General features: G+C 69.3%; 63 protein-coding genes and 1 tRNA gene (1 of these 64 running past the window's edge). 36 read left to right on the plus strand and 28 right to left on the minus strand.

Annotated elements, in window-relative coordinates; translation table 11 throughout:
* Both ABD120_RS39705 and ABD120_RS05800 read right to left on the minus strand, forming a co-directional pair.
* Window positions 1-179, minus strand: a 179-nt coding sequence (locus ABD120_RS39705; RefSeq protein WP_425563936.1) for a DUF6879 family protein, incomplete at its 3' end; no start/stop codon positions are given.
* Complete coding sequence (locus ABD120_RS05800) at window positions 166-381, minus strand: hypothetical protein (protein ID WP_343948646.1); 216 nt, start codon at window positions 379-381, stop codon at window positions 166-168. The genes ABD120_RS39705 and ABD120_RS05800, both read right to left, overlap by 14 nt.
* Before the next feature lie 316 nt (window positions 382-697).
* Here ABD120_RS05800 and ABD120_RS05805 point away from each other — a divergent pair, with 316 nt between their 5' ends.
* Entirely contained in the window at window positions 698-1456 is a 759-nt protein-coding gene (locus ABD120_RS05805; RefSeq protein ID WP_343948647.1) for a DUF4352 domain-containing protein, read from the plus strand.
* Window positions 1457-1538: 82 nt separating this feature from the next.
* Window positions 1539-2132: a hypothetical protein gene (locus ABD120_RS05810; protein WP_343948648.1), complete on the plus strand. Its 594-nt coding sequence runs from the start codon at window positions 1539-1541 to the stop codon at window positions 2130-2132.
* 56 nt (window positions 2133-2188) lie between these two features.
* Here the strand turns inward: ABD120_RS05810 and ABD120_RS05815 are convergent.
* From ABD120_RS05815 to ABD120_RS05835, 7 genes are all read right to left on the minus strand, one after another.
* Window positions 2189-2275 (minus strand) — tRNA-Ser (locus ABD120_RS05815).
* 10 nt (window positions 2276-2285) lie between these two features.
* On the minus strand, window positions 2286-2723 hold the full coding sequence (gene tadA, locus ABD120_RS05820; RefSeq protein WP_343948896.1) for a tRNA adenosine(34) deaminase TadA: 438 nt from the start codon (window positions 2721-2723) through the stop codon (window positions 2286-2288).
* A 17-nt stretch (window positions 2724-2740) separates the two neighbouring features.
* Entirely contained in the window at window positions 2741-3214 is a 474-nt protein-coding gene (locus tag ABD120_RS05825; protein WP_343948649.1) for a tRNA adenosine deaminase-associated protein, read from the minus strand.
* 17 nt (window positions 3215-3231) lie between these two features.
* Window positions 3232-3747, minus strand: a complete 516-nt coding sequence (locus tag ABD120_RS05830; protein WP_343948650.1) for a tRNA adenosine deaminase-associated protein — start codon at window positions 3745-3747, stop codon at window positions 3232-3234.
* An 826-nt stretch (window positions 3748-4573) separates the two neighbouring features.
* The gene (locus tag ABD120_RS39710; protein WP_425563937.1) at window positions 4574-4813 is read right to left on the minus strand and encodes a helix-turn-helix domain-containing protein; all 240 of its coding nucleotides are present in this window, start codon (window positions 4811-4813) and stop codon (window positions 4574-4576) included.
* A gap of 65 nt (window positions 4814-4878) precedes the next feature.
* Complete coding sequence (locus ABD120_RS39715) at window positions 4879-5049, minus strand: DUF6879 family protein (protein ID WP_425563938.1); 171 nt, start codon at window positions 5047-5049, stop codon at window positions 4879-4881.
* Window positions 5050-5364, minus strand: a complete 315-nt coding sequence (locus ABD120_RS05835) for a hypothetical protein (RefSeq protein WP_343948651.1) — start codon at window positions 5362-5364, stop codon at window positions 5050-5052. It lies immediately after the preceding gene.
* A 402-nt stretch (window positions 5365-5766) separates the two neighbouring features.
* Here ABD120_RS05835 and upp point away from each other — a divergent pair, with 402 nt between their 5' ends.
* The 7 genes from upp (at window position 5767) to ABD120_RS05870 (ending at window position 10448) form a co-directional block, all read left to right on the plus strand.
* On the plus strand, window positions 5767-6405 hold the full coding sequence (upp, locus tag ABD120_RS05840) for a uracil phosphoribosyltransferase (RefSeq protein ID WP_343948652.1): 639 nt from the start codon (window positions 5767-5769) through the stop codon (window positions 6403-6405).
* A 110-nt stretch (window positions 6406-6515) separates the two neighbouring features.
* Window positions 6516-6740: a hypothetical protein gene (locus ABD120_RS05845; RefSeq protein ID WP_343948653.1), complete on the plus strand. Its 225-nt coding sequence runs from the start codon at window positions 6516-6518 to the stop codon at window positions 6738-6740.
* A gap of 81 nt (window positions 6741-6821) precedes the next feature.
* A complete protein-coding gene (locus tag ABD120_RS05850) occupies window positions 6822-6998 on the plus strand; it encodes a hypothetical protein (RefSeq protein ID WP_343948654.1) in 177 nt (58 codons plus the stop codon).
* Window positions 6995-7525 (plus strand): PH domain-containing protein, encoded by a 531-nt coding sequence (locus ABD120_RS05855; protein ID WP_343948655.1) that lies wholly within the window; start codon window positions 6995-6997, stop codon window positions 7523-7525. Before ABD120_RS05850 ends, ABD120_RS05855 begins: the two co-directional genes overlap by 4 nt.
* A 96-nt stretch (window positions 7526-7621) precedes the next feature.
* Window positions 7622-8959 (plus strand): helix-turn-helix domain-containing protein, encoded by a 1338-nt coding sequence (locus ABD120_RS05860; protein WP_343948656.1) that lies wholly within the window; start codon window positions 7622-7624, stop codon window positions 8957-8959.
* Between the two features lie 162 nt (window positions 8960-9121).
* Window positions 9122-9796, plus strand: coding sequence for a FadR/GntR family transcriptional regulator (locus ABD120_RS05865; RefSeq protein WP_343948657.1), 675 nt, complete (start codon window positions 9122-9124; stop codon window positions 9794-9796).
* Window positions 9797-9965: 169 nt separating this feature from the next.
* Window positions 9966-10448, plus strand: a complete 483-nt coding sequence (locus ABD120_RS05870; RefSeq protein ID WP_343948658.1) for a MarR family winged helix-turn-helix transcriptional regulator — start codon at window positions 9966-9968, stop codon at window positions 10446-10448.
* On the opposite strand, the gene ABD120_RS05875 is transcribed toward ABD120_RS05870, so the two are convergent.
* Together ABD120_RS05875 and ABD120_RS05880 are read right to left on the minus strand one after the other, a co-directional pair.
* On the minus strand, window positions 10403-10675 hold the full coding sequence (locus ABD120_RS05875; RefSeq protein WP_343948659.1) for a hypothetical protein: 273 nt from the start codon (window positions 10673-10675) through the stop codon (window positions 10403-10405). The two genes, ABD120_RS05870 and ABD120_RS05875, sit on opposite strands and share 46 nt — an antisense overlap.
* A gap of 25 nt (window positions 10676-10700) precedes the next feature.
* A complete protein-coding gene (locus ABD120_RS05880) occupies window positions 10701-11087 on the minus strand; it encodes a hypothetical protein (RefSeq protein ID WP_343948660.1) in 387 nt (128 codons plus the stop codon).
* A gap of 223 nt (window positions 11088-11310) precedes the next feature.
* Here ABD120_RS05880 and ABD120_RS05885 point away from each other — a divergent pair, with 223 nt between their 5' ends.
* The 16 genes from ABD120_RS05885 to ABD120_RS05960 all read left to right on the plus strand — a co-directional run bounded on the left by ABD120_RS05885 (window position 11311) and on the right by ABD120_RS05960 (window position 25942).
* Window positions 11311-11934: a helix-turn-helix transcriptional regulator gene (locus ABD120_RS05885; RefSeq protein WP_343948661.1), complete on the plus strand. Its 624-nt coding sequence runs from the start codon at window positions 11311-11313 to the stop codon at window positions 11932-11934.
* Window positions 11931-12485: a Pvc16 family protein gene (locus tag ABD120_RS05890; protein ID WP_343948662.1), complete on the plus strand. Its 555-nt coding sequence runs from the start codon at window positions 11931-11933 to the stop codon at window positions 12483-12485. Before ABD120_RS05885 ends, ABD120_RS05890 begins: the two co-directional genes overlap by 4 nt.
* Entirely contained in the window at window positions 12482-14197 is a 1716-nt protein-coding gene (locus ABD120_RS05895; protein WP_343948663.1) for a zinc-ribbon domain-containing protein, read from the plus strand. Before ABD120_RS05890 ends, ABD120_RS05895 begins: the two co-directional genes overlap by 4 nt.
* 468 nt (window positions 14198-14665) lie before the next feature.
* Window positions 14666-15064, plus strand: a complete 399-nt coding sequence (locus tag ABD120_RS05900; protein ID WP_343948664.1) for a fasciclin domain-containing protein — start codon at window positions 14666-14668, stop codon at window positions 15062-15064.
* A 127-nt stretch (window positions 15065-15191) separates the two neighbouring features.
* Window positions 15192-16709, plus strand: coding sequence for a phage tail sheath family protein (locus ABD120_RS05905; RefSeq protein ID WP_343948665.1), 1518 nt, complete (start codon window positions 15192-15194; stop codon window positions 16707-16709).
* A gap of 15 nt (window positions 16710-16724) precedes the next feature.
* Window positions 16725-17168 carry a phage tail protein gene (locus tag ABD120_RS05910; protein WP_343948666.1) on the plus strand — a complete coding sequence of 148 codons (444 nt, stop codon included), beginning with the start codon at window positions 16725-16727 and terminating at the stop codon, window positions 17166-17168.
* Between the two features lie 2 nt (window positions 17169-17170).
* Window positions 17171-17575 carry a hypothetical protein gene (locus ABD120_RS05915; RefSeq protein ID WP_343948667.1) on the plus strand — a complete coding sequence of 135 codons (405 nt, stop codon included), beginning with the start codon at window positions 17171-17173 and terminating at the stop codon, window positions 17573-17575.
* Window positions 17572-17724, plus strand: coding sequence for a DUF6760 family protein (locus tag ABD120_RS05920; RefSeq protein ID WP_343948668.1), 153 nt, complete (start codon window positions 17572-17574; stop codon window positions 17722-17724). Before ABD120_RS05915 ends, ABD120_RS05920 begins: the two co-directional genes overlap by 4 nt.
* Window positions 17725-19520: 1796 nt before the next feature.
* On the plus strand, window positions 19521-19823 hold the full coding sequence (locus ABD120_RS05925; RefSeq protein ID WP_343948669.1) for a hypothetical protein: 303 nt from the start codon (window positions 19521-19523) through the stop codon (window positions 19821-19823).
* Window positions 19824-19833: 10 nt separating this feature from the next.
* Window positions 19834-20271 carry a phage tail protein gene (locus ABD120_RS05930; RefSeq protein WP_343948670.1) on the plus strand — a complete coding sequence of 146 codons (438 nt, stop codon included), beginning with the start codon at window positions 19834-19836 and terminating at the stop codon, window positions 20269-20271.
* A 3-nt stretch (window positions 20272-20274) separates the two neighbouring features.
* Window positions 20275-21030 carry a CIS tube protein gene (locus tag ABD120_RS05935; RefSeq protein WP_343948671.1) on the plus strand — a complete coding sequence of 252 codons (756 nt, stop codon included), beginning with the start codon at window positions 20275-20277 and terminating at the stop codon, window positions 21028-21030.
* Window positions 21020-22654 carry a VgrG-related protein gene (locus ABD120_RS05940; protein WP_343948672.1) on the plus strand — a complete coding sequence of 545 codons (1635 nt, stop codon included), beginning with the start codon at window positions 21020-21022 and terminating at the stop codon, window positions 22652-22654. The genes ABD120_RS05935 and ABD120_RS05940 overlap by 11 nt, the downstream gene beginning before the upstream one ends.
* A complete protein-coding gene (locus tag ABD120_RS05945; protein ID WP_343948673.1) occupies window positions 22654-22938 on the plus strand; it encodes a PAAR domain-containing protein in 285 nt (94 codons plus the stop codon). Before ABD120_RS05940 ends, ABD120_RS05945 begins: the two co-directional genes overlap by 1 nt.
* Window positions 22939-22940: 2 nt before the next feature.
* Window positions 22941-23357, plus strand: a complete 417-nt coding sequence (locus ABD120_RS05950; RefSeq protein ID WP_343948674.1) for a GPW/gp25 family protein — start codon at window positions 22941-22943, stop codon at window positions 23355-23357.
* Window positions 23357-25336: a putative baseplate assembly protein gene (locus tag ABD120_RS05955; RefSeq protein ID WP_343948675.1), complete on the plus strand. Its 1980-nt coding sequence runs from the start codon at window positions 23357-23359 to the stop codon at window positions 25334-25336. The genes ABD120_RS05950 and ABD120_RS05955 overlap by 1 nt, the downstream gene beginning before the upstream one ends.
* Before the next feature lie 12 nt (window positions 25337-25348).
* Window positions 25349-25942 carry a phage tail protein I gene (locus tag ABD120_RS05960; protein ID WP_343948676.1) on the plus strand — a complete coding sequence of 198 codons (594 nt, stop codon included), beginning with the start codon at window positions 25349-25351 and terminating at the stop codon, window positions 25940-25942.
* Here ABD120_RS05960 and dnaN read toward each other — a convergent pair.
* The 3 genes from dnaN to ABD120_RS05975 all read right to left on the minus strand — a co-directional run bounded on the left by dnaN (window position 25923) and on the right by ABD120_RS05975 (window position 29274).
* Complete coding sequence (dnaN, locus tag ABD120_RS05965; RefSeq protein WP_343948677.1) at window positions 25923-27017, minus strand: DNA polymerase III subunit beta; 1095 nt, start codon at window positions 27015-27017, stop codon at window positions 25923-25925. The two genes, ABD120_RS05960 and dnaN, sit on opposite strands and share 20 nt — an antisense overlap.
* Window positions 27018-27226: 209 nt before the next feature.
* A complete protein-coding gene (locus ABD120_RS05970) occupies window positions 27227-27880 on the minus strand; it encodes a LuxR C-terminal-related transcriptional regulator (RefSeq protein ID WP_343948678.1) in 654 nt (217 codons plus the stop codon).
* On the minus strand, window positions 27874-29274 hold the full coding sequence (locus tag ABD120_RS05975; RefSeq protein ID WP_343948679.1) for a sensor histidine kinase: 1401 nt from the start codon (window positions 29272-29274) through the stop codon (window positions 27874-27876). Before ABD120_RS05975 ends, ABD120_RS05970 begins: the two co-directional genes overlap by 7 nt.
* 108 nt (window positions 29275-29382) lie before the next feature.
* Between ABD120_RS05975 and ABD120_RS05980 the strand changes: the two genes are divergently transcribed.
* Genes ABD120_RS05980 through soxR form a run of 3 tightly spaced genes read left to right on the plus strand, consistent with a single transcriptional unit; the run spans window position 29383 to window position 31568 of the window.
* Window positions 29383-30288, plus strand: a complete 906-nt coding sequence (locus ABD120_RS05980; protein ID WP_343948680.1) for an ABC transporter ATP-binding protein — start codon at window positions 29383-29385, stop codon at window positions 30286-30288.
* Window positions 30285-31016, plus strand: coding sequence for an ABC transporter permease (locus ABD120_RS05985; RefSeq protein ID WP_343948681.1), 732 nt, complete (start codon window positions 30285-30287; stop codon window positions 31014-31016). Before ABD120_RS05980 ends, ABD120_RS05985 begins: the two co-directional genes overlap by 4 nt.
* Before the next feature lie 60 nt (window positions 31017-31076).
* A complete protein-coding gene (soxR, locus tag ABD120_RS05990; protein WP_343948682.1) occupies window positions 31077-31568 on the plus strand; it encodes a redox-sensitive transcriptional activator SoxR in 492 nt (163 codons plus the stop codon).
* Window positions 31569-31679: 111 nt separating this feature from the next.
* On the opposite strand, the gene ABD120_RS05995 is transcribed toward soxR, so the two are convergent.
* Window positions 31680-32126, minus strand: a complete 447-nt coding sequence (locus tag ABD120_RS05995; protein ID WP_343948683.1) for a universal stress protein — start codon at window positions 32124-32126, stop codon at window positions 31680-31682.
* A 95-nt stretch (window positions 32127-32221) separates the two neighbouring features.
* A complete protein-coding gene (dnaB, locus tag ABD120_RS06000) occupies window positions 32222-35383 on the minus strand; it encodes a replicative DNA helicase (protein WP_343948684.1) in 3162 nt (1053 codons plus the stop codon).
* 283 nt (window positions 35384-35666) lie between these two features.
* Between dnaB and ABD120_RS06005 the strand changes: the two genes are divergently transcribed.
* Both ABD120_RS06005 and ABD120_RS06010 read left to right on the plus strand, forming a co-directional pair.
* The gene (locus ABD120_RS06005) at window positions 35667-36968 is read left to right on the plus strand and encodes an MATE family efflux transporter (protein ID WP_343948685.1); all 1302 of its coding nucleotides are present in this window, start codon (window positions 35667-35669) and stop codon (window positions 36966-36968) included.
* A 69-nt stretch (window positions 36969-37037) separates the two neighbouring features.
* On the plus strand, window positions 37038-38495 hold the full coding sequence (locus ABD120_RS06010) for an APC family permease (RefSeq protein WP_343948686.1): 1458 nt from the start codon (window positions 37038-37040) through the stop codon (window positions 38493-38495).
* Here the strand turns inward: ABD120_RS06010 and ABD120_RS06015 are convergent.
* From ABD120_RS06015 to ABD120_RS06025, 3 genes are read right to left on the minus strand one after another with little or no spacing between them, the layout of a single operon-like run.
* The gene (locus ABD120_RS06015; protein ID WP_343948687.1) at window positions 38464-39240 is read right to left on the minus strand and encodes an amino acid ABC transporter ATP-binding protein; all 777 of its coding nucleotides are present in this window, start codon (window positions 39238-39240) and stop codon (window positions 38464-38466) included. The two genes, ABD120_RS06010 and ABD120_RS06015, sit on opposite strands and share 32 nt — an antisense overlap.
* Window positions 39237-40079, minus strand: coding sequence for an amino acid ABC transporter permease (locus tag ABD120_RS06020; RefSeq protein ID WP_343948688.1), 843 nt, complete (start codon window positions 40077-40079; stop codon window positions 39237-39239). Before ABD120_RS06020 ends, ABD120_RS06015 begins: the two co-directional genes overlap by 4 nt.
* Window positions 40076-40936, minus strand: coding sequence for an ABC transporter substrate-binding protein (locus ABD120_RS06025; RefSeq protein ID WP_343948689.1), 861 nt, complete (start codon window positions 40934-40936; stop codon window positions 40076-40078). Before ABD120_RS06025 ends, ABD120_RS06020 begins: the two co-directional genes overlap by 4 nt.
* Before the next feature lie 316 nt (window positions 40937-41252).
* Here ABD120_RS06025 and ABD120_RS06030 point away from each other — a divergent pair, with 316 nt between their 5' ends.
* Window positions 41253-41984, plus strand: a complete 732-nt coding sequence (locus ABD120_RS06030) for a hypothetical protein (protein WP_343948690.1) — start codon at window positions 41253-41255, stop codon at window positions 41982-41984.
* The gene (locus tag ABD120_RS06035) at window positions 41978-44698 is read left to right on the plus strand and encodes an outer membrane protein assembly factor BamB family protein (RefSeq protein ID WP_343948691.1); all 2721 of its coding nucleotides are present in this window, start codon (window positions 41978-41980) and stop codon (window positions 44696-44698) included. The genes ABD120_RS06030 and ABD120_RS06035 overlap by 7 nt, the downstream gene beginning before the upstream one ends.
* Before the next feature lie 428 nt (window positions 44699-45126).
* On the opposite strand, the gene rplI is transcribed toward ABD120_RS06035, so the two are convergent.
* From rplI to rpsF, 4 genes are all read right to left on the minus strand, one after another.
* A complete protein-coding gene (gene rplI, locus ABD120_RS06040; protein ID WP_343948692.1) occupies window positions 45127-45573 on the minus strand; it encodes a 50S ribosomal protein L9 in 447 nt (148 codons plus the stop codon).
* Between the two features lie 15 nt (window positions 45574-45588).
* Complete coding sequence (gene rpsR, locus ABD120_RS06045) at window positions 45589-45825, minus strand: 30S ribosomal protein S18 (RefSeq protein WP_020543048.1); 237 nt, start codon at window positions 45823-45825, stop codon at window positions 45589-45591.
* A gap of 63 nt (window positions 45826-45888) precedes the next feature.
* Window positions 45889-46434: a single-stranded DNA-binding protein gene (locus ABD120_RS06050; RefSeq protein ID WP_343948693.1), complete on the minus strand. Its 546-nt coding sequence runs from the start codon at window positions 46432-46434 to the stop codon at window positions 45889-45891.
* A 78-nt stretch (window positions 46435-46512) separates the two neighbouring features.
* Window positions 46513-46803: a 30S ribosomal protein S6 gene (gene rpsF / locus ABD120_RS06055; protein ID WP_157253949.1), complete on the minus strand. Its 291-nt coding sequence runs from the start codon at window positions 46801-46803 to the stop codon at window positions 46513-46515.
* 189 nt (window positions 46804-46992) lie between these two features.
* Between rpsF and ABD120_RS06060 the strand changes: the two genes are divergently transcribed.
* A complete protein-coding gene (locus ABD120_RS06060; protein WP_343948694.1) occupies window positions 46993-47295 on the plus strand; it encodes a hypothetical protein in 303 nt (100 codons plus the stop codon).
* Window positions 47296-47314: 19 nt separating this feature from the next.
* Window positions 47315-48061, plus strand: a complete 747-nt coding sequence (locus tag ABD120_RS06065; protein WP_343948695.1) for a deoxyribonuclease IV — start codon at window positions 47315-47317, stop codon at window positions 48059-48061.
* 58 nt (window positions 48062-48119) lie between these two features.
* Here the strand turns inward: ABD120_RS06065 and ABD120_RS06070 are convergent, their stop codons facing one another.
* From ABD120_RS06070 to ABD120_RS06085, 4 genes are all read right to left on the minus strand, one after another.
* Window positions 48120-49178, minus strand: a complete 1059-nt coding sequence (locus ABD120_RS06070; protein WP_343948696.1) for a mannosyltransferase family protein — start codon at window positions 49176-49178, stop codon at window positions 48120-48122.
* Window positions 49175-50452 (minus strand): glycosyltransferase family 87 protein, encoded by a 1278-nt coding sequence (locus tag ABD120_RS06075; protein WP_343948697.1) that lies wholly within the window; start codon window positions 50450-50452, stop codon window positions 49175-49177. Before ABD120_RS06075 ends, ABD120_RS06070 begins: the two co-directional genes overlap by 4 nt.
* A 23-nt stretch (window positions 50453-50475) precedes the next feature.
* Entirely contained in the window at window positions 50476-53007 is a 2532-nt protein-coding gene (locus tag ABD120_RS06080; RefSeq protein ID WP_343948698.1) for a transglycosylase domain-containing protein, read from the minus strand.
* 133 nt (window positions 53008-53140) lie between these two features.
* The gene (locus ABD120_RS06085) at window positions 53141-53527 is read right to left on the minus strand and encodes a DUF5318 family protein (RefSeq protein ID WP_343948699.1); all 387 of its coding nucleotides are present in this window, start codon (window positions 53525-53527) and stop codon (window positions 53141-53143) included.
* Window positions 53528-53661: 134 nt separating this feature from the next.
* Between ABD120_RS06085 and ABD120_RS06090 the strand changes: the two genes are divergently transcribed.
* Window positions 53662-54231: a PadR family transcriptional regulator gene (locus ABD120_RS06090; RefSeq protein ID WP_343948700.1), complete on the plus strand. Its 570-nt coding sequence runs from the start codon at window positions 53662-53664 to the stop codon at window positions 54229-54231.
* A 13-nt stretch (window positions 54232-54244) separates the two neighbouring features.
* Complete coding sequence (locus ABD120_RS06095) at window positions 54245-55324, plus strand: inositol-3-phosphate synthase (protein WP_343948701.1); 1080 nt, start codon at window positions 54245-54247, stop codon at window positions 55322-55324.
* Window positions 55325-55423: 99 nt separating this feature from the next.
* On the opposite strand, the gene idi is transcribed toward ABD120_RS06095, so the two are convergent.
* On the minus strand, window positions 55424-55546 hold the 3' portion of the coding sequence (gene idi / locus ABD120_RS06100; protein WP_343948702.1) for an isopentenyl-diphosphate Delta-isomerase. It continues 462 nt past the right edge of the window; the window shows 123 of its 585 coding nt (coding positions 463-585); its start codon lies off the right edge, out of view — the gene reads right to left on this strand; it ends in the stop codon at window positions 55424-55426.

The raw sequence follows: 55546 nt of genomic DNA on the forward strand, positions 1-55546 counted from the left end.
AGCTGATCGAACCAAGGGCCGCCACGGGCCCAACTCGGCTCCGACTCACCGGCCAGATAGGCGGCGACATTGCCCTGGTCAGAGTCCACCGTGTACTGGGGCAGGACCTCCAGCCTGAACGCGGTCCGGGTGAAATGGTCCTCGATCCAGGCGTCCATACCCGCTTCATCGAGCAGCATCGGCAAAGGCTCCGCGCATCTCCTCTAGAAGCGCCATCGGTACCTCCACACAGGTCTCCCCTTCGGGGATGTCCATCTGCGAGAGAGCCTCGGGATCGACGACCACGTACCCCTGAACGATGACCGTGCCACGATCAGTGGTGAAGAGAGTCGGGCACGTGTTGTTGGTCGGGGATGTCGAACGCACGAACTGGAGCTTCATTGCACCTCCGATGGAGAACGAGCAACACCAAGAAAGATTCCTCATGACGTGGAATACGTCAAGACCAGCGTGACAAGCGCGCACCCGCCATAGACCGTGGCGAGGGCACACAGACCCCTCGTCCCTTACGCCACGGCCCCCAAGAGATAGGCGACCGCCTTCTTCTTCGGTTTGCCGCTGGCCATCACGGCGTCCACAACGCACCTGGTCGAGCCCTTGAGGGACGGGGAGAATCCGCGTGATCTTCGTGTGAACCCACCTGGCGCGTCAGACGTCTCACCAGCGCTTGGGACCACAACTTGATCAGGGAGATGCCGTGTCGTATCAGCAGCCGTCTCATGGCCAGCAGCCGTATGGCCCCGGGCCCGGCTACGGGGCGCCGACACCACCACGTCAGCGCAACAACCTGACGCTGATCCTCGTGCTGGCGATCGGATTACCCCTGCTGCTGTTGGGGGGATGCGCGACGTTGCTGATCAGCGTCGGCAACAGTACCGACGGCCAGGAGCGGGACTCGCTGACCACTCAGGCCAACCCGACCAACGACGATCCGGCCGCCCAGGCGCAACCGTCCGATGGACCGGCGGCGGACCAGCCGGTGCAGTCCACGACACCGGTCACGAGCGCGCCACCTGCCGTGGAGCAGCAGGGCTCCAAGCCGGCCAAGGTGGGTGAGTCGATCACCTTGCAGGGCACTGATCCAGGGCTGAAGGTGACGGTGACGCTCATTCAGGTCTTTTCCCCAGCCACACCGTCCAGCGACTTCCTCAAGCCCAAGAGCGGGTTCCGGTACGTGGCCGTGCAGGTGACTCTGGCCAACCAGGGGCAGGCGGTCTACAACGGCGCCCCGGGTAGCGGCGCCTACCTCATCGACACCGAGGGGCAGCAGTACCGGGATACTTACGGCGAGGTCCGTGAGGGGCCGGGGTTTCCCGGCCTGGTGACGATGAACGCCGGAGACAACCGGAAGGGCGTGATCGTCTTTGAGATCCCCGAGTCCGCGCGTCCGGCGAAGTTCCAGTTCGGGTTGAACAGCGGGTTCGCTTCGCAGACGGGCGGATGGACGCTCGGTTGATGATCTAGATGGAGATCCAGCGGATCTCGCCGCGATAGCGTGATGCGTCCGATCGGCAGGATCCGTGAGGACGGTGATGGGCGTGGACGTGGCGCGTTCGCGACGGTTGATGTTGCGGCCATCACGAGGCTGGCGTGACATCGATCCGGTGGAGGGGCTTGCGAAAGCGTGGGGCTGGCCGCAGCGTGCGGTGACCGTTTCTGCTCCGGACTCGTTCGAGGAGCCTCTGCACGTTTCGTGGTGGGCCGACGACGTGCCGATGGCGCTGCACTACTACGAGGACTTCGACGTCCGGTTCTCCTATCTGACCATCACCGGGGTGGATGCCGGGGGGGTGGCTGATGCGTTCGGGAGGGCCGAGGCGTGTTTGGGCGCCTGGTCGCTGGACGAACTCCTTGCCGAGGTGCGTGGTGCCTCCGATCCCCAGGATCGAGCGACGGCGGTGGAGCGGGCAGGTTTTGGATCGCCGCCGGAGTTCGATGAGCGTTTCTTCGTTGTGATCGAGGATGCCCTGCGACATCACGACGGGCGCGTGCGCGAGGGCGGGATATGGGCGGTCACGATGGCGTTGTACCCGCAGTTCCAGCCGCTGCTGAAGACGATCGCCGAAACCGACGAGGTGGAGGCGCTGCGAGAGATGGCCGCAGCGCTTGCCCGCAGTATCGCTGGCCCATGATCTTGAAAGCAAAGGGCCTCTGACTCGTTTATGCAGGTCAGAGGCCCTTTTAACGGCGGTGGTGGTGGGATTTGAACCCACGGATGAGTTGCCCCATCACACGCTTTCGAGGCGTGCGCCCTCGGCCACTAGGCGACACCACCGCCGACGAGTTTACCGGATCCGACGGGTGGCGAAGAACGCTTTTAGTACCGAAGAGCACTCCTCGGCCAGCACCCCCATGACCACCTCGGGTCGATGGTTGAGGCGGCGGTCGCGGACGACGTCCCACAGAGAGCCCACCGCCCCGCCCTTCTCGTCGACGGCCCCGTACACGATCCGTTCCACCCGCGACAGCACCAGTGCCCCGGCGCACATCGTGCACGGCTCCAGCGTCACGACGAGGGTGCAGCCGCTCAGCCGCCAGGTGCCCAGCGCGGCGGCCCCCCGCCGTACCGCGAGAATCTCGGCGTGGGCCGTGGGGTCGGCGGTGGATTCGCGGTCGTTGCCGGCCCGCGCCAGGATCTCACCGGACGGCGACAGCAGGACGGCCCCCACGGGGACCTCCCCCCGGGCACCGGCGAGGCGGGCCTCCTCCAGCGCCAGCCGCATCGCGGGCTCGTACGGGGTCACCGCAGCCGGTCGAGTTCGTCGGCGAAGGTGAGCCGCTCGGCGATGACGGACAGGATGTCGGCGGGGTGCACGCCCTCCTCCATGCTGAGCTCCAGGAGTTCCTCGGCGGAGACGCCGAGGTCGGACAGCAGCTCGAAGTCACCGGACGGCTTCACGCCGAGCCCGCTGGGCGGCTCGGTCTCGGGGGCGACCCCGGCGAACTCGGCGAACAGCTCGCCCAGGGTGTCGTTGAGCCCCGCGTGGGCGTCGGACAGGAACACGCGCGGCTCCTCGGAGCCCGTGTAGCGGGCGATGGCGAACCACTCGTCCTCGACCTCCACGCACAGCAGCGCGAGTTCGTCGCCGTCAAGACCGAGACTCTCGTGTACGGCGTCGCCGAGGTCGTCCACGATCTCGGCGGAGCTGAGATCGACCTCCGCCCCGCTCCATCCGTTGCCGGTTCTGACGAATGCCGCTGAGAAGGTGGCCATGTCCGAGCTCCCGGGGGTCAGCCGAAAACCGATTCGATCGCTCGCTCGAACGGCTCGGAGAAGCCGAGGCGTGCGGCGACGCTGGAGAGCACGTCCTCCGGAAGCAGGTCGATGTCGCCGGACAGGATGCCCAGTTCCATCTCGTCGAGCCCCAGGTCGGCGAAGATCGACAGGTCTCCGGCAGGCAGGACGGTGTCCTCGTCCTGAAGGATGTCGTCGAGTTCGTCCTCGTCGGGCACGGGTACGTCGAGGTATTCGAGCACCTGCCTGGCCAGGGGGAAGTCCCAGGAAGCGGTGATGTCGGACAGAAAGACGTCGACCCGGTCCCCGAAAACGCGCAGCGCCACGAAGAACTCATCCCCAACGGCGACGAGGCCAATCGTGCCGCTTTCGCTGGGTTGCTGACGCAGGGCGTGGATGAGGCCACGGAAGTCGGAGGTGAGGGCGACGGGGAGGAGTTCGGCGTCCCAGCAGTCGTCCTCACGGTAGATCACGATGGCGAAGTCAAGAGCGTCGTCGTCTGCCATCGTCATTCCCACCCGATCCCTGACCTGACAGCCACTAGGGCCCCCATCGTTCCAGACCTGCTTACCCGGCGTGGGCCGCTCCGACCAAATTGTGATCAAAAGCAGTTCCACATCGTACCGGTACGTTCCACACAAGATAGCTTTGCCCCTTATGCCCTTTGGGGCTGGCCGACGACGCACACCGGGGTCCACCGTGGCGGGCCCGTCGCTCCTGGCCCGGTCTCGGAGGAGGTCCTCGGCCAACGACCCGGCGATCCGAGCCCTCTGGACGCTTCGCGCTCGGCGACTCCGCGTGCGCGCATCCACCTGGGCGCCAGTTCTCCGGTGGCCGTTCACCCGGAGGACAGCAACAGGCGCGGGAAGCCCGCGAGTGCGTCTCGCAGGGCGTTCCGCGCCACCGAGACGTCAGCGGGGTCATGTGGTTGTGTTCGACGGCTTGTCGCATGGATGGGGAGCGCGGGCGGGCTCCGCGCCCTGTCCCTGATCGCGGATGTCCCTCCGGGCTTTCGCCAGGGAGGGCGCGGCGGCGCGGGTGCGGGCCACTGGTTTGTGACGTCTGGCAAGCCACGGCCCACGCCCTGTCGCGCTGATCCGGATAACCCACCCGTCCGATTTCCTTTCCCTCCCGAGTACGATCACGCTCCGACGGTAAGCGCTGGATTCCGATTCCCCTACGGGGTTTCTCGTCCTCTCAACATTTCGTGCCGAATGGACGAGACGAGGGTGCGCATCGCGTCGTCGTACAGCGCTACGGATTCAAGTAGCCGAAACTTGTCCGCGTAGATACGGATGTCCTGCGGATCTCGCGTGCTGACTTCGCAATGTGGAAGTTCTACGAGCGCCAGCCGCATGTCGGAAAACGGCGAAAGAAGAGGAGGGACAAGCGCCGGTGGAGTCGCCAGGCCGTCACCTCGGTCATCGCCGCCCGAGCCGCTTGCGTAAACCTGGTCTTGACCTCTTCTGAGACCTGTAGGGCGGACAGGATACGCTCAACGTCCAGTGGGCTTGGCGCGAGGTGACCTCGCTCGATCTTGCTCAACTTGCTCGCGGACATGGCCGCGCCGCGGGCCACGGTGTTGGCCTGTCGGCCACTTGCCTCGCGTAGTTCCCGCAGCGCGGTGCCGAGATTTCCGGTGATCAAGTTTCGCCGTGACGCTTCCAGAACTCAGAGAACGGCTCAGACCGCCTCATGGCCGTCTCGCGGTAGGAGATGTATTCGGAGGTTCTGTCATTCGGGAGTCTTTCGGCTCCCATGAAACGACCCTCCGGGTCGTACCGCATGGCGACGACGGTAGTGTCGTCGAACAGCTAGAAATCCGGCACTCCGGCAAGCTGATTCTCGCTGCCGGCGACATCCACGACGACGATATGTTCGCCGACCGCCTGGTTTAGATGGTAACCCCACGCCATTTCGTAGGGGATATCTGCATCGATGGCCTTCCTGAGCAGCGCGCGAGGAACGATTACCGCCGTTTCTCCTTCGGGCAGGCCGAGGTGCACCGGCGCATCGGGGTCTGAAACGACGTGACCTCTGACGCCACAGTGGTCCGGGTCCGCGTCGATGTCGTAGACAGCCGGGCAGGTCCCGCCCTCACATGTTCCCGCGATCTCTCTCAGTCGCATTCGCCGTCCTTTCCTCGTCATCCTCATGCTTGGGGGGTGATCGCGTGGGGTCAAGTGATCGGAGTTGAGGGAACGGGAAACCGCCCGGGGGCGCGACCGAGGCAATGGGGGCGCAGGCCGGTGACCCGTACCGACGGGGGAGCGTGGAGCGAAGATCGTGGCGCCTGTCCCCCTCTCGCGAGGTTGGCTCGACGTGACGCCTGCCCGGCAGCGAGCCGTCGGTGTGTGAGGCGAGGGAGCGCGGGAACGACCAGTCACGGGTCGCGGCTTCCCGACGCCGCCCGGTGCCACCCGCGAGCGTCCACAATGGAGCGGGTCTCAGGCGAGGGATGTGAACCGAGCTCTGAATTCCTGGCCTAGATTACGTACGCTTTGTCCGATTCGCTGCATGTGGAGAACGTCATGGAAACCCTCGTCGTCGATCATCCCCTGGTGGCCCACAAGCTGACCACGCTGCGGGACGTCCGGACCGACTCCCCGACGTTCCGCAGGCTCGCCGACGAACTCGTGACCCTGCTCGCCTACGAGGCCACGCGGGACGTGCGGGTGGTCGACGTCACCGTCGAGACGCCGGTGGCCGAGGCCAAGGGCGTACGGCTGGCCCGGCCGTACCCGCTGGTGGTGCCGATCCTGCGGGCCGGGCTCGGCATGCTGGAGGGCATGACGCGGCTGCTGCCCACGGCGGAGGTCGGCTTCCTCGGCATGATCCGCAACGAGTCGACGCTGCAGGCGGAGACGTACGCGACGCGGCTGCCCGACGACCTGTCCGGACGGCAGTGCTACGTCGTGGACCCGATGCTGGCCACGGGCGGCACGCTGGCGGCGGCGATCCAGTTCCTCTTCGACCGGGGCGCGCAGGACGTGACGGCGCTGTGCCTGCTGGCGGCGCCGGAGGGCCTGGCCTACATGGACCGGGCGTTCGCGGGTTCCGGCAAGCCGATCCGGGTGGTCACGGCCGCGCTGGACGAGCGGCTGAACGAGAACGGCTACATCGTCCCCGGCCTCGGTGACGCGGGAGACCGCCTCTACGGCGTGGTCTGAGAACTCTTTCCTTCTCCCTGACACCCTCCTTCGTTACATACTGTACTCGCACGGGTACAAGGAGTAAGGAAGCCGTCCCATTTTCCGGGATGCGGGCGTGAGGGAGCACGATGGACACTCGCAAGGAAGCTGATCCGAGTCCGTACGCGGAGGTCGAGACGGCGCTGCGCGATGAGTTCGCCGGCATCCACTCCGCGACCACCGTCACACGCTGCGTCGAGGCTGCGCACTACGGTGCGCTGGAGGTGACCGGCTACGCCCATCCGGGGCTGGTCGAGCGGATAGCCCGCAAGCATCTTCACGTCCTCGCGCTCGTGGCCAGCGAGCGCGGCTAACAAGATCCAAAACTAACCGGCGAAGTTACGCTTTACCCCGGGGACGTAGTGGGTAACGTATACGGCGGGTGTAGTGGGTATGTGGGTTCGGAGGCGACAGTGCAGGTCAAAAAGGTCCTCACCTACGGTGGTATCGCGTTCGTCGCGTACTACCTGTTCGCACGACCATCTGACGCGGCCAGCGCCGTCAGAGGGGCTTTCAACACCGTGTTCAACGCGGCCGACTCGCTGGCACAGTTCGTGAACAATCTCGCATGAGGCTGGTGACCCACGGGGACTCTGCTCCGTCGTCGGTCAACCGCTACCTACTCCCCCAAGAACATCAGGTCATCATGGTGCGGCGGCATCCCGCCGTACTGCTTCGCCCGGTCGCCGAGGTCGTCGGCGGCCTGATCATCGCCGGGCTGCTCAGCACGTTCTTCGGCAACCAGGGTGGCGGCACGACTCTCGTCGTCGTGTGGTGGCTCTGGTTGCTGCTTCTGATCCGCTTCGTCTGGAAGGTCGCCGAGTGGTCGGTCGACTACTTCGTGGTGACCTCCAAGCGGATGCTGCTGACCACCGGGCTGATCACGCGCAAGGTCGCCATGATGCCGCTGGGCAAGGTGACCGACATGAGCTTCCAGCGATCTCTCATGGGACGCATGCTCGGTTACGGTGAGTTCATCCTGGAGTCGGCCGGCCAGGACCAGGCTCTGTCCACGGTCGAGTACATTCCGTATCCGGAGACCCTGTATCTGGAGGTCTGCTCGATGCTTTTCCCCGGCAAGGACGACGGGGACGATTAATCTCCCGGTAGCAAATTCTTCGGGCGGGGATACCCGATTCGGCGGCATCATGCAATCATTGCGTGTTGTTGACCCTTCCCCGCCTTGAGAGATGAGATGCCGAGTCAGGGAACCATCGGTGACCGCGTCCGCGGACTGCGGCTGAACAGGCGGATGTCTCAGGCCCAGCTGGCCGGACCCGACCTGTCGGACAGTTATGTCTCACTTATCGAGTCGGGTAAGCGCACCCCGACTCCGGTTGTGGCGCGGCTCCTGGCCGAGAGGCTGGGCTGCACCACCGAATTCCTGCTGCACGGGATCGAGCCCAGGCAGCGCATCGACACCGAGCTCGGCCTCCGCCACGCGGAGCTGGAGCTTCGGCACGGCGACCCCGCCTCGGCGGCCGAGCGCTTCACGGAGATCGTGAAGGCGGCCGACGAGGAGAACGCCATGCTCACGGCGCAGGCGCGGTTCGGCCGTGCGCGGGCGCTGGAGGCCCAGGGGCGGCTCGGCCAGGCCGTCGAGGCGTTCGAGCGGCTGCGGCGCGAGGCCGCCGCGCATCCCGAACGGCTCGCCGACCTGCCGCTGACCGTCGCGCTCAGCCGCTGCTACCAGCGGGCGGGCGACCGGCTGCGGGCCCGCGACCTCGCGGCCCACGCGCTCAAGCAGGCGAGCAGGCTCTCCATCGTGCAGGGTGAGCTGGCGATCGACCTGGCGGCGGTGCTGATCGAGACGCAGGGGGAGGGCGACTCGGCGGCACTCACGTACGTCAGGCAGACGCTTGAGGTGAGCGGCGTCCCACAGGTTATGGACCGTTCCGGCGAGGTCCGCGCGCTCTGGCTGGCCAGTACGGCGGCCGCCGGCGGCGAGGACTCCGCGCTGGCGGTCAGGCTCGCCGAGGACGCGATCATGGCAGGTCGGCCCATGCGGGTCGCCTGCCGGCTGGCCACGATCGCGATGCGCTGGGCCAAGCTGGCCTCCTCACCGGTCGAGGAGGCGGACGCGCTCGCGGAGGCGGCGACGCGGGTCTTCGCCGCGCTTCCCGGCATGGGGTCGCGTCACGGTGAGAGCCTCACCGCGCACGCGCACGTCCGTCTCAGGGCGGACGACCTGGTCAAGGCCGGTGAGTACGCGACGCGGGCGCTGGAGGTGCTCGACGGTTCGCCGCTGGCGGCCGAGGCGAGCCTGGTGCTGGCCAAGGTGAAGCTGCGGCTCGGCGCCGACGCGGTCCCCCATCTGGACGGCACCCGCGACCTGCTCGCGGCGCTGCCCAGGCCGGCCTACGGCACCGACCGCCAGGCGGCCCGCGCCTGGCGTGAGCTCGGCGACCTGTACGGCGAGGTCAATGCCCCCGAGCAGCAGACAGTGGCCTACCGGAGGGCCCTGGAGTCCGCCGGTGTACGCTCGGCCATGGCAGGGGTCTCCGTGCACACACGCAGCAGCCACGGGAGCTGACCACCCGCTTTACCCGAGGACCTCAGCCGAATGTCGTGGCTGGGGTCCTTTGGCGTCGGGTATTTTCCGCGCGCCTTAGACTTGCGCCTCTCGTACTGGAATAATTAGGGTCTACCAGTCATTGACTCATAGGATGATTGGTTTCCCCGGAGGAGGCAGACTGTGAGTCTGCGTACGGCGCAGCGAGCTTCGCTCGTAGACCAGGTGATCGATCAGCTCAAGGAGCAGATCACTTCAGGGTCGTGGCCGCTGAACGGCAAGATCCCGACCGAGACCATGCTCGCCGAGCAGTTGGGGGTCGGGCGCAACACCGTACGCGAGGCTGTACGCGCGCTGACGCATGCCGGACTGCTCGACTGCCGTCAGGGTGACGGCACGTACGTGCGGGCGACGAGCGAGCTTTCCGGGGCCATGCTGAGGCGGCTGCGGCAGGCCGAACAGCTGGAGATCCTGGAGGTCAGGCGCGCGTTGGAGGTCGAGGCGGCGCGGCTGGCGGCGACCCGCCGCACTGACGACGACATCCGCGACATCGAGGCCCGTCTGGTCGAGCGCGACCGCGCCTGGGAGGCCGACGACCCGGACGCGTTCGTGGAGGCCGACCTGGCCTTTCACATGGCGGTGGCGCACGCGACGCACAATCTTGTGCTGATCGACCTGTACGAGGACTTCTCGGCCGCGCTGCGGGCGAGCATCACGGCGGTGGGCACGTCGCTGAACAAGAGCTACATCCCGCACGACGCCATCGCCCGCGCCATCGCCGCCGGCGACGCCGCCGCGGCCGAGCGCGCGGGGCACGCGTGCATGGAGCACATTCTCATCGCGCTCACCGACAACTGATCATTTACTTTGGCGCCGAGCGCCGGTTCCCGGCATTCCAAGGGGCGCGCTTACCGGGGCGCCCCTGACATTTTCTTTCAGCGTTTTCCGGCCGAGCGCTATTTTTTTCAGCGACAAGCCCAGCGGTAAGCCCTTTCCACGGAGAGTGACCGAGGCATGATCACGGAACGTGACAGCGCGGAGGGCGGACACCGTGCGTGACCCCGATCTCGGCATGCTGGCCGCCCGTGTGCTGTTCGCCTTCCAGCGGGAGCTGTTCACCGCCCTCGCCGCCCAGGGACACCCCCGGCTGCGGCCGAGGCACGGCGCGGTCCTCGCCTACCTCGACCGCGACGGCACCCGCGCCACCACGCTGGCGGCCCGATCCGGACAGCACAAACAGGTCATCGGCACCCTGGTGGACGAACTCGTGGACCTGGGCTACGTCGAACGCCGCCACGACCCCGGCGACCGCCGGGCCAAGCTCGTCGTCCCGACCGAGTCGGGGCTCGACATGCTGGACAAGTCCGCCGCCGTCATCGCCACGATCGACGGCCGCCACGCCGACCGGGTCGGTGTGGCGGCCTGGGACGCCTTCATGTCCGTCTTCCGGACCATCGCCGACGATCAGGGGCAGGCGCCCGGCCCCCACGTGGCCAGGCCCGGCGGATAGCCGCGCGAAACGAGTACGGCGTTCAGCCGGAGCACGTATTGATTCATGAGGTCCGCGATCTCGTCGGGCCCCGGGGCGCTGACGGTGAGCGTTTTCCACGACCGGCCGTTGAATCGCAGGCACACATCGGCCGTGAAAAGCGTGACCGTGGTGTCCAGGTTCCCGCCTTCCGGCAGGGAATCGGGAACGTCCACATCGGGCAGAGTATCCAGGTCCGGCTCGCTCATATGTTCTTCCTCTGAACGGTGTGAATCACAGGGTGAATACGCGCACGCCGACCACCGTGCCGCTGGAGTCGGTGTTGTGCGTCAGTGAGACGGCGTAGTTGCACTCCTGCACCGGGCTGACGTCGTCGGCGCGCAACGGGAACCCGCTGAACTCCACCCAGCCGACGCTGCTGTCGCCCTCTTCCCAGGTCAGGGCGGCCTCGCCGAGGAAGCGCCCGTTGCCCTCCGGGTCGGAGACGGCGAAGCTGCAGGTGTTGCCGTCGCCTCTGCTGTTGTCCGCGGAGATCTGCACGGTCAGCGGGACGCCGGTGGACAGCGCCACCCCCGTCACGGGAAAGCCGTTGCTGACGTTGAACGAGCTGCCCATCGATCGGGACGTCGTGTCATTGATCGACCGCACTGTCACGTTCATACCGGTTATGACGTTCAATGTGGCCATGTCCCACTCCCTGTGAAATGTGATGCTGTGTGCATAGATTTCCGCTGCCACGAAGAATTAACGATCCTCCGGTAAAGGATTGCTGGCCGAACTCTGGTATTCACGAGGACGATGCATCCGCCCACCGAATGCTGAATATGCGATTTTCGGAGGTATCCGCCTGGCCAGAACGAGCGGGCGCCGAATGGAGATCGGGATGGAGCGTATCCGGGTGGTCGTGCGAGCCCGCGACCCCATCTCGCGTGCCGGGGTGCTGAGCCAGCTCAGACACCGCTCCGAAGTCGAGATCATGGACAGCGAGCCTCCGGAACGCGCGCACGTCGCGCTGGTGGTCACCGACACCGCCTGCCAGGAGACGCTCAGCGACCTGCGGGCGCTGCGCTGCCACGGCGACCTGCGACTGGTCGTCGTCGCCGGGACCGTGGACGAGACCGGCCTGCTCGCCGTCGTGGAGATCGGCGTCTCCGGCGTCCTGCGCCGTGCGGAGGCCAGCCCGGAACGGCTCCTCGAAGTGATCAGGTCGGCCGTCGACGGGGCCGGAGCCCTGCCGCCCGACCTGCTCGGCAAACTGCTCGCCCAGGTCAGCCGGGTGCAGGGCGACCTGCTCGCCCCGCGCGGACTGAACCTCACCGGCCTCGCCGAACGCGAGATCCAGGTGCTGCGTCTCATCGCCGACGGCTACGACACCGCCGAGGTCGCCGCCGCCCTGTCGTACTCGCAGCGTACGGTGAAGACCGTCCTGCACGACATCACCTCGCGGCTGCACCTGCGCAACCGGGCGCACGCGGTCGCCTACGCACTGCGCAACGGGTTGCTGTGAGTACGCCGGACGGGGTGGTCGGCGAGGCCGGCCAGGCGCTGCGCGAGCTGGTCGGCCAGGTGCTGCCCGGTGTCCCGGTCATGCCCGGTCTGCCGCCCGACGAGGGCGACGCGGCCTCGGTGCACGTCTACCTCTACGACGTGCGTGAAGATCTCGGCCGACGGCGGCACGGCGTGCTCAACGAGCTCGACGCCAAGGGGGTCGTGACCGCGCGGCGCCGCCCGCCCCGCTATGTCAGCCTGTCGTACCTGGTCATGGCCTGGGCGCCGGAGCCGGAGGAGGAGTACCGGCTGCTGGGCGCGCTGCTGGGCGGGCTGCTGGCGCGTGAGAGCGTACCGGCCGAGTTGCTGACGGGGTCGCTGGCCGCGCTGGCGCTGCCGGTCGCGCTGGTCTCCGCCGGGCCGCCACGCGAGGACCGGCTGGCCGCCGAGATCGTGCCGCAGCCGTTCGTCAACGTCATGATCAGCGCCCCGATCATGGCCGAGCTGGCGGTGCCGGCGGCACCGCTGGTCAAGGACCCGCTCGACCTGCACGCAGAAGGACTGGGATGAGCATCATCTGCCGGAAGTGCGGCCACGACAACCCGGACGGCACCCGGTTCTGCGTCGAGTGCGGCGAATATCTCGCGTGGGACAGGAGCCCGGAGCCGGAGGAGAGCCGGCAGCCGCAGCCCGAGGAGCCGCGGCCGCCCGAGCAGCACGCCGAGCTCGCCGCCGAGCTGTCCGAGCGGACCGTCACAGCCGCACCCGGCAAGCGGACGGCCACGATGCTCGTCGTCCGCAACAGAGGCACCCGCATCGAACGGGTCGGGATCGAGCTCGACGGGGACGCCTCGGGCTACGCGAGCGTCGAGCCGGACGAACTCGTGATCCAGCCGGGCGAGGCGGCCACGTGCACGATCACCTTCGCCCCGCCGCGCTCGGCGAGCGTCCCGGCGGGTGAGGCGAGGTTCTCCGTCCGGGCCGCGTCCCAGGTCAACCGGGGTGTGTACGCGTTCACCGAGGGCGGCTGCGTCGTCGGCGAGTTCGACGACCTGAGGATCGAGCTGCGGCCCAAGGTCTCCAGAGGCCGGTGGACGACCCGGCACTCGATCGTGCTGACCAGCCAGGGCAACCGGGTGCGCCGGGTACTCCTCAGCGCCACCGCCGACGAGGAGCCGCTGCGCCTCACGCTGCCGGAGGCCAGGCCGCTGGTGGCGCCGGGCCGTACCGTGGTGCCGTTGCGGGTGAGCGCACGGCCCGCCTTCACCGGTGAGGCGCGGGAGATCCCCTTCTCGGTGGCGGGCGGGTTCGAGGGCGGCTCGGAAACCCTGCGCGCCGAGGGGGCCCGGGTGGCGCGGCCGCTGTTCGCGCCCTGGGCGTTGAAGGGCCTGGCGGGACTCGCCGTGCTCTCCCTGGTCTTCGTCGCGGTCCTCGTCGCGGTACGGCGGCCGCCGCCCGTCCCGCCGCCCGGTACGCACGAGGCGTACCTCGCGGGGAGCGGGACGATCAGCGGCGGGTTCGCCGACGTCGCCGTCGCCGGGCTGACGGAGGCCGCGAAGGTCTTCGTCACGCCCGACCTGTCCAGGATCACGTGGGCGAACGCGACGATGGGCCAGCCGCGCACCCGCGACCGGCGCCCGGCGGGGACGCTTGGCGTGACCAACCGGGGCCAGGGGTTCTTCCGGGTGCAGCCGATCGACGGCGGCCAGGTGGACGGGATGGACTTCGGCTATCTCGTGGCCACCCAGCCGAGCGGGACCGTCGAGGGGCTGCAGTACGAGTCGGGTTCCGGCTCGCTTCAGCCGGGAGAGAACCGGGTGGACGTCCCGGCCTCGACGGCCACGAGCGGTTCCGTGGTGCTGCTGACCGTGGAACTGCCCGGCCCCGCTGACACCCCGATCACCGGGCTCAAGGTGGACGCCAAGAACGACGGCGCCTTCACCGTCGCCACGCTCGACCTGACACCGGCGCCGTCGGTCATCGGATTCAGCTGGCTCGTGGTCGACTCCGCTGACCCCGATCGGGCCGGGACGAACACCACCACGGCCGTGACCGAGACCGGCGACCCGGTGCGGATCGACTCGCCGCTCGCCGACGGCTCCAGTGTCGTCCTGCTCACGACGGACGCCGCCCCGCGCGAGCTGGCCGGGGTGGCCATGCCCGGGGTGTGCGTGGGCAGCGAGGGCGACGGCTCGTTCACCGTGGAGTGGTACTCGGACCGGATCACCAGCCTGCCGACGGACTTCGACTACCTGGTCGCGCGGCGGACATGGCGCCCCTGAGGGCAGAGTTGTCCGCCCTTCCGGCTGCCTGACCTGCGCTGGTCGTTCGGCCCCTGCAGATGTCAACCTCCCCTTGACGACTGTTTTCGGGGGGTATGTCACATGAAACGACGTACGAGGCTTTCGTTGGGCTTTCTGGCACTCTGCGCAACAGCGGCCATGACCGCCGCAGCGCCGGCCAACACGCTCCACCTCTCGCCGCCCGCGCCCGAACCCCCGGGCCAGAGTCCGGAGAATCCCCCCGGCCAGATCCCGCCCAAGACCACTCCGCCCCCGCCCACCACGCCCACGCCTCCGCCCTCGCCCTCGCCCTCGCCCTCGCCCTCGCCCTCGCCCAAGACGACGTCCCCGACACCCGGATTCGGCAGGACGCCCACGCCGGGGGTCGCACCTCCGCCTCCGGCGGGTACGCCGAAGGCCACAGGCTGCGGCATCCTGCCGCAATCCGGCGCTGGCAGCCGAAGCACGATGGCCGGGCAGAAGGTCGCCGACGCCATGGCGGGAGTGCCCGAGTTGTCGAGCTTCGTGGGCCTCATCAACAGCGCGAACTACACCGACACCTTCAACAACGCCACCGACGTCACCGTGTTCGCCCCGGTCAACGCGGCGTTCGCCAAGTCCGGGCCGCCGCCCACCGACCAGAACAAGGTCATCGCGCTGCTCGGCTACCACGTCGTACAGGGCCGTAAGACCCCGGCCGACCTGGCCGACGCGACCCTGCCCACCACGCAGACCGGCAGTATCACCACCAAGGCCAGCGGCGACACCATCAAGATCAACGGTACGGCCACCGTCATCTGCGCCAACATCCAGACGGCCAACGCGAACCTCTACCTGATCGACACCGTCCTGACGCCGCCGAGCTGACGGTTACGCCCGAAAGGCCGCCCGACTCCGCCCGGACGGCCGCCCGGCCGTGCTGCCCACACCCGGGCGCAACGGGGACAAGCAGGAGGGGACACCCCACCGCACGCCGTACTGCCCAGGAGGGGCGATGATGCAAGAAAAGCCACAGTCGCCTGGCGTCTACGTCCAGACTGTCGACTCGGGGGCCCGCCCGATCGAGGGTGTGGGCACGTCGGTGGCCGCCTTCATCGGGTTCGCCAGCCAAGGGCCGAGCGAGCCGACGCTGGTGACCAACTGGACCCAGTACACGACCCTGTTCGGCAAGTCCTTCGCCGTCGGGCTGCTCGCGCACGCCGTCTACGGGTTCTTCCTCAACGGTGGCACCTCCTGCTACGTGATCAGAATCGGCGGGGACGGCGCCGCGCCGACCCCCGCGCCACAGGCGGCGATCGGGCCCTTCACCATCGTGGCCAAGCAACTGCCGAGCGGCGACGCCCAGGACATCACCGTGGACGTCACCGAGGCGCCGCCTGTGGAGGGCGATCAGCCGCCAGACGAGCATTTCACGATCACCGTCCGGCAGGGCCAGACCGTGGAGACCTTCGAGTTTCCTCCGAAGTCCGGCAAAGGCACCCTCGCCCAAGTACTCAAGCCGTCGAAGCTGGTCACAGTGCAACAGACCGGCGCCGAGCTGGCCAAACTGCAACCGCAGAGCGTCACACTGAAGACACCGCCCGCGCCACCGGCCGTGCCCGCCACCATGACCCCCGACGTCTACCTCGGCGACGAGGGGCAACGTACCGGCCTGAGGGGGCTCGCGGCGATCGACGACATCAACATGATCGCGATACCGGACCTCATGCACGCCCACGAGCAGGGCGCCCTCGACGACTTCGGCGTCCAGACGGTGCAGAAAGAGCTGGCCGCGCACTGCCAGAACATGCAGGACAGGATGGCGATCCTCGACGTACCGCCGGGGCTCAACGCGCAGGAGGTTCTCGGGTGGTACGGCCAGCTCAGCCTGGACAGCTCCTTTTCCACGCTCTACCACCCGTGGATCAACGTCTTCGACCCCGACACCAAAGGCAGCAGGCGGGTCCCGCCGAGCGGCCACATCGCGGGCATCTGGGCGCGTAGCGACGCCACCCGGGGCGTGGTCAAGGCACCGGCCAACGAGGTCGTCATGGGCGCCGTCTCCCTGGAGTCGCAGTTGACCATCGGTGAGCAGGACCAGCTCAACCCGATCGGCGTCAACTGCATCCGGTTGCTGCCCGGCCGGGGCATCCGCGTGTGGGGAGCACGCACGCTCAGCAACGACACGCAGTGGCAGTACCTGAACGTCAGACGCCTGATGAACTACCTCCGCGAGTCGATCTTGAACGGCACCCAATGGGTGGTCTTCGAGCCCAACGACGACGCGCTGTGGGCCAGGATCAGGCGTACCGTCTCGGCCTTCCTCATCATGGAGTGGCGCAAGGGCTCGTTGTTCGGCCTCACGCCCGACGAGGCGTTCTTCGTCAAGTGCGACCGTGAGACCAACCCTGCGGAGAGCATCGCGGACGGCATGGTCATCTGCGAGATCGGTGTCGCGCCGGTCAAACCGGCCGAGTTCGTCATGTTCACGCTCGCCCAGATGGCGAGCGGCGTCAGCCTCGTCACCGACTAGCAGGGGGATCGCACGATGGCCCTTCCCGATCTCGACAGCGCGGTCGCCCACTCCTTCGGCCTGGAGGTGGACGGCATCGTCATCAAGCAGATCACCGAGGTGTCCGGGCTCAGGATGGAGCAGGACGTCATCGAGCTGCGCCAGAACACCTCCGACGGCAAGTACGTCGTCAAGAAGCTGCCCGGCCGCCCCAAGGCCGGGGAGGTCACCCTGGTGCGCGGCCTCACCGCCGACAACAGCTTCGAGCAATGGATCAAGAACGCGCGGTTCGGGAAGATGACCGACGCCAGGAAGGGCGGCGCCATCATCGTCTACGACTTCGAGAACAACCCGATCAAGCGCTACAAGCTCCTCAACGCCTGGCCGAAGAGCCTGGAGATCAGCTCCATGAAGGCGGGCGACACGAACGTGCTCACCGAGACCCTCACCATCACGTACGAGCAGATGGAGGTCGAGTGAGCATGCGGCACTCGACCGCGGTCACGCAGGAGACGCCGCTGCGCACCGAGTTCCCCTTCCGGCTGCCGCGCGGCTACCTCGACGAGTCCGGCACCCTGCACCGCGACGGCGTCATGCGCCTGGCCACCGCCCGGGACGAGCTCGTCCCGCTGCGCGACGACCGGGTGCGGGAGAACGCCGCGTACCTCACCGTCGTCCTGCTCGGGCGGGTGATCACCCGGCTCGGCGGGGTCTCGGACGTCCACGCCGGGGTCATCGAGAACCTCTTCGCCGCCGACCTGGCCTTTCTGCAGGACCTCTACCGGCAGGTCAACAGCGAGGGGCACGCGCGGGCGGGCGTGTCCTGCCCGGGGTGCGGGCACGAGTTCGCCGTCGATCTCTCCGGCAGCCGCCTGGGGGAATCGTGACCCACGCCCCGGACCGGCTCTACGCGGAGATCTCCTACGTCGCCTACCACTTCAAGTGGCCGCTCGACGAGATCCTCGACCTGGAGCACGGTGACCGCAGGCGCTTCGTGGCCGAGATCGCCGCGATGAACACCCACGTCCCGCGATGAGGTGGCCCTGGCGCAGCAGCCCCTCGCCCGCGCCCGTCCCGCTCGCCGAGTGGCGGCGCCTGCCGCCCATCGCCCGCGTCCTACCGCCGCATCCGCTGCTGCTGGCGCGCGTACTGCTGCCGCCCGGGTTGCCGACGTCTGAACTGCTGGCATCTGAGCTGTCCACGGCCGAAATGCCCGGGTCCGGAACGCCCACGTCCGGAACGCCTGCGTCCGGAACGCCTGCGTCCGGGATGCTCGCGTCTTGGCGCGATCCGTCCTTTCTGGCGCCGCTGTCCCACGGGCTCAGCACCGAGGCGCCGTGCGGGCTCGTCCACGACCTCGCCGTAGCTGTTCCGGTTGATCGCGATGCTGAGACCGCCGCCCACGCGACACTCCCCGCCTGGCCGGTACGGCCGCCGGAGTTCCCGGTGACCGCACCCGCCGTCGAACCGCGGCCCGGGAATCCCGACCTCCCGCAGAACGATCTGGACCAAAGTCCTGACCAGCCGCAGGACCGTTCAGCCGGGTTTCCCCACCTCGACCGGGGCGGCCCGCAGCCCCCTGTTCCGCCGTCCACCCTCGGAGCCCCCACCGCCTTCGGAGAGGGATCCCCCGTCCTCGGGCAACGACCTACAGCGCCAGGGCTCAGGGAACGATCGCCTGTTCTCGGCGATCGGCCGCCTGTCGGCGATGGGCGCCCCCTCAGCCTCGGAGAACAACCACCCACGTCCCGGGAACGGGCCTCCGACGAACGGCCATCGGTTCCGGGGGCGCCGGTTCCGGGGAATCGGCCGCCCGGCCCGAAGAGAGGGTCGCCCGGCCAGGAGGGACGGTCGCCGCACGCTGCCTCGGGCCTGCCGTCGTTCGACCACGCCGCCCCGCATACTCGCCCGCCTCTGGGCCAGGACCCAGGGAGATTCGCCTCCCGCCCGCTGAGCGCCGATCAGGGTCCGTCGGTTCTGGGCACGCGTTCGTCCGAACCGGGGGCACACCCATCCCACCTGCCCGGCTCTGGATCGCGCCCGCTTTCTGATCTGCCCGGCCCAGGCGCGGGCCCGCCCGATCCCGGTTCAGGACGACCTGGGTCGGGTTCAGAGCCATTCGTGCCGGGATCAGGCCGGCCCAACTCGGATTCACGGCCACCAGCCCCGGGGGCACGGCCATTTGGCCCCGGTTCGCCGCCGGTCAGCCCCCGTTCGCAGCCCTTCAGCCCGGGTTCACGGCCGCCTGGCTCAGGTTCGCGACCGTCCAACCCAGGTTCGCAGCCGCTCGGGCCCGGGGCAGGGCCGCTCGACCCGGGCTCGCGGCCGCTCGGCCCGGGTTCGCAGCCGCTTGGTCTGGGTGAGCCGATCGGCGCTCAGTCCGACCTGCCACCGGCTCCTTTCACCGGTCTGCGGGACGGCCCGCCCGACCAGGGCAGCATGCCCGGCCAAGGCCGGATGCCCGACCAGGGCAGGATGCCGAGCGAAAGGGGCGCGCCTGATCGGCGCACCACGCGCGGCTGGCCCGACCTGCCGCTTCGTTCCAGCGCCTCCGACCAGGTCGGCCCACCGCCACGGCCGGAAGCCCAGGCCGGCGCGCCGATCGCGGCGGCAGCACCCTCCTTGCCGGGACGGTCGCCGCTGGGGGCGGAGCCTGTGCGATTCGGTGTGGATCGATTCGGTGTGGATCGATTCGGCGCCGTCCGCCCCACTTGCGGCGACCCCGCGCGCGGCCTTCCCGCCGAACCCCGTCCCGTCGGACGCCTCACCACCGAACCACCTGCGGCCGGACCACCTACCGCCGGGCCCCCGCCCGCCGGACCCCTTGCGGCGGTGAATCGTCTCTTCCGACCGGCGCGGCCGGTGTCCCCCGACCTGCCGCATCCGGCGGAGAACGACTCCACGCCCGACGAATCCCCTCGACCCGACCAGCCCACCGCGCCGACCCCCGAGGGGCAGAGTGCGGCTGCAGCCGTACCGAGGACTGTGGAACGGACGCACCGGAGCGAGGAGGAGGGGCGCTGGAGAGTGGACGAGCTGATGGAGGCGATCTACGACCCGCTGCTGCGCAGGTTGAGGGCGGAGCTCCGGCTGGAGCGGGAGCGCCGGGGTCTGCCCGCGCGCGGAAGGTTCTGAGGAGACGGCGATGGCGAACGACGAGATCGCGGTGGCGGTGTGTTACGCCCTCAAGATCGACGGACACGACCTGGGCACGTTCGACGGCTGCGACGGGCTCGGCTGCGAGGTCGAGATCACGCAGCGCGTGGAGGGCGGGAACAACGGGTTCGTCTGGCAGTTGCCGACGCGGGTGCACTACTCGAACGTACGGCTGACCCGCCCGGTCACCGCCGCCACCCAGGAGGTCGCCCGGTGGTTCGCCGGTGCCGTACAGGGAGGGGCGAGGCGGACCGCGACCATCGAGGCCCGCACGCTGGCGGGCGACCTGATCACGAGCTGGGGGCTGCGCGACGTCGTCCCGGTGAGGTGGACGGGCCCCCGGTTCGACACCCAGACCGCGGCGGCCGCCATGGAGACGGTCGAACTGGCCCACCACGGGTTCTTCGGGCCGGGATGGGGAGGCTGAGCCGTGTCCACACCCATCGCCTTCGCCGCCGCCGCGCCCTCGGGAACCCCCGCGCAGGGGCCGCCGCCCAGTCTCGAACGGGCCTATCTGGAGCTGATGCACCCGCCGAGCGGCGGTCTGGGCCGGCCGGGGGCGGGCTTCGACACCGTCGGCTTCCAGTTCAACCCGAACGAGCTGGAGTTCACCAAGGCCGCACGTTGGCGGCGCAGCCCGCAGCGCAACACGAGGCTGAGCGGTGTCCCGCAGTTCCAGGGTCCGGACCCGTGCCGGTTGACGCTGGAGATGTTCTTCGACGCCGCCGACACCATGGACGACAGCGTCGTCACCTCGGTGGAGAAGCTGTTCACCTGCGTGGTCCCCACGGACAAGTCGCTGGCCAACTCGCAGTCGTGCCCGCCGTGGGTGGTGCTGCGGTGGGGGCTGCTGAACGGGTTCACGGCGTTCGTGAGCGATGTGACGGCCAGGTTCACCCTGTTCACCCCCGGCGGGCTGCCGATCAGGGCGGTCTGCACGGTGACGCTGGAGGAGATCGCCGGGGTCCCGCAGAAGCAGAATCCGACCTCGGGCGGGCTGGGGGCCTTCGACGTGCACGTGGTGGTGGCCGGTGAGTCGCTGGCGGCCGTCGCCTATCGCACGTACGGTGACCCCGCCCTGTGGCGGGCGCTCGCGCGGACGAACGGCATCGACGACCCGATGCGGCTGCGGCCCGGTGCCCGGCTGGTGCTCCCGACGGTGGAGGAGCTGACCCGTGGGCACTGACCTGTTCACCGGCGGCCTCATGGTGGAGGTCGAGGGCGCCCCGCTGGCCGACGACGTGGCGGTCCGGCTGGCCGCCGGTTTCGTCGAGGACAGCGGGTACCTCCCCGACCTGTTCGTGTTGCGTTTCCGCGACGACGCCGGGGTGGTGCTCGCCAAGGGCGGCTTCGTCGTCGGCGCGCGGGTCCGGCTCCGGGTGCAGACCTCGGACCCGGGCGGTCCGCGCCCGCTGATGACCGGTGAGGTCACCTCGGTCGCCTTGGACGTCTCCCCCGACGGAAGCTTCGTCGAGGTGCGGGGGATGGACGAGGCCCACCGGCTCATGCGCGGCCGACAAGTAGCCATATATCCAGAAATGTCGGTGGCGGACATCGTCCGCAAGATCGCTCATCGCGCGGGCCTGCAACCCGGCGACATCGACCCCCTGCCCGGCGTCGGCGGCGCCTCCGGCACCCAGCTCAACCAGGGCGGCCTCAGCGACTGGGAGTTCCTGTCCCGGCTGGCCCGCACCACCGGCGCCAGAGTGCGCGTCACCGACGGCAGGCTCTCCTTCCGGCTGGCCCGCCCGCCTTCGGGACCGGCCGTGACCGTGGCGGCGGGCGGCGCCCTGCTGTCCCTGCACGCCACCGTCACCTCGGCCGGGCAGGTGCCCGAGGTCGAGGTACGCGGCTGGGACTACCAGAACAAGCAGGCGATCAGCGCCAGAACCGCACCGTGCGCCACCGAGTCGCAGGTGGCCGGAGCCGACCCGGTCGCCCTCGGCAGACGGTTCGCCGCCCCGCCGCTGCTGGCCGGCGACAGCACCCGCCGCCTCCCGGCCGACGTGAACGCCACCGCCGACGCGCTCGCCGCCTGCGTGGGCGGGGCTGCGGCCGAACTGGACGGCGTCGTCAGAGGCGATCCCAGGCTGCGCGCGGGCACCGCGATCACACTGACCGACGTCGGCGCCCCGTTCGAGGGGACGTACACGCTGTCGGCGACCCGCCACTCCTTCTCCGGCGCCACCGGTTACACCACCGCCTTCACGGTCGCGCCCGCCGACCCGCCGACCTCCCCGCCGAACGGCACCGGCCTCGTCCCCGCCATCGTGAGCGACATCCACGACCCGGCGGGCCAGGGCAGAGTACGGCTGAGCCTGCCGTGGCTCGCCGACGACTACACCAGCGGGTGGGCCCGGGTGGTCGCGGCGGGCGCGGGAAGCGACCGGGGGGCGGTGCTGCCCTCCGAGGTCGGGGACGAGGTGCTGGTCGGCTTCGAGAACGGCGACTTCGACCAGCCGTACGTGCTCGGCGGCCTGTTCAACGGACAGGACGCGCCGCCCGGCCTGTCGTGCTCGGTGATCGACGACGTCACCGGGAAGGTGAACGTCCGCGCCCTGGTCTCCCGGGCGGGGCATCGGCTGGAACTCGTCGACTCGGTCACCGACGGCGGCGGGGTCCTGCTCGCCTCCGGCGACGGGCAGGTGAGCGTGCGGCTGGACGCCCGTACTGGCCGGATCGAGGTCACCGGCGCCACGGGCATCAGCATCGACGCGGGCGCCGGGCCGCTGGAGCTCAAAGGCGCCCGGGTCACCGTGACCGGCGACGCGGACGTGGAGATCACCGGCGCTCAGGTGAGGATCAACTGATGGGCTTCGCGGCCCGCGTCGGCGACCCGACCGACCATCCGGGCGTGATCTCGGGGCCGGGGGCGGCGACCGTACTCATCGGCGGGATGCCCGCCGCCACCGTCGGGACGATGCACACCTGCGCGTTCCCCTCGCCCACGACACCGCACCCGCCCACGCCCATCGTCGGGCCGGGCAGCGCCACCGTGCTCATCAACGGCCTGCCCGCCGCCCGGGTGGGCGACCGCGCCGGATGCGGCGCGATGGTCCTCCTCGGTTGCCCGACGGTCATGGTCGGAGGCTGATCGTGAACAGGGACTTCATCGGCGCGGGCTGGGCCTTCCCGCTGCGGATCGACAGGACCGGGTCCATCGAACTGGTCAGGGCCGAGCGCGAGATCGCCGAGAGCATCCACCTCATCCTCGGCACCAGCCCGGGAGAGCGCCCGATGCGGCCGGACTTCGGCTGCGCGATCCATGACCTGGTGTTCGCGCCGGCGAACGCGGGCACGGCCGGGCTGATCTCCGCCGAGGTGCGGCACGCGCTGGAACGCTGGGAGCCCCGCATCGATCTGGGCGACGTCCGAGTGGACTTCGGCCGGGCGGCGGAAGGGATCCTGCTCATCGACATCAGGTACAAGATCCGGGGGTTCAACGACCCGCGCAACCTCGTCTTCCCCTTCTACGTCATCCCCCAGCACGACAGTACGCCTGGAGGCCCGTGATGCCGCTGCCCGCTCCGAACCTGGACGACCGGAACTTCCAGCTGCTCGTGGACGAGGCCAAACAGCTCATCCAGGAACGCTGCCCAGAATGGACCGACCACAACGTCTCCGACCCGGGCATCACGCTCGTCGAGGCGTTCGCGTTCATGGTCGACCAGCTCCTCTACCGGCTCAACCGGGTCACCGACCTGCACTACCTGCGTTTCCTCGATCTCATCGGGGTCCGGCTGTTCCCGCCGACGCCGGCCGGCTGCGACCTCACCTTCACGCTGGCGGCGGCCAGGGAGCAGCCGATCGTGGTCCCGAAGGGCACCCAGGTCGCGAGCAAGACCGCCGTGGAGAAGCCGGGCGACCCGATCGTGTTCACCACGACGGACGACTTGGTGATGGTCCCGTGCTCGCTCAGCCACGTCTGCACCGGGCACGCCGGCGGCGCCCCTGTGAACCGGGACGACGAACTGGCCGAAGGGGCCGGAGCGGACTGCTTCGCCCGGGTTCCGCACCAGGGCGACGCCGTGTACCTCGGGCTGTCGAACGCCGTGCCCGGATGCACGATCAGCCTCACGTTCGACTGCGCCGCCGCCGGGGCGGGCGTGGATCCGCGCGACCCGCCGCTCGAATGGCAGTACTGGAACGGCGAGACCGACGACTGGGCGACCTGCGAGGTCGGCACCGACACGACCGGCGGGCTGAGCCACAACGGCACGGTCGAGGTGTTCGTGCCCGCCGACCACGCGGCCTCCGTCGTGGGCGAGCACCGCGCGGGCTGGCTGCGCTGCCGGGTGGTCGAGGCGTTGGAGGGCCAGCCGCCGTACGCGGTGACACCGCACGTGATGTCGGTCAGCGCCAGAACGGTGGGCGGCACGATCGCGGCCCTGCACGCGGAGGCCGTCGAGAACGAGATCGTCGGGATGGCGGAAGGCGTCCCCGGGCAGCGCTTCACCGTGCTGCGCCCGCCGATCGTGGCCACCGGGGACAAACTGGTGGTCCGTGTGAACGCGGACGGCGGGACGCAGGAGTGGACCGAGGTGACCTCGTTCGCCGCCTCCGGCGCCGGCGACCGGCACGTGGTCGTCGACCGCGCCGCCGGTGAGATCGTCTTCGGGCCCGCCGTCCGGCTGGCGGACGGGACGCTGCGCCGGTACGGCGACGTGCCGGAGAAGGGGGCGTTCGTCCAGATACCGCGTTACCTCACCGGCGGCGGGCCCGGCGGCAACGTCACGCGCGGCGTACTGACGGTGCAGCGCGAACCGGTGCCGTTCGTCCGCTCGGTCGTCAACAGGAAGGCCGCGACAGGCGGCGTCGCGACCGAGTCGGTGGCCAACGCCGCCGCCAGGGGACCGCTGCAACTGCGCATCAGAGACCGCGCCGTCACCACGGAGGACTACGAGGAGCTGGCCAGGGAGGCGGCGCCGGACGCGGCGCGGATCCACTGCCTGTCCTCGCCCGACGACCAGAGCGTCCGGGTGCTGGTCGTCCCGTCCGTGACCACCACCGATCTGGTCTTCGAGGATCTGCAGCCGTCCAAGGCCCTGGTCCGGAAGATCGGGCTCTACCTCGACGAACGGCGCTGCCTCGGAGCCCGCGTGCTCGTCGAACCGCCCTACTACCAGGGCATCACCGTCGTCGCCGAGTTGGTGGCCAGGTCGGATTCGGTCCTCGAAGCCGTCCACACCCGCGCCCTGTCCGAACTGTACGGTTTCCTCAACCCGGTCAGCGGCGGCCAATACGGCACCGGCTGGCCGTTCGGCCGCATGGTGCAGTCGGGCGACGTGCACGCGGTGCTCCAGCGCGTGGACGGCGTCGAACTCGTCGAGGACATCCAGTTGTTCGAGGCCGACCCCGTCACCGGGGAGCGGGGCGAGCCCGCCCAGCGGATCACCCTCGAACGGGACACCCTCGTCTTCTCCTACCGCCACCAGGTCAGGGTCTCGAACGAGACATCCTCGTCTCCGCCTACCTCCACCAGATCAGAGTGAGGAGCTGAAACCATGCGCGGAGCCCTCACCCACCTCGCCAGCGCCCACCCGCTGGCCGCACAGCTACCCGTCGTCCTCTTCGAGGACGAGCTGCGGAAGCCGCCGCCCCTGACGCCGCCTCTGCCGCTGGCCCGCCCGCTGACGCGAGCCTTCGACCAGGTGCTCGCGCCGGTGCTGAGCACCCTCGACTGCCTCGACAGCTACCTGGACCCGGCGCTCACCCCCTCCGACATGCTGCCGTGGCTGGCGAGCTGGGTCGCGATCGGCTTCGGCGAGCAGATGACCGAGGCCCAGCGCCGCGCGCTGGTGGCCGAGGCCGTGTCGCTGCACCGCATGCGCGGCACGCAGGAGGCGCTGAGCAAGCTGGTGCGCACGCTCACGGGAGTCGAGGGGCAGGTCACCGAATCGGGCGGGGTGGGGTGGTCGACACGACCCGGCGGCTACCTGCCGGGGACGGCGGAGGCGTCGGTCACCGTCCACCTGCCCGACGAGACCGACGTGGACCAGACCTGGCTGGAGGCGGTGCTCCAACTCGGGGTGCCCGCCCACGTGACCGTGACCGTGACCATGCTCAACCGGCCAGCCGTCACTGACGTAGTGACATGACCAGGTAGCGGAAGAACGGCTCGGCGTCGCCTGGGACGTCCTGGATGAGGGCGGCCCGGGTCGGGGAGTCCATGTTGATGCGCGCGAACTCGGTCTCGACCGCCGTCAGGCCGTCGAGCAGGAAGTGGGACTGGAAGGCGATCTGGATCTCCGCGCCGCGCAGTTCGCACCCGACCACCTCGCTGCCCCGCCCCAGGTCGCCGCCACCGGCTTGGATGCGCACCTGGTTCTCGGTGAACGACAGCCGGATCGCGGTGTTGCGCTCGGCCACCAGCGCCACCCGCTTGATCGCCTCGACGAGCGGCGCCACCGGGACGTCGGCCTTGATGCCCCACTCGTTGGACAGCCGGGCGCGGTAGTCGATGAACTGCTCGTCCAGCAGCCGCACGGTGGTGCTGCGGCCCACGCTCTCGAACCCCGCCACCCCGTCGCCCAGCGCGATCGACACCTCGCCGCCCCGCAGCGACTTGGCCACCTCGACCATGACCTTCGCGGGGACCATCGCCGAGACCGACAGGCCGGGACGCGCCGGACGCCAGGTGAGGTCGCGGGCGGCGATCCGATAGCGGTCGGTCGCGGCCATCGCCACGGCGTCGCCGTCGATGTCGACGCGGATGCCGGTGAGCATGGGCAGCGTGTCGTCGCGGCTGGAGGCGGGGGCGACCTGGGTGACGGCCTCGGCGAACACGCCGCCGCCCACGGCGCCGATGCTCTCGGGCATGGTGGGGAGGGTCGGATAGTCCTCGACGGGCATGGTGATCAGGCCGAACTCGGCGCTGCCGCAGGTCAGAATGGCTTCGGCGCCGTCGGTGACGATCTCGACGTCGTCGGCGGGCAGGCTGCGGCCGATCTCGGCCATCAGACGGCCGGGGATCAGGACCTGACCGGGCTCATCGACGACGGCCTCGATCCTGGCCCGCGCCGAGACGTCGTAGTCGAACGCCGACAGGCTCAGGTCGTCGGTCGCGTCCAGCAGAAGACCGGACAACACGGGCGCCACCGGCCGGCTCGGCAGCACTCTGGCCGTCCACGCCACCGCATCGGCCAGCACATCCCGCCCCAACCGAATCTTCACCGGATCCCCTTCCTTTCCCCCCGACCGTATCCGGTCCCACCGACAAACTTCTCCATCGAGAACCCGGTCGCCTCAAGAAACCGCCCGTTGGCGAACATCCCGGGCAACAGGGCGGCGTGACGGCGGGAAGCCCGCAGCGGGGAGGAGCGTCACCCTGGAGGCCGTCGGCGCGCGGCGGCGGGTGGGGGTCGGCGGGCTTGCCGTAAAGATCAGCGGCTGTTCAGATACGCCAGCACGGCCAGGACGCGGCGGTTGTCGTCGTCCGACTGCGCCAGGTCCAGTTTGGCGAAGATGCTCGCCGTGTGCTTCGCCACAGCGCTCTCGCTCAGGAACAGCCGCTGCGCGATGGCCGCGTTCGAGCGGCCCTCCGCCATCACCTCCAGCACCTCCCGCTCCCGTGGCGTCAGCCCCGCCACCGGCTCGTGCCGCGCGTTGCTGGCCAGCAGCTTGGCGATCACTTCCGGGTCCATCGCGGTCCCGCCGCCCGCCACCCGCCGCACCGCGTCCACGAACTGGTCGGCGTTGAACACCCGGTCCTTCAGCAGGTACCCGATCGCGCCGGACCCGTCCGCCAGCAGTTCCCGCGCGTACAACTGCTCCACGTGCTGCGACAGCACCAGGATCGGCAGCCCCGGCACCTTCGCACGCGCCGCGAGTGCCGCCTGCAGCCCCTCGTCGGTGAACGTCGGCGGCAGCCGTACGTCCACGACGGACACGTCCGGCCGCAGCTCGACCAGCGCCTTGAGCAGCTCGGGGCCGGTCTCGACGGCCCCGACGACGTTGAACCCGTGCGCTTGCAGCAGGTGCACGAGCCCGTCTCTGAGCAGGTAGAGGTCCTCGGCGATGAGCACCCGGTTCAGCATGACGACCTCGAAGTCTCGCTATAGGCGGCGGGGAGCGCGAAGCCCAGCGTGTACAGACCCGTCCCCAGCACCGTCATGGCGATGATCGTCGGCCATTGCCACGGCTCCGGCAGGTGCAGCGCGAGGAACCATACCTTGTCCTCATTCCCGAAGATCTTCATGATGCCCGGCACGATCCCCTGCGGGAACATCGGCAGCCAGGCCGTGGTCCAGGCCACGATCACGACCGCGAGCTTCCAGCGCGGCATCTTGGGAAGTTTCGCCCACGGCCAGGGACCGGACAGCACGGTCGGCACGCTCATCGTCGCCGTCGTGGGCCCGCCCGGCGGGCTGCTGACGGCGAGCACGCCGTCGAAGGCCGAAAGGCGCCGCTCGATGCCCACCAGGCCACTGCCCCTGCTCGGGTCGGCGCCGCCCACCCCGTCGTCAACGACGGTGACGCGCAGGTCGTCCTCGTTGTGGCTGATGTCGATGCCGACGTGTTCGGCGTTGCCGTGGCGGGCGGCGTTCGCGAGCAGCTCGCTGACCGCGAAATACACGGCCGCCTCCACCGGCGCCTGCGGGCGCTGTGGCAGCTCCACCTCCACGTCCACCTTGAGCGGACTGTCCATCGCCAGCGCCCGTACGGCGTCGCCCAGCCCCCGCTCGGCCAGGATCGGCGGATGGATGCCCCGCACCAGCCTGCGCAGTTCGGTCAGCGTGTCGGACGAGGTGTCCCTGGCCTTGGCCAGCAGCGCCTTCGCCGCCTCCGGGTTACGGTCGACCAGCTCCTCGACGGCGCCGAGCGTCATTCCGAGGGCGACGAGCCGCGCCTGGGTGCCGTCGTGCAGGTCGCGCTCGATCCGCCGCATCTCGGCCGCCTGGGTGTCCATCGCCAGCGACCGCACCCGGTGCAGGTGATCGACCTGCCCGGCCAGCCGCATGGCGGCCGTCGGGGCGAGCAGCAGCCGGCACCAGTACGCGTACGCGCGCAGCCCGATCCTCGGCGCGACCAGCAGCGCGGGGGCGAGCACCACGGTGACGAACGGGTCCCAGACCAGCCACAACAGGTCCCGCCAGGTCGCCGGGTCGCCGATCATCCACTTCCAGCGGTCGTTCCACGCCGGGATGCGGGGCGTGCGGTACAGGGTCCGCGAGGAGCGGTACCAGCCGTCGGCCAGCTGCACCGGCGGCGGCGGTTCGGGAAGGTACGGCGTCGCGATCTCCATCCCGGCATGCACGCGGGCGAGGCGGCGGGTCCATCCGGTCAGTCTCCTGACCGTCCGGACCATGGGCGGGAACAGGAACACCATCCCGAGGCAGAACACCAGCGCCAGGCACACCAAGGCGACCACCGCGGCCACAGCCTCGATGATCGCCTTGGCCAGCACCGCCAGCGCCCACCTGAATCGCATGCCACCAGTGTGCAGGAAGGTCACCGAACCCGACACTGCACCTAGGTACACCCCGTCTGGGACTTAACGGGATTCCGGCCCCATCGCCCCGCTCCTAGCGTCAGTGGCATGAACCTGATCGAGGTCAGCCACCTCCACAAGCGCTATCGCGACCATGTGGCGGTCGAGGACGTCTCGTTCTCGGTGGACGAGGGCGAGATCTTCGGCATCCTCGGCCCCAACGGCGCCGGGAAGACCACCACCGTCGAATGCGTCTCCGGTCTCCGCAAGCCGGACGGCGGCCGGATCCGCGTCGCCGGCGTCGACCCCGTCGGCGAACGCGACCGCCTGCGTCTCATCCTCGGTGCCCAGTTGCAGAGCGCGATCCTCCCCGACCAGATCAAGGTCTGGGAGGCCCTCGACCTGTACGCGTCCTTCTACCCGAACCCGGTCCACTGGCCGGACCTGCTCGACCAGGTCGGGCTGACCGCCAAACGGGACGCCAGGTTCGGCAAGCTGTCCGGCGGTCAGCGGCAGCGGCTGTCGGTCGCGCTCGCGCTCGTGGGGCGGCCGCGCGTCGCCGTACTGGACGAGCTCACCACCGGTCTCGACCCGCAGGCCCGCAGGGACGTCTGGGAGCTCGTCGAGCAGATCCGCCGGGACGGCGTGACGATCCTGCTGGTCACGCACTTCATGGAGGAGGCCGAGCGCCTCTGCGACCGCGTCGCGCTCATCGACGGCGGCAAGGTCGCCGCCGCCGACACCCCCGCCGGACTGATCGCCGGGGTCGGTCTCGACCAGTCGGTACGGTTCCGCCCGTCCGAGCCGGTGGACGACGGCGTCCTGCTGGCTCTGCCCGAGGTCCACGCGGTGACCCGCGACGGCGCCCACGTCGTCGTCAGGGGCACCGGCAACCTCGCCCCCGCCGTCACCCTCGCCCTCGCCGAGCACCGGATCGTCCCGGGCGACCTGCGCATCGAGCAGGCGACGCTGGACGACGCGTTCCTCGCGCTCACCGGAAGGAAGCTGCAATGAAGATCCTGGCCGTCGAGACCAAGATGCTCCTGCGCGACTGGCCCGCGCCGCTGATCGTGCTCGCCCTGCCGCTCGGCGTGCTGCTGATCCTGGGCAGCATCCCGAGCTTCTCAGAACCCAACCCGGACCTGGGCGGACAGGCGTTCAACGACACCCAGATGCCCGCGCTGATGCTGGTCCTTTCGCTGCTGACGGTGAGCCTCACGGTGCTGCCGGGCACACTGGCCACCTACCGGGAGCGCGGCATCCTGCGCCGGATGTCCACGACTCCGGTGCACCCCATGCGGGTCCTGGGCGTCCAGCTGTTCATCAACCTGGTGCTCGGCGCGCTGGCGGCCGTCCTGCTCATCGTCATGGCCAAGCTCGTCCTGGGCAGCGCGATCCCGAAGCAACTGCCGGGCTTCGTCCTGGTGTTCCTCCTGGGTACGGCGGCGCTGCTGTCGATGGGCCTGGTCATCGCCGCCCTCGCAAAGACGGCGAAGGTCGCGCCGGTGATCGGCTCGGTGGCGATGACCCCGATGATGTTCGTCTCCGGGATGTGGACGCCGCGCGAGATCATGCCGCCGGTGCTGCGGACCATCAGCGACTACTCCGTGGGCGGCCCGCTGGCGGCGGCGCTGCGCGACACCTGGGCGGGCAACGCGCCGCAACCGCTGCACCTGGTGGTCATGGCGGTGGCCGTGGTGGTTTTCGGCGGCCTGGCCGTACGGCTGTTCCGCTGGGAGTGAGACTCTCGCATAAGCTGCGAAGATGGCGGTTATCGCGCATATCAGCGACAGGGAGTACCGATGAGCAACAAAGCTCCGTGGAACTCCAAGGAGCTCACGGTCGGGCAACTCGCCGAACGCAGCGGCGTCGCCGTCTCCGCGCTGCACTTCTACGAGGCCAAAGGGCTCATCCGCAGCCGCCGAACGGCGGGCAACCAGCGCCGCTACAGTCGCGACACCCTGCGCCGGGTGGCCTTCGTCCGGCTGGCCCAGCGCATCGGGATCCCGCTGAAGACGATCGCCGACGCGCTGGCCGAGCTGCCCGAGGAGCGCACCCCCACCCGCGACGACTGGGCCCGCCTGTCGGCCTCGTGGCGGCAGCAGCTCGACGACCGGATCGAGCAGCTCGTCCGGTTGCGCGACGACCTCACCGACTGCATCGGCTGCGGCTGCCTGTCGCTGGACCGGTGCGCGCTCGCCAACGCGCACGACCGCCTCGGCGACGAGGGTCCGGGCGCCCGCCGCATGGACACCCAGATCGCCGCCTGCGGCGGCGAGGCCGTCTGCTCGTAACGAGCCCGGGCCTTCATCGGCGAGCGCAGCCCGGACGGCAGGGCGAGGCGGCCGGGCAGCGAGTCGTGTCGGCCGGTCCTCGTCTCGGCCGGGACGCGAACCGGGGGTCGGTCAGTCCTTCGCCGGAGGCACGATCAGCGTCGGACGGTGGGCGTGATGGAGCACGTGGTTCGACACACTGCCCAGCAACACCGAACGCACCCCGGCCAGCCCGCGCGAGCCGGTGACGATCAACGAGGCGTCCACCTCGTCGGCGACGTCCACGATGGTCCGCCAGATCGAGTCGTTGTCGGCCACGGCACGATGGCTCACCTCCGGCAACCCGGCGGCCTTGGCCAGCTCGGCACCCTCCCTGGCGTGCTGCTCGGCGAGCTCCCTCCACTCGTCGGCCTGGTCGGCGATGATTCCCGCCGCCGCGATCGGGTGCCTGCGCAACTGCACCAGCAGCGGCTCCCAGACCGTGACCACCAGCGTGGATTCGGCGGTGAGATGCTTGGCCGCGAACTCGATCGCGGCTTGCGCGTCGGCGGAACCGTCGTACGCGATGAGGATTGTCATGACCTTCACTCCTTCGCTCAGAATCACCTCTGAAAGCACCGGAGCGACCCCCACGATTCCACCCAGACCTGTCTACTCGCTCACACCTCCGGTGCTCAGTGCTGGGCCATGTCCACGAAGCGGCTGTAGTGGCCCTGGAAGGCGACGGTGACGGTGGCGGTGGGGCCGTTTCGGTGCTTGCCGACGATCAGGTCGGCCTCGCCCGCGCGGGGTGACTCCTTCTCGTAGGCGTCCTCGCGGTGGAGCAGGATGACCATGTCGGCGTCCTGCTCGATGCTGTTGTGGACGGCCACGCCGTCGGCCACGAAGTTGTGGGTGCCGAGCACGGTCGCGTCGTAGACGACCTGCTCGCCGAGCGGATCGACGGCGACGATCTCGTCCCAGAACACGTCGTTGGCCGCCACCAGTTCGATGCCCTCGTCGTCGAGCACGTCGGCGAGGCCGCCGATCCGCTCGCGCCGGGCGCCCGCCGGGGTCAGCATCGCCTCGCGCAGCCGTTCGCGCAGCTTGCCGTCATGCCGTGGGTCCTGCAGCCGGGCCGTACGGATCGACCGCGCGCACTCCGGGGCGAGGCCGGTCTCGTCGAGGAACCTGAGCTGGTTGTCGGTGTCCTCGACCGTCAGCCGCGTGCCCTCGACGCTCGCGAACACGTTGAGGCGGAGCAGCAGACGGGCCACGTCGTCGGCGGTACGCCGGTCGGGGGCCGTGTACGACACGTGGGCGCGCTCGCCGTCCCAGTGTGCGCCGTCGCCGTGGCGTGCGCCGTCCCGGTGTGCGCCGTCGCCGTGTGTGCTATCGCCGTGTGTGCCGTCGCCGTGTGTGCCGTCGCGCCACAGGGCGGCCACGAAGGCGGCGAGCTGGCGTTTGGGGGCCGAGAACACGCTCTCGACGGTGTGCTCGACCCTGGGGTCCAGGTCGAGCGGGGGCGGCACGTGCCGTACGACGGCCACCTTGGCGCCCACGGGCAGGTCGCCGACCGGGCGCCAGCCGTCGAGGGTCAGGAACGGGTGGTTGGCCGTCGCCTCCACCTCGCGGCCCGACCGCAGCCGCACCCGGTAGACCCGTTTGGTGCCGTTGGGGAAGACGTGCGTCATCGTCCTGGGCACCAGTTTGAGGCGGTCGTCCAGCGACCACACCGGAATGTCGCGCGCGCCCGACGCGAGGAGCTCGCCCAGCGACACCTCCGCGCCCGTGTCGGCGCGCAGGACCCGGGTGCGGGCGGTCAGGCAGCCGGACTCGCGCAGGTCGCTCACCTGGGGCCGCTTGTCCTGCCGCTGCTCGGGGCCTCGGTTGAGCTGCGACATCGCGATGACGGGCACCTCCAGCTCCTTGGCCAGCAGCTTGATGCCTCGGGAGATCTCGGAGACCTCGTTCTGGCGGCTTTCCGTCTTCTTCGGCGAGCTCATCAGCTGGAGGTAGTCGATGATGACGAAGCGCAGGTCGTGGCGCTGCTTGAGGCGCCGGCACTTGGCCCGGATCTCCATCATGGACATGTTGGGCGAGTCGTCGATGAACAGCGGGGCCTCGGCGACCTCGCTCATGCGGCGGGCCAACCTGGTCCAGTCGTCGTCGCTCATCGTGCCCGAGCGCATCGACTGCAGGGAGACCCGGGCCTCGGCCGACAGCAGTCGCATGGTGATCTCGTTGCGCGACATCTCCAGGGAGAAGATGACGGTGGTCATGTTGTGCTTGATCGCCGCAGAACGGGCGAAATCGAGGCCCAGGGTGCTGTTGTGGGTGGGCACGCAGGACCGTCCGGCGAGGTACAGGTGGTCGGCGTTGTCGACCTCCACACACCGCACCGGCCGCGACGGAACCGGCCGCACCTCGACGACCTCTCGTGCGCGTGGTGCGGTCAGCTCGACGACACAGGCGTCCTTGTCGGGTACGGTCACCCGCAGCACCGCCCGGTGCCCCAGGCTCAGCGCGAGTTCGTGGACGTCTTCGGCGAGCTTCGCACCGGAGACCGCGATGCGCGTCCTGCCCGCGTCACCGGCGGCGTCGAGCAGCCCGTCCAGCAACCCCCGCCGCTGCCTCGCCGACGCCCGCAGATAGGCGGGCGGAACCCGAGGTTCCCCCAGAACTCCGAGCACCCGCAACGTGTCCGCCACGGTGTCCTGGGCAGCGCGGGTCGGCAGGGAACCCAGCCAGGTGCCCAGGGTGTGCGGGTCGAGAAGGAGTTCCAGGTCGGGCAGGTCGAAAGCGCCCGCCACGGCGACCGCCACGGCGGCATCGCGGTCGGCGACCGTCCCGGCACCTTGAGCAGCGGCGTCCCCGTCGACCGTCCCGGCACCTTGAACGGCGGCATCCCCATCGACCGATGGGCGGGTCACCGTTTTGGCCAGGACCTCGGTGGTGGACACCGAGCCGTCGGCGAGGCGCCATTCGTGCCAGGCGTCGGCCACGATGACCGTGCCGTCGTCGAAGACCACCTCGTAACACGGCCGGTCGAGCAGCGTGCCGGTGGTCGCGACCACCCGGGTCGGCCGCCCGTCGGCGCCGAGCAGCAGGCCGTCGACGGCGACCTCGCCCATGGTGGTCCACCCGGTGGGCGTCGGCAGCGGCGTGTCGAGCGCCAGCGCCTTGCCCATGGCGGGACGGGCCGCCACGACGATCATCTGCCCGGGGTGCAGCCCGTTGGTGAGCGAGTCGAGGTCCTGGAACCCGGTGGGCACGCCCACCATGTGGCCACTGCGGCTGCCGATGGCCTCAAGCTCGTCGAGCGCGCCCGGCATGATCTCCGACAGCGGCGAGTAGTCCTCGGAGGTGCGCCGGTCGGTGACCTTGTAGATCTCGGCCTGCGCCCGGTCGACCAGGTCGTCGACCTCCTCGTTCTGGCCGCCGTAGCCGAAGGAGACGATGCGGGTGCCCGCCTCGATGAGCCGCCGCAGGATGGCCTGCTCGCGCACGATCTTGGCGTAGTAGCCCGCGTTGGCCGCCGTGGGGACGACCGCCGTGAGCGTGTGGAGGTAGGCGGCGCCGCCGACCCTGGCCATCTCGCCGCGCTTCTGCAGTTCGTCGAAGACGGTGACGGCGTCGGCGGGTTCGCCTCTGCCGTACAGGTCGGTGATGACGTCGTAGACCATCTGGTGGGCGGGGCGGTAGAAGTCGTCGGCGCGCAGGATCTCGACGACGTCGGCGATGGCGTCCTTGGACAGCAGCATGCCGCCGAGGACGGACTGCTCCGCCTCGATGTTGCTGGGCGGGGTGCGCTCGAAGCCCGGCCCGGCTGTGCCGGTCTCCTCGTCAATACTCACCGCGCCCCCTCGAACACTTGCAGGCGGCCGCACCACCCCCACTTGTAGCCGACCCTGTGCGACAGTTTCTCGGCTTCGGGAGGTCACGGCAACGCGGCCTGTGGACAAGGTTGTGGTCAAGCTGTGTACGAGTGGCCCGAACATGTGGGAGGCCTGTGGACGAGCCTGTGGATAACTCTCAAGGTCATCCCCAGATACCGCGCTGACCTGCGGAAACTTTGTCCACCGGCTGTGGAGGAAAGAAAGTTGGCGCGACACGCCGTGTAATGTCCATACTGGACGAATGCCCATTACGCCGCAGGATCGGGAGATTCTCCGCCTAGCCGTGCCCGCGTTCGGCGCGCTGGTCGCCGAACCCCTCTTCCTGCTGGCCGACTATGCCATCGTCGGCCACGCGCTCGGCACCGCGGCCGTCGGCGCGCTCGGCGTGGCGGGCACGATCCTCACGACCCTGGTCAGTCTCTGCGTCTTCCTCGCCTACGGCACCACCGCCCAGGTCGCCCGCCTCACCGGCGCCGGAGAGCACACGCGGGCCATGCGCAGCGGCGTGGACGGCCTCTGGCTCGCGCTCGGCATCGGCCTGGCCCTCATCGCGCTCGGCTGGCCGCTCGCCCCCGCGATCGTCGAGGTGTTCGGCGCCACGCCCGAGCAGTCCGCCGCCGCCGTGACGTACCTGCGGATCAGCCTGCTCGGCACGCCCGCGATGCTGGTCATCCTGGCGGGCACCGGCGTCCTGCGCGGCCTGCAGGACACCGTGACGCCGCTCGCCGTCGCGACCGGCTCGTTCGCGCTCAACGCCGCGCTGAACGCCTGGTTCGTGCTCGGCCTCGGCTGGGGCATCGCAGGCTCCGCCTGGGGTACGGTCGCCGCCCAGACCCTCGGCGCCACCGTCTACGTGGCCGTCGTCGTCCGGGGCGCCAGGAGGTCCGGCACCTCCCTGCTGCCTCATCCACAGGGCGTCAGGCAGGCGGGCACCGCCGGGTTCGCGCTGCTGATCCGTACCGTGTGCATGCGGATCGTGATCCTGGTCGCCACCGCCGTGGCCACCCGCATGGGTCCGCCGGAACTGGCCGCGTACGCCGTCGCCGTCCAGGTGTGGACCCTGCTGGCGTTCGCGCTGGATGCCATCGCCATCGCGGGACAGGCCATCACCGGACGCACGCTCGGCGCCGGTGACGTGGCCGCCACCAGGGCCGCGACCAGGCGCATGGTCTGGTGGGGGCTGTGGTCGGGCGTGGCGCTCGGCGCGCTGGTGCTGCTGGCCAGGCCGCTCGTGCCGCCGCTGTTCGCCGCCGACCCGGAGGTGACCGCGCACCTGCTGGCCGTCCTGTGGCCGGTCGCGCTCTTCCAGCCGATCTGCGGCGTGGTCTTCGTGCTCGACGGCGTGCTCATCGGCGCGGGCGACCAGCGCTACCTCGCCTGGGCGGGGGTGTGGACGACGCTCGCCTACCTGCCCGCCGCCTACCTCGCCTCCGGGTACGACGTGGTCGTCCTGTGGTGCGCCCTCGGCGTCTGGATGCTCGCCCGGCTGCTCACGCTCGCCCGGCGCGCGAACGGCACCGCCTGGCTGGTGACCGGGGCGTGACCGTCCCGTGCTTGCCGTCGCCCGGGCCCTGAGGCACTGTGAGCGAGGTTCCCGAGCGCGGGGTGTGCTTTGTCCACGATTCTGCGACGACTGCCTCCTTCCGAGGCGACCGGGTTGCGCACCGGCGCCCGGCATCGGCTGGCGCAGCTCTACGGCCCTTCCGACCTGGTGGTTCTCGGCCTCGGCGTGACGATCGGGGCGGGCATCTTCAGCATCGCCGGTGTCGAGGCGGCCACCGAGGCGGGGCCGGGCGTGCTGATCTCTTTCATGATCGCGGGCATCGCGAGCCTGCTGGCGGCGCTCTGCTACGCGGAGTTGTCCTCCACGCTGCCGAACTCGGGCAGCGCCTACACCTTCACCTACGTGATCTTCGGTGAGGTCTGGGCGTGGATCATCGGCTGGGCGCTGATCCTGGAGATGCTGCTGGCCGCCGCCGTGCTCGCCCAGGCGTGGGGGCTGTTCGCCGCGCGGGCGCTGGCGGGCCTCGGCGCCGAGGTCACGGGCGCCGCCGAGTGGTTCGCCCTCGGCATCCTGGTACTGCTCACGACCGTGGTCGCGATCGGCACGCGCATCGGACTGCGGATGCTGTGGCTGATGGTCGGCGCGAAACTACTGATCATCGGGGCCGTCATCACGGTGGGAGCGTTTCATGTGGACGTGGCCAACTTCGGCGACTTCCTCGTCGCGCCCAGGCCGTCGCCGGTGCCGCCGGACACCGTGCTGGAGACCGTACTCGGGCACACTCAGCAGTTCGGGTGGTTCGGGGTGTTCGCGGCGGCCTCCGTGATCGCGTTCGCCTACATCGGCTTCGACGTGGTCGCCACGGCCGCCGAGGAGACGGTCGACGCGCCCAAGGCGATGCCCAAGGGCATGATCCGCGGCCTGGTGATCGTCACGGTGCTCTATCTGGGCGTCGCGATCGTCATGATCGGCATGGTGCCGTACCAGAAGATCGATGTCGCGGCGCCGCTCAGCGGCGCGTTCGACGAGGTCGGCGAGCACTGGATGGTGCACGTCATCGACCTCGGCGCGGTGATCGGCCTGACCTCGGTGCTCACCGTGCTCGTGGTGGGGCTCACGCGGGTGCTGTTCGCCATCTCGCGCGACGGCCTGTTGCCGCCGGGTCTGGCGCGGATCAGCAGGCGCTTCGACGCGCCGACGCTGACGACCGTGGTGATCGGCGGGTGCGCGGCGCTGCTGAGCCGGTTCGCGCCGGTGCTCACGCTCCAGGAACTCGTGGTGCTCGGCGCCCTGTTCTCCTACCTGTTCGTGGCGGCGGGCGTGGTCGTCATGCGCCGCAGGATGCCCGATCTCGACCGCGGTTTCCGGGTGCCGCTCTCACCGCTGCTGCCCGCCCTGTCGGTGCTGGCCACCCTGTGGCTCATGATGAGTCTCCAGGTGCGGACCTGGGCGTGGTTCGGCCTGTGGATGGCCGTCGGCCTGCTCGCCTACCTCTGGTACGGCCGGACGCACAGCCTGCTGGCCGTGCGCCCGGTCAAGCAGGGACGGGGCCGCCACCGCCGCTGACACCGAACCGGCCGGACTCCAGCACACTGCTCAGGAACTCCCTGGTACGCGGGTGCCTCGGCGCGGTGAAGATCTGCTCGGGCGGCCCCTTCTCCACGAGCACGCCGCCGTCGAGGAAGCAGACGGTGTCGGCGATGTCGCGGCAGAAGGACATCTCGTGCGTGGTGAGGATCATCGTCATCCCCGCCTGCTTCAGCTCCCTGATCACCCCGAGCACCTCGACGACCAGCGCCGGGTCGAGCGCGGAGGTGACCTCGTCCAGCAGCAGCAGCTTCGGCTGGGTGGCCATCGCCCGCACGATCGCCACCCGCTGCTGCTGGCCGCCGGACAACTGGTCGGGGTAGGCCCGCGCCCGGTCCGCCAGCCCGAACCGCTCCAGCAGTTCCATCGCCTGCCGCTCGGCCTGCTCTTTCGCCACGCCGTGCACCTGGCGCGGCGCGAGCGTGATGTTGGCGAGCACGTTCATGTGCGGGAACAGGTTGTAGGCCTGGAAGACCGTGCCGATGCGCTTGCGTACGTCGTCGACGTCCACCCTCGGGTCGGTGATCTCCTGCTTCTCCAGGAAGATGGCCCCGTCGTCCACGGTCTCCAGCAGGTTGACGCAGCGCAGCAGCGTCGATTTGCCCGAGCCGGAGGCGCCGATCAGGCAGACGACCTCGTGCGAGCGCACCTCCAGGTCCACGCCGCGCAGCACGTGGTGACCGTGGAAGTTCTTCCACACCCCTTCAACGGTGAGTACGCTCATGCGCCGCGCCGCCTCTGCGATCGGGCGGCCAGGTAGTCGGTGAACCTGGCCATCGGGATGGTCAGCAGAATGAACAGCAGCGCAGCGACCAGGTACGACGTGTAGTTGAACGTCTTGGCCGCGTGGATCTGCGCCTGCCGCAACGCCTCGATCGCACCGATGGTCGCCACCAGCGCCGTGTCCTTCTGCAGCGACACGAAGTCGTTGAGCAGCGGCGGGATCACCCTGCGCACCGCCTGCGGCAGCACCACGAACCGCATCGTCTTGCCGTGGCCGAGGCCGAGCGACCGGGCCGCCGCGACCTGGCTCGGGTGCACGGAGTCGATGCCGGACCTGAACACCTCGGCCACGTAGGCGCCGTACGACAGCGTCAGCGCGATCACGCCGAGCGTCGCCTCGTCGGTCGGGATGCCCTGGAGCTGCAGCGCGGGCAGGCCGAAGCCGACCAGGTAGATGAGCAGGATCGTCGGGATGCCGCGGAAGATGTCCACGTAGGCGATGGCGAGCACCCGCAGCGGGAAGAACACCGGCGCCTTGAGTCCCCGCGCCAGCGCCACGAGCAGGCCGAAGATCAGGATCAGCGGTTCGGCGATCAGGAAGATCTTCACGTTGAGCAGGAAGCCGTCGAGGACGTCGGGCAGCGCCTTGACGAACTGCTCCGGGTTGAAGAACGTCTCCTGGACCCTGGGCCAGCCGGGCGCGTTCAGCGCGACCGTGACGATCAGGACGAGCACCACGATCGTCGAGGCGGAGGCGACCGACGCCGAACGGCGGGCGCGCGACCTGCGCACCCGCTCGCGGTTCAGCTGGCGATCGCTCTTGACCCAGGCGGCGGTCACTTCAGTTCCGGCGCACCCGCGGCCGAGCCGAGCCACTGCTGCTCGATCTTGGCCAGCTCACCCTTGGACTTCAGCGTCTGCACGGCCTTGTCCACGCACGGCTTGAGCTGGCTGCCCTTCTGCATCACCAGGCCGAACTCCTCCGGCGTGCCGCCGGTCGAGCTGAACTGGCCGACGATCTTCGACTTCTCGATCTGGGCCGCCGTCACGTAGAAGGCCGTCGGCAGGTCCACGACCAGGGCGTCCACCTGCTTGTTCTTGAGGCCGTTCACCGCGTCGATCTGCTCGGTGTAGACGTTGGGCTTCGCGGACGGCTGGATCACGCTCTCGACGGCGTTCAGCGAGGTGGTGCCGACCTGGACGCCGATCTTGGCGTCCTTCAGCTCGGCCAGGCTCTTGGCCTCGGCGAACTTGCTGCCCTGGATGGCCACGATCGCCTGCTTGACCGTGTAGTAGCCGTCGCTGAAGTCGACGGCGTTGGCGCGCTCAGGGGTGATCGACACCTGGTTGACGTCGAAGTCGAACTTCTTGGCGCCGGGAGCGAAGGCGGTGTCGAACTTGACCGTGCTCCACTGCACTTCGGAGCGGTCGAAGCCGAGTTCACCGGCCACGGCGAAGGCGACGGCGCTCTCGAAGCCCTGGCCGTTGGCGGGGTCGTCGTCCTTGAACCACGGTTCGTAGGCGGGCTTGTCGGTGCCGATCGTGAGCTTGCCCGCGTTGGTCAGCTTGAGCTGGTCCTTGGTGCAGGCCGTCGTCGTGGCGGCGGTCGGCGCGGTCGCGGTGTTGTCGGCCGGGGCGCAGGCGACCGTTGCGGCCGCCAGCGCGCCGAGCGCGACCAGCATCGAAGGACGGACCATGGCAGAGCCTCCAGCACGACGTGAGATGACAAACGCGGAAAAATTCTACTGTGCCCAGCTAGGAAATCTGCCACGACCTGGGCTTACACCCCGTAAACCCCCTAGGGGTATCAGGCCGTCTCCGAACCCCGGTAATTCCTGCGGCCGAACGCTATGATTGGGATAATCGCGCTTACCCTGTTCGCTTTTTAAGGCTGGGGGAAATCGCACGATGCGGCTGGGCATAATCAGCAGGAGAAACCCCGGAACCACACAATCCGGAGCAACCGCCGAAAGCAGCGGGCCGTCCGTCGGATTCATCGCCGCACTCGTCATCATGCTCATCGGAGTGATCTTCACCGCCTGGTACAACGCCAGGGGCCCGGACACCATCGACCGGATGATCGGCACCCCGCCCGTCACGATCGGCCACGTGTCCACCGACCTCGACAACCAGGACATCGCGCTCAGAGAGCCGGTCACCGACCCGGCGGGACGCAGGGCCCTGCTCGGCGCCCACCGGCCGCCGGACGAGTGGCAGGCACTACTGACCCGGCACGAAGCCGCCGCCGTCGGCCGGATCACCCTCACGGTCGTCCTCACAGGAAATCGCAGCAGCCTGCGAATTGTCGAGATAAAGCCCCGGATCAAGGTACGCGAGAAATTGTCGGACGGCGCATTCCTCGCAGTGTCCAGAGAGGGCGTGGCCGAAACCGTGGCGGTCAAGGCCGACCTCGACGAGCCCGCACCACGGTTCGTCACCGCAGACAACCCCCGCGTCCGCTACTTCTCCGCCAAACAGATCGATCTCAAGGAGGACGAGCGCGTCACACTGGAGATGTCGATCACCGCCAAGAAGGCGTACTACGAGTTCGACCTGGTCGCCACCGTGCTGGCCGGGGAACAGAGCGAGCAGATCGTCATCACCGCGCCGGGCGGGAGCCCGTTCCGGGTGACCGGCGAGGCCAGGACCTACCGCTCCTTCTACACCGCGTCCCAGCAGGGCGCCTGGGCGCCGATGCCCCGAGGCCAGGTGTGCCAGGAGTTCCCGAAGGCCGGCTCATGCTGACCGTCCGGGTCCTCACCGCCCTGCTGACACTGGCGGCCTGCCTCACCGCCGCCGGATCCGAGGTTCCATGGGCACCCGCCGCCTGGCGGGCTGTCTGGTCCCTGGAGGACCCGGCGCGCACCGTGGTCGACCCGGGCGACCCGCGCCACGGGGTCGCGGACGAAGGTCTCGCGGTCGCCACGCCCGAGGGCGACGTGGCGGTCCACGACCTGCGGACCGGCAGGCGGCGCTACGTCATCGCCGCCGAAGCCGTACCCACCGAGAGCGTCTGGATGACGGCACGGACCGTCGTCGTGCTGAGGGAGCGGTTCAGAGCGGCAGAGCGGCACCTGACCGCGTACGAACTGGCCGACGGCACCCCACTGTGGCGGGCGACGGTCACCATCAGGCCGAGCGGATCCGAAGGCAGCGAGCTCGACTATCTCGGCCCCGTCGTCATGGTGACCGAGGCCGGCGTCACGTACCTGGACCGCCAGGTCGGCCCGCTCACCCTGACCTCACTCGACCTGCGCACGGGCAAGGTGATCGCGCGGGCGTCCCGCCCGCCCGGCTGCGACTACCGCTCGGGAATCTCCAGCCGCGCGTTCGCGCTGCTCACCCACTGCGGCGGCCGGGTCGAACTGGCCTCGGTAGATCCCCGCACCCTACGCCCCACGTGGACGCGCACCCTGCCGCCGCCGCGCGCCGACCCGCCGCCCACGCTGACGGCGAGCGACGACGGATACCTGCACGTCAGCGGGGACGAAGCGCGCTTCTTCGCCCCCGACGGCAGGCAGCTCTCCACCGCCCGCGAAGCCCTGCGGCACCCTGCGGACGAAACCCCGCGAACCGAACGGTGGAGCCAACCTCTCCATGTCGGCGCCTACCCCCAGCTCAGCGAGGAGCGGCTGGTCTCGACCAGCGCCAAGTGGCCCGATCTGCTCTTCCTGACCTCCCTCGACGCCGCCACCGGCCGCATCCGCGCCCTCCCCATCACCGCCCCTGCGGGCGAGGCCGCCGGGCTGGTGGGGACGACGGACACCATGGCCGTCGTGCTCGACGCGACCAGCCGGATCACCGCCTACACCCTGGTCCGCGCACCGGTGCGCGGCCCCGGCCCGCCTGGGACCGTCCCGCTGCCCGACTGGCCGGACGCCTGCGCCCTCCTCGACGACCGCGCGTTCGCCGCGCTCGGCGGCGGCTACGGTCCCGGTCCGGTACGGCGCACCGTGGCCGGATCGCAGGCGCCGAACCCGACCGACTGCGACTGGATCCCGCCCGAGGACGACGGGGCGGTCGTGTCCGTCTCGATCTCCTGGGTGTTCGCCACCCCGGCCGCCGCACGGGAGGCGTACACCGCCATGGCCGACGGCGTCAGACGTACCGGCTCCTACGACCCCGTCACGGAGACCCCGCACGCCCTGACGGAGACGCTGCCCCCTGCACCCGGCGGGCACATGAACCAGTCGCTCGTCGTCGCCGGCCCGGCCCTGGTCCACCTGCGCTCACCCAGCCGGAATGCCCTCCGCCTGCTGACCCCGCCGCTCCAGCAGAGTCTGCTGTCCCGCTACGAACCCTCGGTGACAGCACCCACAGAACCCGCCGCCCGTCCGCCCGGTTGGAGCTTCGCCGCCGACGTCGCAATCGACCGGCGACTCGTGGTGGCGGGCGGCCACGCGTACACCAGCAGCGACGACGGCACCCTGTACGCCCTGGACGCGGCCACCGGCGCCCTGCGCTGGAGTGTCCCGACCGGCTCCTCGGTCACCTCCGGCCCGATCAGCTCCGGGGACACCGTGTACTTCGCCCTCGGCAGCGGACTCCTCGCCCTGGACGCCGCCTCCGGCCGTACCCGCTGGCACCGGAAGATCACCGGCGCGACCGAGCTCGTGATCGACCGAGGCACCCTGTACGCCGACAGCGACCGCTATGCCGTGTACGCCCTGGACCCCGCCACCGGCCGCACCCGCTGGCGCGACCCGGCGGACGGCGTTGTCCGCCGCATTCTCCCCCACCCTGCGGGCGACCTCGTGTACGCCGCCGGGGACGACGGCGTGGTGGCGCTCGACGCCCGCACCGGCACCCGCCGCTGGCGCGTCCCCGTGGCCAGGTTCGCGTCCGTCTCCAGCGCGGCCACCACCTCCGACACCGTCTACGCCGCCACGGACGACCAGATCCAGGCGATCGACCGCCTCACCGGCCGCGTCAGTTGGCGGCGGTCCGAACCGGTTCAGGTCGGGATCCAGGTGGCCGACGGGGCCGTCTACGTGGCCGGCGGCAGCGCTCTGTCCAAACTCGACGCCGCCACCGGAAGGCGGCAGTGGTCCTACGACGTCGGTCCCCTGCGCCTCACCATGAACGCCCTCAAGCTCGCCCGAGGCGTCGCCTACTTCAACGTGGCCCTCGGCCGCCTGCACGCCCTGGACACCGCCACGGGCAGACTCCGCTGGTCCTACCCACCCCAGGACGAACCGGACCGCCGTGGCCACGTGTGGTACTTGCCCGCCACCAGACTCGACGCCTTCGCCCCCGTCCCGCACGGCGACACCCTGCTCACCGCCTTCGGCGACGGCACCCTGCACGCCCTGGACCCCGCCACCGGCACCCCCCGCTGGACCTTCGAGGCGGGCGGCGAGGTCACCACCCCGCCCGTCGTGAAGGACGGCCGGATACACGTGGGAGGAGTCAACGGCAACGTTTACGGCATCCGCGCGGCGGACGGCCGCGTGAACTGAACCCCCACCTCAACCGTACGCCGAAAGGCGAAATCCACCCAACACCGAACCCACCCGGCAGAGCTTCCAGCCACTTCAGGGTTCCCCGGCACCGTCGACTTCCCCAGGCGCCGCGACGGCGGGGAGGTGTGCGGTGAACGTCGGCGCCTCGTACGGCGGCCCGCGCGGGCCGGGCCCCGGGTAACAGGGCGGCGTAGCGGCGGGGAGTCTGTGGAGAGGAGGAGCGTCACCCTGGAGGCCGTCAGCGCAGGGTGGCGGGTGGCGTCAAGGGGGCTGGGCCGTAACGGGGACTGGCCTTTGAAGGTCGGAGATACGGAAAGGGCCCTCCGGGAGGCGGTTTCACGGGTCGTCGCAACTCCTCAGATCGAGGTGTTACGACGACCGCGTGAACCCGCCGGAGGAGGGCCCTTTCGCGTGAGAGAGCGCGGTCAGCCCGCGACGACCTCCACGTCCACGGACGCGGAGACCTCCGGGTGGAGCTTGACCGTGATCTTGTGCGAGCCGAGGCTCTTGATCGGGTTGACGATCTCGATCCGGCGGCGGTCGAGGATCGGCCCGCCGGCGGCCTTGACCGCGTCGGCGACGTCGTTCGTCGTGACCGAGCCGAACAGGCGGCCCGAGTCGCCGGCGCGGGTGGCCAGCTTGACCTTGAGGGCGCCGAGCTGGCCGGCGACCTCCTTCGCGGTGCCGATGTCGCGGATCTCTCGGGCGTCACGAGCCTTCTTGATGGACTCGATCTGCTTCTCGCCGCCACGCGTCCAGCGGATCGCGAAGCCGCGCGGGATGAGGTAGTTGCGGCCGTAGCCGTCCTTGACCTCGACGACATCGCCGGGGGCGCCGAGGCCGGAGACCTCGTTGGTGAGGATGAGCTTCATGTCGACATACCTCCCTTAGCGCGCGGTGCTCGTGTAAGGCAGCAGAGCCACCTCACGCGCGTTCTTGATCGCAGTCGCCACGTCGCGCTGGTGCTGGGTGCAGTTGCCCGTCACCCGGCGCGCACGGATCTTGCCGCGGTCGGAGATGAACTTCCGCAGCAGAGCCGTGTCCTTGTAGTCGACGTAGGAGATCTTGTCGTGGCAGAACAGGCAAACCTTCTTCTTGGGCTTGCGCAGTGCCGGCTTGGCCATCGTGGTGCTCCTTTCAGAGCCCCGCTGTGACGCGGGAATGGACTCGGGCTGGTGAACTGATGGTTAGAAAGGCGGTTCGTCGCTGAAGTCGTTGCCGCCGCCGAAGCCGCCGCCCTGCTGCTGCTGGCCGCCACCGCCGCCACCGCCGTAACCGCCGCCGCCCTGGGGCGGAGCGGGCGTCGCGGAGGCCCACGGGTCGTCGGCCGGGCCGCCGCCGAAGCCACCGCCGCCCCCACCCTGGCGGGTGGTGCGGTTGACCTTGGCGGTGGCGTTGCGCAGGGACGGGCCGACCTCGTCGACCTCGACCTCGTAAACGGTGCGCTTCTCGCCTTCCTTGGTCTCGTAAGACCGCTGCTTGAGCCGCCCCTGAACGATGACCCGCATGCCGCGCTGCAGGCTCTCGGCGGCGTTCTCGGCCGCCTGACGCCACACATTGCAGGTCAGGAAGAGGCTTTCGCCGTCTTTCCACTCGTTGGTCTGGCGGTCCATGAACCGCGGAGTCGACGCGACTCGGAATCGCGCGACTGCTTGACCCGTAGGGGTGAAGCGCAGCTCCGGGTCGTCGACGAGGTTGCCGACGATGGTGATGACGGTGTCGCCTGCTGCCATGGCTGGGAGCCTTTCCTGAACTCTTGGGTTACGGCTCAGAGTACGGCTGCCGCCCGACAAAAGCCGGGCAACGAGCTGCTAGTGCACGTCGGGGCGGATGACCTTGGTGCGCATGATGCCCTCGTTGAGGTTCATCTGGCGGTCGAGCTCCTTGACCGTCGCGGGCTCCGCGGACAGGTCGATGACGGCGTAGATGCCCTCGGACTTCTTGTCGATGTCGTAGGCGAGACGACGGCGGCCCCAGACGTCGACCTTCTCCACGGTGCCGCCGTCGTTGCGGACGACGGTGAGGAACTGGTCGAGGGACGGCGCCACAGTGCGCTCATCGAGCGAAGGGTCCAGAATGACCATTACTTCGTAACGACGCATGCGGGACTCCAACCTCCTCTGGACTCTTGCGGTCACGACGATCTGTCGTGACAGGAGGACGCTGACGTCTGCACCCCGGCGCCACCTGTTCGGCGCCAAAGGTCAATGACAACGCAGCGCGACCAGGTTACCAGCAGCTCACGGATGGGAACGCCTCTAACAGACAAGGGGGTGGTGACCATGCCACACATGCTCGAACCCTCTGACGGAGACCAGCGCATCCTCGCCCTCAACAGCGACGGCCGGTCGCATCCGGTCGAGAACGCGCTGGCCATCGCGACGTTCGTCATCGGACTGGTGGCCTTCGTCTCGATCTTCTTCCCCGGAGGGCACGTCATCGGCTGCTGGGCCGGAACGCTCGGTTTCGTCATGGGGTTCTACTCGCAGTACCTCTCCGTGACCACCGGCGAACGGGTGCTCAACATCATGGGCATCGTGGCGTCGTTCGTAGGTGTCGCGCTCGGCATCGCCAGGGGCGGGTTCCTGCCGTAGCGCGAGTAATCTCGGTGCCATGGTGCGTATCGGAGCTCATGTCGACCAGGACGACCCCGCCGCCCGCGCGGCCGAGATCGGCGCAGAGGTGGTCCAGTTCTTCCTCGGCGACCCCCAGGGCTACAAGGGGCCGGTACTTCCCGCCGAACCGGTCGAGGGCGTGGACGTCTACATCCACGCCCCCTACCTGGTCAACGTGGCCACCACCAACAACCGCATCAGGATCCCCAGCCGCAAGCTCCTGTCCCAGCACCTGACGGCCGCCGCCGACCTCGGCGCCAAGGGCCTGATCGTCCACGGCGGCCACCTCGGCAAGAACGACGACCCCCAGGTCGGCTTCGACAACTGGCGCAAGGTCTTCGAACGCCTTGAGGAGACCCGCATCCCGGTCCTGATCGAGAACACCGCGGGCGGCGACAACGCCATGGCCCGCAGGCTCGACCGCATCGCCCGGCTGTGGGAGGCGCTCGACGGTTTCGACGTCGGCTTCTGCCTCGACACCTGCCACGCGCACGCGGGCGGCGAGGAACTCCTCGACCTGGTCGACAGGGTCAAGGCCATCACCGGCCGGATCGACCTGGTCCACTGCAACGACTCGCGCGACGACTTCGACTCCGGCGCCGACCGCCACGCCAACCTCGGCGAGGGCCGCATCGACCCGGAGCTGATCCTCGCGGTCTGCCGCGCCGCCGGGGCGCCGGTCGTGGTGGAGACACCCGCCGCCGGTCAGGCGGAGGACATCGCCTTCCTCCGCAAACACCTCTGAATCCACAGCCTGTGGATAACTTCCCTGGATTACCGAGGCGGCCGAGTGGGTACACAGCTCAACCGGCCCAGGCCCCCGACAGGAACCGCACGGTGTTGACCACCATCGACGGCGCCGCGACCAACGCGTACAGCACGGCCACCCATTTCCACCGCAGTCGCGCCAGCGCCGTCCACAAGGGGAACCACAGCAGCAGCGAGCGCGGCACCGACAGGTAGTAGGCGGAGGTCATCAGCGCCACCGCCTGCGACCCGCAGTAGACGAACTCACTCCAGCGCCGCATTGCCAGCAGCCACACCAGCGCAAGTACGGCCACCACCGCCCCCGCGATCTCCATGCGGAAGGCCACCGCGAAGTCGCCCTCGCCCATGGCCGCCTCCCACGTGGTGGCGAACGACTCCCACGGCCAGACCGTCTCCCGGCCCCACCCGGCCTCCTGGGCGCTCTTCCACGCGAGCCAGTCGCCGGTACGCCTGTAGTGATAGAACGAATAGGCCGCCAACGGCACGAACGGCACCGCCAGCCACGCCGCCTGCCGCAGCCCGCCCTTCGCCAGGACGTACTCGACGATCAACGCGACCGCCAGGAACAGGCCGGTGATCCGTACGCAGGAGGCGCCCGCGCCCAGCACCGCCGCGAGCCACCAGTGCCGCCGTCGCGCCGCCAGCCACGCCGGTACGGCGAACGCCAGGAACAGCGCCTCGCTGTATCCGGCCATCAGGAACACCGCCGTCGGGAACACCAGCAGCCCGAGCACCGCGACCCACCCGGCGCCGCCCTCGAACTCGGCCAGCCGGGCCAGGCAGACCGTCGCCACCGCCCCCGCGACCAGCGACACGAGCAGACCGGCCAGCGCCCAGTCCGGCACCACCAGGTGGACCAGCCGCAGCGCAAGCGGCATCCCGGGGAAGAAGGCGGGCAGTCCGGCATCCGGTGGCCGGCCGGGCTCGCCGTCGTAGCCGTGCTCGGCGATGACCACGAACAGCCCGGCGTCCCATGCCCGCCATTTCGCGAGATAGTCGGACAGTGAGGCACCGAGCAGGGTCGCCACCAGCAGTCCGGCCCGCGAGCCGAACCACAACAGCAGCGCGTCGCGGTCGGCCGAACGCGTGATCACCGAGGGGATGGTAGCAGGGTGAACCTGTCGGGAGCCCGGTCGAACACGCCGCCGACCTGGTCGTCCACGTCCGCCTGCCGCACCAGGTCGTGCTGCGGCCGGAGGATGTCACGCACCACGAAAGCCATCATGATCGCGATGGTGATGACCCGCCCCCACACGGCCGTGAAGTAGGTGCCGTCGCCGATGCCGAGGTCCGGACGGTCGACGCCGCCCTGGCTGAGCAGGTAGAGCCAGATGGCGAAGAAGTACCACACCTCGGCGAGCTGCCACAGCGCCAGCGGTTTCCAGTTGGGCCTGGCCAGCACCGCGAACGGCACCAGCCACAGCACGAACTGCGGCGACCACACCTTGTTGGTCATCATGAACGCCGCCAGCGCGAGGAAGCAGATCTGCGCGAGCCTCGGCCGCTGCGGCGCCGTCAGCGTGAGGACGGCGATGCCCAGGCAGAGCACGGCCAGCGTGAGGGTGCCGAGCACGCTCGGGTCGGCACTGCCGAGCACCGGCCACTCGTAGGTGCTGAAGAACAGCCACGGCGAGCCCCAGTCGACGCCGCGCTCCTGCGAGAAGACGTAGAAGCGCCGCCAGCCGTCGAAGGCCAGCACCATGAACGGCACGTTGACCACCAGCCACGCACCGGCGGTCGCGCCCATGGTGACGAGGAACGGCCGCCACCGCGCGCTGCGCAGCGTGAGCAGGAACAGCGCGCCGACGAACATGAGCGGGTAGAACTTGGTGGCGATGGCGAGCCCGAGCAGGATCCCGGCGAGCACCTGCTTCTGCCGTGCCCACGCCAGCAGCATGCCCATGGACAGTGCTCCGGCGACGAGGTCCCAGTTGATGTACGCGGCCAGGATCACGGCGGGGGCGAGCGCGTACCACAGGGCGTCCCACCGGCGCGTCGGTCCGGCCACGGCCGCCATCAGCAGCACGCCGACGACCAGGCAGATCCCCATGAGCCCGACGGTGACGTCGTAGAAGAGCACGCCCTGGGCGGCCACATCGCCCGCCGTCCGGGCCAGCCACGCGATCACCTGCATGACCTCGCCGAGGACGACGGGGTACTCGACGTGCTCCTCGAACGGCACGTTCGCGAAATACGGGTTCTTCTCCGACAGATGCCGCGCGAAGTACAGCGGGTAGATGTCGGTGTAACAGAAGTTCTGGTACGTGGAGACCTGGTCGTTCCAGCCCCCCGTACGGCAGGGCAGCCGCACGACGTAGGCCAGTGCCGCCCCCAGGAGTGCGAACAGTCCCAGGGGCAGGTACGGCACTGCCCTCACGTAGAGCGGCGGCCTCATCCGTCTTCGCGCCTGCCTGGCATGGGGTCGGGCACGGTGCGGCCGTCGGAACCGCCGCCCATCATGTCCTCGCCCATGTTCGAGGTGTCACCGGGGTCCGCCGCGGTGTCGAGGTCGTTGGCGTCGCCCTCGTCGCAGTCCGCCTCGAACGGGTTGCAGCCACTGTCGGGGTCGGTCCCGTCGTCCTCGGGCTGCTCGGTTTTGGCCGGCTTAGGCTCGGGCTTGGGCGCGAGGTTCTCGGGAACGCCGCCGTCGACCCGCGCGGGGAACTGCTCGACCGGCATGTTCTTGGTCGCCTCTGTCATGAACGTCTTCCAGATGGCCGCCGGGTAGGTGGCACCCTGGAACCCCGCGCCGAGCCCAACCTCAAAGGGGGTCGTGTACGGCTTCTGCGGCGTGTACTTCTTCTCCTTCGAGGAGTCCTTGCCCCGGTACCACGGGCAGGTGTCGTTGCGCGGCGGGACGACCTTGCCCGACTTCGTCCTGCACTCCTGGCGGAACATGCCGACGGCGGTCGAGAGCTGCGGGGTGTAGCCGACGAACCAGGCTTCCTTGTTACCGTTGTTGGTGCCGGTCTTGCCCGCGACGGGCCGGTTGTACAGAGCGGCATTGCGGCCGGTGCCCTGCTTGACCACGGCCTCCAGGGCCGCGCTGGCGTCGGCCGCGGCCTCCTCCGAGATCACGTTGACGACCTTCTTGGTCTCGGGCAGGACGATGTCCTTCTTGTTCTGCCGCTTCTTCGCCTCGATGATCACGTGGTTCTCGAAGTGCTTGCCCTTGTTGGCGAAGATCGAATAGCCACCCGCCTGCTCAACGACGGTGACCGGGTTGGAACCGATCGTGATCAGGTAGTTGTGCTCTTCCCTGGCATCGAGCAGGCGCTTCTTGTTGAGGCCGGCGCGCGTGGCGATGTCGATGACGCTGTCGAGGCCGACCTTCTCCCCCATCTTCGCGTAGGCGGTGTTGATCGAGTCCTTGGTGGCCGCCACGACGTCGATCGCCGACGCGCTGGTCGCGTGGTCGTTGTCGATCGGCGTGGTGTTCTCCAGCTTGAGCGGGCCCTTGGCAGGTAGGAAGCTGCGCAGGCTGTAGCCCTCGTGGAGCCACGCCGCCAACACGTACGGCTTGAAGGCGGAGGCGGCCTGCTTCTGAGACAGGAACGCGTCGTTCCACGCGTCCTTGGCGTAGTCGTCGCCCCCGTAGAAGGCGATCACGCGGCCATTCCTCGGGTCGACGGTGGCGAGCGTGGCATTGATCTCGCCGGTGAGCCCGCGCGTGTGCTGGTTGACCGCGGCCTTGGCCGCGTACATCAGCTTCCTGTCGAAGGTCGAGGTGATGTCGTAGCCGCCGGTTTTGATCTCCTCCTCGGAGAGCCCGGTCTTGGCCTTGAACTCGTTGACGACGGCCTCGATCATGTAGCCTTCGATGCCCTTGTAGTAGTCCTTGTCCCACTTCTTACGAAGTTTGGGGGCGGTGGGGGACTTGGCGAGCAACTGGCCGTAGTCCTTCTGGTTGAGCTGGGCCATCTGCTTAAGTACGTACTCGTAGCGCTCCTGGGTCGCCGCCGGCTTCCCTGCCTGCTCCGCCTGGTCGAAGGCGTCCGGGTTCTGGATGCGGCCCGCGAGGTAGGCGCCCTGTTCCGGGGTGAGTTCGTTCACCTTCTTGCCGAAGAAGGCACTGGCCGCCGCGCCGATGCCGTTCGCGCCCCGGCCGAAGTAGATGGTGTTGAGGTACTGGATCAGGATGGTGTCCTTGGACAGCTCCTTGTTCAGCTTGATCGCGACGTAGATCTCCTTGATCTTGCGCTGAACCGAGCGTTCCTGCGAGAGGCCGTCGTAGTAGTTACGGGCCATCTGCTGGGTGATGGTCGAGGCGCCCTGCACCTGCTGGCCGCTGACCGTGCTGTACAGCGAGCGGAGCATGCCGGTGAAGGAGATGCCCGCGTCATCGCGGAACCCGGAGTTCTCGGCGGCGATCACGGCGTCCTGCACGTGCACCGGCACGTCCTTGATATCCACCGGGATGCGCTTGGTGCCGAGGTGGGCCAGGATCTTCTTGTCGGAGTACCGGATGATGCTGCCCTGGTCGTCCACACTGTCCTGGACCTGCTGCTGGTTCGGCATCGCCGTGTTGGCGTACCCGACCATGACCATGGCGAAGACGCCCGCAGTCAGTACGACGAAGCCGACGACCACCAGCTTCCAACTGGGCAGGAACCGGCGCCACTTCGGCTTGTCGCCCTTGCCGCCGCCTCCGGGCGGGCCGGTCGGCGGCTGCGGCGGGCCCTCGGCGCCGCCGCGCCCCCGGCTGCGGCGGGGCGGCTGGGCGATCATCGTCTCCTGGCGGTGCACGGCGGACTCACGCTGGTGGACGGCCGTGTCCTGGCGCTGGACCGGTTCACGGCGCCGGGGGGGGCCGTCCTGGTGCGCGGCCATCTGGCCGGTCTCCTCGTAGGCCGCCTCCGGCCGCCGGCTCGGCTGCGAGGTGTCCCAGCTCGACTCGCCGCCCTGCTGCTGCCCCTGGGGCACGGAGCGGGGTGAGCCGGAGCGACGGCGCCTCCCTTGGCGTCCCGTCCCTTCACTGCTGCTGTAACTCACACGTCCTCGCATCGTCGTCGGATAACACGGCGGGTGGGCGTGAGGCTGCTCGCCGCCCTCGGTCTCACGGTTGGCCGGCGAGGTCCGGCGGGCCGGTGCCGAGAACGTACGACAACGCCAGGTGGTTCCAGGAACAACCTTGGCAGACCTCTACCACGTACACCCTGAACTCGTCGTAATCATGGGCCATCTCGACGAGTTCTGATGTGACCTTTGCCTGACCGGCATGGCGGCCGAGGCCCTCTCCGTACGCATAGGTCACGTTGGTGACATTCTCCTGCTCGCACAGCGGGCAACGCCGTTCTGTGGGCTCGCCGGCATGTCGGGCGGCGCGGAGGAGGTACGGCTGTGCGTCGCAGACGTCCTGGGCCGAGGTGCGACCTGAGCGCACCGCGCGGACCACCGCCTGCTTGGCAAGGCCGTAGTCCACCACCCTTCTCTGTGAGCACATGCGCGCCAGACTACGGCTTTTTACCGATTCATCCCAACGTCTTGGCCAACTCCTTAATTGCGACCGTATAGCGCGGCGACGTATCCTCAGGATGTATCGACTCGATACATCGGTGCGAGAGGAGGCAGGTTCCATTGGCCGGCGGACAGGGCAGACAGCTGGAACTCGCCGTACTCGGATCGCTGCACGAGACGCCACTACACGGCTATGAGCTGCGCAAACGGCTCAACGAGCTCCTCGGCATGTTCCGCGCCTTCAGCTACGGCTCGCTCTATCCCTGTCTGAGGTCGCTCCTCGAACAGGGCCTTATCGTGGAAGAGCAGCCCACCCGGGTGAGCGGGCGATCGAAGATCGTCTACAAGCTCACCGCCGAAGGCAAAGAACGGCTCCAGGTCCTGCTCACGCAGGCAGGGCCGTCGGCATGGGAAGACGAAAGCTTCGGCATCCACTTCGCCTTCTTCCGGCACACCGAGGCAGAGGTGCGCCTGCGCATCCTCGAAGGTCGCAGAAGCCGGCTGGAGGAGCGGCTCGACAGCGTACGCAACGCGCTCGCCCGCACCAGAGAACGCCTGGACAACTACACGCTAGAACTCCAGCGTCACGGTCTGGAATCGGTCGAGCGCGAGGTGCGTTGGCTCAACGAGCTGATCGCCACAGAGAGACGGGCCTCGGAAGAGCCCTTGAGAGATAACACAGATGAGTAAGGGAGCGAGTGCGATGGGTTCGGTTCGCGTAGCCGTTGTCGGTGTCGGCAACTGCGCGGCATCGCTGGTCCAGGGCGTGCACTACTACAAGGACGCCGACCCGGACGCCCGGGTACCCGGCCTTATGCACGTCAAGTTCGGCGAATACCACGTGGGCGACGTCGAGTTCGTCGCCGCGTTCGACGTCGACGCCAAGAAGGTCGGTCGCGACCTGTCCGAGGCGATCGTCGCCAGCGAGAACAACACCATCAAGATCACCGACGTGCCTCCCACCGGAGTGATCGTCCAGCGCGGCCACACCTTCGACGGCCTCGGCGAGTTCTACCGCGAGATCATCGAGGAGTCCGACGAGACCCCCGTCGACGTGGTCCAGGTCCTGCGCGACAGCAACGTGGACGTCCTCGTCTCCTACCTGCCGGTCGGTTCGGAGGACGCCGACCGCTTCTACGCCCAGTGCGCCATCGACGCCGGCGTCGCGTTCGTCAACGCGCTGCCCGTCTTCATCGCCTCCGACCCCGAGTGGGCGCAGAAGTTCACCGACGCGGGCGTGCCGATCGTCGGCGACGACATCAAGTCCCAGGTCGGCGCCACCATCACGCACCGCGTCATGGCCAAGCTGTTCGAGGACCGAGGCGTCGAGCTGCTGCGCACGTACCAGCTCAACTTCGGCGGCAACATGGACTTCATGAACATGCTGGAGCGCAAGCGGCTCCAGTCCAAGAAGATCTCCAAGACGCAGTCGGTCACCTCGCAGATCCCCCACGAGATGGGCAAGGCGGACGTGCACATCGGGCCGTCCGACCACGTGCCGTGGCTGGACGACCGCAAGTGGGCGTACGTGCGGCTGGAGGGACGCTCCTTCGGCGACACGCCGCTGAACCTGGAGTACAAGCTGGAGGTGTGGGACTCGCCCAACTCGGCGGGCATCATCATCGACGCGGTACGGGCCGCCAAGATCGCCCTCGACCGGGGGGTCGGCGGGCCGATCCTGAGCGCGTCGTCGTACTTCATGAAGTCGCCGCCGGTGCAGCACAGCGACGACGAGGCCCGGGAGTACGTCGAGAAGTTCATCCGGGGCGAAGTGGAGCGCTAGGAACCGCCGACGCCGACCGGACAGATGGTGTCCGGTCGGCGTTTTTCGTGTTTTCGGGGGCGGGAGGTCTTCGGGCCGGGAGGTCTTCGGGCCGGGAGGTCAGACCCGGGCGGCGGGAGGCAGTTGCGCCGTGGGCACGGTGGGCCAGGAGAGCGGGTCCGGACCCAGGGCGACCAGGTGGGGGACCTGTTCCCGGCACCACGGGGAGATCGCGAGAAGCCC

Origin of the sequence: Nonomuraea longicatena (genome assembly GCF_039525605.1) — a bacterium.
GTDB classification, from domain to species: Bacteria; Actinomycetota; Actinomycetes; order Streptosporangiales; family Streptosporangiaceae; genus Nonomuraea; species Nonomuraea longicatena.

Bases quoted from the DNA above. Each gene is read 5' to 3' on its own strand.
- ABD120_RS05800 (WP_343948646.1), bottom strand. From the start codon at position 381: ATGAAGCTCCAGTTCGTGCGTTCGACATCCCCGACCAACAACACGTGC.
- tadA (WP_343948896.1), bottom strand. From the start codon at position 2,723: ATGCGGCTGGCGCTGGAGGAGGCCCGCCTCGCCGGTGCCCGGGGGGAG.
- ABD120_RS05825 (WP_343948649.1), bottom strand. From the start codon at position 3,214: ATGGCCACCTTCTCAGCGGCATTCGTCAGAACCGGCAACGGATGGAGC.
- ABD120_RS05830 (WP_343948650.1), bottom strand. From the start codon at position 3,747: ATGACGATGGCAGACGACGACGCTCTTGACTTCGCCATCGTGATCTAC.
- ABD120_RS05835 (WP_343948651.1), bottom strand. From the start codon at position 5,364: ATGCGACTGAGAGAGATCGCGGGAACATGTGAGGGCGGGACCTGCCCG.
- upp (WP_343948652.1), top strand. From the start codon at position 5,767: ATGGAAACCCTCGTCGTCGATCATCCCCTGGTGGCCCACAAGCTGACC.
- ABD120_RS05845 (WP_343948653.1), top strand. From the start codon at position 6,516: ATGGACACTCGCAAGGAAGCTGATCCGAGTCCGTACGCGGAGGTCGAG.
- ABD120_RS05855 (WP_343948655.1), top strand. From the start codon at position 6,995: ATGAGGCTGGTGACCCACGGGGACTCTGCTCCGTCGTCGGTCAACCGC.
- ABD120_RS05860 (WP_343948656.1), top strand. From the start codon at position 7,622: ATGCCGAGTCAGGGAACCATCGGTGACCGCGTCCGCGGACTGCGGCTG.
- ABD120_RS05875 (WP_343948659.1), bottom strand. From the start codon at position 10,675: ATGAGCGAGCCGGACCTGGATACTCTGCCCGATGTGGACGTTCCCGAT.
- ABD120_RS05880 (WP_343948660.1), bottom strand. From the start codon at position 11,087: ATGAACGTGACAGTGCGGTCGATCAATGACACGACGTCCCGATCGATG.
- ABD120_RS05885 (WP_343948661.1), top strand. From the start codon at position 11,311: ATGGAGCGTATCCGGGTGGTCGTGCGAGCCCGCGACCCCATCTCGCGT.
- ABD120_RS05895 (WP_343948663.1), top strand. From the start codon at position 12,482: ATGAGCATCATCTGCCGGAAGTGCGGCCACGACAACCCGGACGGCACC.
- ABD120_RS05900 (WP_343948664.1), top strand. From the start codon at position 14,666: ATGGCCGGGCAGAAGGTCGCCGACGCCATGGCGGGAGTGCCCGAGTTG.
- ABD120_RS05905 (WP_343948665.1), top strand. From the start codon at position 15,192: ATGATGCAAGAAAAGCCACAGTCGCCTGGCGTCTACGTCCAGACTGTC.
- ABD120_RS05910 (WP_343948666.1), top strand. From the start codon at position 16,725: ATGGCCCTTCCCGATCTCGACAGCGCGGTCGCCCACTCCTTCGGCCTG.
- ABD120_RS05915 (WP_343948667.1), top strand. From the start codon at position 17,171: ATGCGGCACTCGACCGCGGTCACGCAGGAGACGCCGCTGCGCACCGAG.
- ABD120_RS05930 (WP_343948670.1), top strand. From the start codon at position 19,834: ATGGCGAACGACGAGATCGCGGTGGCGGTGTGTTACGCCCTCAAGATC.
- ABD120_RS05945 (WP_343948673.1), top strand. From the start codon at position 22,654: ATGGGCTTCGCGGCCCGCGTCGGCGACCCGACCGACCATCCGGGCGTG.
- ABD120_RS05955 (WP_343948675.1), top strand. From the start codon at position 23,357: ATGCCGCTGCCCGCTCCGAACCTGGACGACCGGAACTTCCAGCTGCTC.
- ABD120_RS05960 (WP_343948676.1), top strand. From the start codon at position 25,349: ATGCGCGGAGCCCTCACCCACCTCGCCAGCGCCCACCCGCTGGCCGCA.
- ABD120_RS05970 (WP_343948678.1), bottom strand. From the start codon at position 27,880: ATGCTGAACCGGGTGCTCATCGCCGAGGACCTCTACCTGCTCAGAGAC.
- ABD120_RS05975 (WP_343948679.1), bottom strand. From the start codon at position 29,274: ATGCGATTCAGGTGGGCGCTGGCGGTGCTGGCCAAGGCGATCATCGAG.
- ABD120_RS05980 (WP_343948680.1), top strand. From the start codon at position 29,383: ATGAACCTGATCGAGGTCAGCCACCTCCACAAGCGCTATCGCGACCAT.
- ABD120_RS05985 (WP_343948681.1), top strand. From the start codon at position 30,285: ATGAAGATCCTGGCCGTCGAGACCAAGATGCTCCTGCGCGACTGGCCC.
- soxR (WP_343948682.1), top strand. From the start codon at position 31,077: ATGAGCAACAAAGCTCCGTGGAACTCCAAGGAGCTCACGGTCGGGCAA.
- ABD120_RS05995 (WP_343948683.1), bottom strand. From the start codon at position 32,126: ATGACAATCCTCATCGCGTACGACGGTTCCGCCGACGCGCAAGCCGCG.
- ABD120_RS06005 (WP_343948685.1), top strand. From the start codon at position 35,667: ATGCCCATTACGCCGCAGGATCGGGAGATTCTCCGCCTAGCCGTGCCC.
- ABD120_RS06015 (WP_343948687.1), bottom strand. From the start codon at position 39,240: ATGAGCGTACTCACCGTTGAAGGGGTGTGGAAGAACTTCCACGGTCAC.
- ABD120_RS06025 (WP_343948689.1), bottom strand. From the start codon at position 40,936: ATGGTCCGTCCTTCGATGCTGGTCGCGCTCGGCGCGCTGGCGGCCGCA.
- ABD120_RS06030 (WP_343948690.1), top strand. From the start codon at position 41,253: ATGCTCATCGGAGTGATCTTCACCGCCTGGTACAACGCCAGGGGCCCG.
- ABD120_RS06035 (WP_343948691.1), top strand. From the start codon at position 41,978: ATGCTGACCGTCCGGGTCCTCACCGCCCTGCTGACACTGGCGGCCTGC.
- rplI (WP_343948692.1), bottom strand. From the start codon at position 45,573: ATGAAGCTCATCCTCACCAACGAGGTCTCCGGCCTCGGCGCCCCCGGC.
- rpsR (WP_020543048.1), bottom strand. From the start codon at position 45,825: ATGGCCAAGCCGGCACTGCGCAAGCCCAAGAAGAAGGTTTGCCTGTTC.
- ABD120_RS06050 (WP_343948693.1), bottom strand. From the start codon at position 46,434: ATGGCAGCAGGCGACACCGTCATCACCATCGTCGGCAACCTCGTCGAC.
- rpsF (WP_157253949.1), bottom strand. From the start codon at position 46,803: ATGCGTCGTTACGAAGTAATGGTCATTCTGGACCCTTCGCTCGATGAG.
- ABD120_RS06060 (WP_343948694.1), top strand. From the start codon at position 46,993: ATGCTCGAACCCTCTGACGGAGACCAGCGCATCCTCGCCCTCAACAGC.
- ABD120_RS06065 (WP_343948695.1), top strand. From the start codon at position 47,315: ATGGTGCGTATCGGAGCTCATGTCGACCAGGACGACCCCGCCGCCCGC.
- ABD120_RS06085 (WP_343948699.1), bottom strand. From the start codon at position 53,527: ATGTGCTCACAGAGAAGGGTGGTGGACTACGGCCTTGCCAAGCAGGCG.
- ABD120_RS06095 (WP_343948701.1), top strand. From the start codon at position 54,245: ATGGGTTCGGTTCGCGTAGCCGTTGTCGGTGTCGGCAACTGCGCGGCA.